Genomic DNA, 57,671 nt, shown 5'->3' on the forward strand with positions numbered 1-57,671 from the left:
CTTCAAGGACGGCCGCGCGAAGGTGGAGATCGCGCTGGCGAAGGGCAAGAAGGAGTACGACAAGCGTCAGACGCTCCGCGAGAAGCAGGACCGCCGCGAGACCGAGCGGGCGATCTCGGCGGTCCGCCGCAAGCAGCGGGCGTAGCGCCCGCCCACGGCGGACGGCCGTGCGTGAGAGGGCTCCGGGCCCGTCCGGACCCGTCGCACGGGAATACGCTGGCACCGACCCGCGTTGGTCACGTACGATGGCGACAGCACCCCACAGCGGGTGCGCACCTTGAGAAGAGAACATGGGGATGATCGGTTTCGACAGCGGCTGTCGAAGCAGGGGAAGCGTGTCGAGGAAGCGGCCATGATCTCGTAAACCACAGGCCGAAAAAAATAATCGCCAATTCCAAGCGATCCATCTCCCAGGGCGAGCTCGCCCTCGCTGCCTGATTTCAGGTAGCGAGCAGCAGCTCTCCTACTAGAGGGAGTGTCAGCCCGGGGGTGTTCCCGACCCGGATCCTGGCATCATTCAGGGGACTAAACCTTGATCCCGGTCACGGGGTGAAGAGGGAAAACTAACAGTGACTGAGCCCGTCGGAGACTTGTCCGCGTGATCTCCGGGGCTGAGAAAAGCACAGCGGACTGCACACGGAGAAGCCCTGGTTCCGCACCGTTGGACGCGGGTTCGATTCCCGCCATCTCCACAATTCCCATGTGGGCACAGGCCCCGTCGCAGCAGCGGCGGGGCCTGTGTCATGCGCGGCCGCCCTTCCCACGGGCCGGCTCCTCGCCGTCGCGGTGCGGCTGCGTCAGCCCGTCGGGAGAACCGCCGCCACCGAGAACTCCCGGTCCTTCGGGCCCGCCTGCAGGGTGCCGCCCAGTGCGACGGCCCGGCCCCTGAGCCCGGCCAGGCCCGTACCGCGGCGTCGTCCGGTGGTCGGGGGGAGGGACGGCGCCGGGTCGGCGGCGACGCCGTCGTTGCGGACGGTCAGCCGGATGTCGTCGGCCCCGGCACAGAGTTCGATCTCGCAGATCCGGGCACGGCTGTGCTCCAGCACATTGCCCACCGCCTCGTGCAGCACCGACCGCAGACAGTCCGCCACCGCACCGCCCGGCTCGATGAGCGGTGGCAGGGAGGTGCGTACCGTTATCCCGGCAGCGGTGAGGAGCCGCTGGGCGTGGGCGAACTCGTCGGCCAGGGAGAAGGTCATCTCGGGGCCGCTGATGCGCCGCACGTCCTCATGCGTCCGCCGGGCGAGCTCCACGATTTCCGTGAGCGCCGCCCGGGCGGCCCCTTCGGAGGCGTCCGCCCGCAGAGCGTTCTCTCCCCGCGTCGCGATGACCACCAGCGACGTGCCCACGAGGTCGTGCAGATCCTGCCGCATCCGTGCACGGGTGCGCTGCTCGGTGAGCCGGGCCGTCTGCTCCCTGCTGCTGTGCAGACGGGCGGAGAGCCGGGCGAGGTGGGCGACCGCGAAGACCGTGCTCGCCGGGATCGCGGTACTCAGCAGAACGCTCAGCGCACCCCGGTCGGTGACGACCACGCCCATGTGGATCAGCAGCGGCCCGCTGGCGCCGACCATCAGTGCCACCGGCACGGAGGCGGTCGGCGGCAACGTGAGCAGCACGGCGCCGGCCAGGAAACCGAGCAGGCTCAACCACCGGTAGTGGAAGAGCACCAGCGGCAGGTAGGTGAGCACGGCCTGCACCAGCAGCAGAGCCCACCTCCAGCGGTACGGCAGCCGGTAGGGCGGCGGGGCGTACTGTCCGAGCAGGACGGCGGGCATCAGCACCAGCACGGTGAGTCCGGTCGCCATCGCGCGTCTGCCGATCGACGAAGAGGCGACGTCCAACGCCGTCAGCGCGAGCGATCCGACCACCAGCACGACCAGCGTGCCGAGGGCAACCCGAGCCCCCGGCGGAGCCGCCCCGCCTCCCCCTGCCCCGCTCCCCATCGTCCCCCCGCCCCTGCCCTGACAACCCCGCTCGTGGGTGGACCCACTTGGCGTCCTGGGTCGGGGAGCGGTGATGATCTTGGTCTTTGTGATTCTCACATGCTCTCCGCAGGGGGTGGAACCTTCACTTCCTCCCCCTGCGGCGCCCCCGCTTCGATCGCGCTTGATCATGCTCACGACCCGCCGCACCCGTCACCGGCACGGGGTGGGTGCGGCCGTTGCCGAACGGAGCGGCGCCGGCTACGGCACGTCAAACGGCCAGGCCGGTTATCAGCAGGAGTGCATCGGTGGAAGCGGAGGACCGGAGCCTGATCATTCTGGCTTTGACGGCTCTTGCCGCAGCGTGCTCGCGCGGTGGATCCCGGCGCCATGCGGAGAGACCGAGGGGCCCATGCCGCCCATCGGTCCACCGATCCGTCTGCCGCGCCCTTCAGCCCGGATAATCGATCGGTGATCAAAGTGCTGGTGGTCGAAGACCACGCTGTGGTGCGGTCCGGGCTGGTGGCGCTGCTCTCGCGGGAGTTGGGGATACGGATCGTCGGTGAGGCCGGCGACGGCGCGGCCGCGCTGGCCGAGGCCGAACGGCTGCGGCCCGATGTGGTGCTCCTCGACATCGACCTGCCCGTCATGGACGGCATCGCCGTCGCCGCCGCGCTCACCGCGCAGGTGCCGGGCTGCCGCATCCTGATGCTCACCGCCCTGGACCGCCCCGGCCATCTGGGCCGGGCACTCGCCGCGGGGGTCTCCGGCTACTTACTGAAAAGTGCCACCCTCGCCGAGACCGCGGACGCGATCCGTCGCATCGCCGTAGGCGGCCGACTGGTCGATCCCCGCATGCGCGACCGGCGGGCCCTCGAGCTCACCCCCTTGACCGACAGGGAGGCCGAAGTGCTGCGGCTGGCGGCAACCGGGGCTCACGCTCGCGAGATCGCCGCCGAACTCTTCCTGAGCGTCGGCACGGTACGCAACCGTCTGTCGTCCGCCGTCGGCAAGCTCCACGCCCGCACCCTCGTCGACGCGGTCCGCATCGCCGAACGCCACGGCTGGCTGTAGGAGGTGAAGATTTCACTTCCCGGGGCCCGCGCCGAGTGATGGGATCGAGCCGGTCGAGCTGCGCCCGCCGCCCGTAGGGCGCGGCGTGGCAGGTGTGCGGGAGACGGGGAGCGCTCGGTTTCGATGGTGGGGTGGCGGGCTGCGGTGCGGCGGGCGAGGGCGGAGTCAGCCGCGGTGTACGCCATGGCCCTACTGGTGTACGGGTCGGCCGTGGTGGGCGTGGTGTGCGGCGGGCCGTGGATGATCGTGTGGTTCCTGCCCGCCCTGCTGGGCTCGCTGGTGGCGATCTGGTTCGTGCGGCATGCGGCCCGATGGGAGAGGTCGGCGGCGGCGCGTGCGGCGGAGAAGGAAGAGCCGCGGCACTGACGTCACCTTTCCGTCCGTGCTTCCGCGCGCGGTGCGGTGCTGGCGCGTTCCGTCAGGCGGGGTGGGAACAGGGTGACCTCCGGCACCGGGGCGCCGGACAGCTTCCGTAGCAGCAGGTGCACCGCGCGGGTGCCGAGTCCGGTGGACGGCACGGCGACCGAGGTGGCCGGGACCCGGGCCGAGGCGGCCACGGGTGCCGGGCAGACGGCGACGAGGGAGAGGTCGGCGGGGATCCGCAGGCCGAGCTGCTCGAAGACGTCGATCAGCGGGTCGAGCAACGGTTCGTTGTGCACCACCACCCCGGTCAGCGCGGGCTGCTCGCGCAGCAGCCGCTCGGCGATCGCGCGGGCCGCCTCCCGGCCCGCCTCGCACGGGTACACGGCGGAGGAGAGCCGGTGCCGGTCGGCGGCGGCCGTGAACCCCTGCACGAGTCGGCGCGCGAACACCGTCCGCCGGACGTACACCTCCGGCGGCGAGCCGACCAGCGCCACCGTCCGGTGCCCGAGCCGGGCCAGATGCTCCACGCACAGCTCGCCCGCCGCACCGAAGTCCAGATCGACGCAGGTCAGCCCGTCCGGCTCGGCCGGGACACCGATCAGCACGGACGGCAGGGGCAGCGAGCGCAGCAACGGCAGGCGGGGGTCCTGGAGTTGTACGTCCATCACCACCAGCGCGTCCGCCGTCCCCGTCTCCACGACCCGCTCGATCCCCTCCTCGCCCTCCCCCTGGGTGAGCAGCAGCACATCGTGGTCGTGGGCACGGGCGGCGGTGACCACCGACACCGCGAACTGCGTCACCACCGGCACATGGACGCCGGAGCGCACCGGGACCGCCAGCGCCAGGACCCGGGAGTCGCCCCGGGCGGTACCACGGGCACGGGCATGCGTCCGGTAGCCCAGCTCGCGGACGGCGGCCCGGACGCGGCGTTGGGTCTCGTCGGAGATCGGCCGCTTGCCGCTGAGCGCGTACGAGACCGTGCTGGGGGAGACCCCGGCGCGCCGGGCCACATCCGTGATCTTCACCATCGGGGGTCCTCCACTGACACGGTTCGCGGGGGGAGAGAACGGGAGGGGGAACAGGAGGGGCAAGAGCGTCGAAGCGCTTCGACGGGTGAAGGTGTGTGCGAGCCGTGGGGCCGTCAACGGGCCGGGCGGGATTCGGCGGAGCGGTTCGACGGCCCGAACGGTGAGCGGGGGCCCAGCGGCCCGAACAGGGCCAGCGCCGTCAGCAGGGCCGTCCCGGCCGCCGCCACCGGAACCCCGTACCCGGCCGCCGCCGAGACGTGTTCCACGGCCCAGCCGCCGGCCGCGCTGCCGCAGGCGATCCCGCCGAGCAGGCCGGTCACCGCGAGCGTCATCCCCTCGTTCAGCCGGCCCTCGGGGGTGCAGCGCTGGACCAGCGTGATCGTCGTGACCATCGTCGGCGCCGTGGCCATCCCGGCGAGCAGGAGCGCCCCCGCCAGCAGCGGGAGCGAGCCGGTGAGGGCCGACGAGAACAGCGGCAGCACCATCAGCGCGGTCATCGCGGCCAGGCACAGGGGCAGCCGGGACCACGCGGACCCCGCCGGGCGCACCGCCCCGTAGGCGAGGCCCGCCGCGCAGGAGCCGGCCGCCTGGAGGGCCAGCACCGCGCCGGCCGCCGAGCGGTGCCCCTGTGCGTCCGCGAACGCGATCGTGACGACCTCCATCGAGCCGAACACCGCACCGGTCGCCAGGCAGACGACGAGCAGCGGACGCATCCCGGGCGCCCGGAAGGGAGCCCGACCCGCGGCGCGCCGCTCGGCCGGCGGCTCGGTGGAGCGCTGGGCGACGAACAGCGTCACACCCGTCAGCAGCAGCACCGCGCCCACCAGTGTGCCCGCCTCCGGGAAGAGCGCCGAGCAGAGGAAGGCCGCGAGCACCGGGCCCAGCATGAAGCACAGCTCGTCCGCGGCCTGTTCGAAGGAGTTCGCGGTGTGCAGCCCCTCGGCGGCGTCGGCGCGGTCCTTCAGCAGGTGGGCCCAGCGGGCCCGGGACATCCCGCCGGTGTTGGGCGTCGTGGCGGTGGCGGCGTAGGAGGCGAACAGGGTCCAGGCGGGGGCGCCGTGGCGCACGCAGAGCAGCAGTGCGAGGGAGCCGAGCACGGCGAACCCCGTCGCGGGCAGGGCGACGCGGGCCTGCCCGTACCGGTCGACCAGCCGCGCGGTCCACGGGGCGACCACCGCGGTCGCCGCCAGCCCGGTCGCGACGACGGCACCGGCCAGGGCGTACGAACCCCGCGTCCCGGCGATCATCATGACCGCGCTCACGCTGAACATGCCCATCGGCAGCCGGGCGACGAGGTTCCAGACGGTGAACGCGCGGGCGCCGGGCAGCGCGAACAGGCGGCGGTACGGGCCCCGCGCCCGGCCGCGAGAGTCGTCCGGCCGCCCGCGCGGCGCGAAGTCGACGGCGACCAGGGTGTCGGCCGTGACGGTGAACAGCGGGGTGTCCCGGGAGGCCGCACGGCGGCTGCGGAAGGTCGGCTGAGGCATGGACCCACCGTCGCCCGTGCCCGCGGCACCGGTCCAACACCTGATCGGTGCCGATTCACGCACCGGCGTTGTAGGTTCACCGGGTGTCCGCCCCCACCCACCTCGACCCCCGCCTCCTGCGCGCCTTCGTCACCGTCGCCGAGGAACTGCACTTCACCCGCGCCGCCATGCGCCTGTACGTGGCCCAGCAGGCACTCAGCCGTGATGTGCGGCGGCTGGAAAGGGAGTTGGGCAGCGAGTTGTTCGTGCGGACCACCCGCCAGGTGACGCTCACCGCCGACGGCGAGCACCTGCTGCCGTACGCCCGCCGCGTCCTCCAGGCGCAGGACGACCTGATCGCCGCCGCCGGACAGGCCCGCCCGCTGCTGGTGGACCTCAACTCCCCGGGCCTGCCGACCCCGCGCCGGGTCCTGCACCGGGCCCGCGAACTCACCCCCGGCCACGAGCTGATGGCCCGTTACGAGAGCGGCCTGACCTGGGCCGCGGCCGAGGTGCTCGCGGGGCGGCTGGACGCGTCGTTCGGGCGGTTCGCGGGGCTTCCCGAGGTGCTGCGGGCCGGACTCGACCAGCAGCCCGTGCGGTACGAGCCGATGGCGTTGGTGCTGCCCGAGGACCACCGGCTGGCCGCGCTGGAGGAGGTGCCGCTCGCCGCGATGGCCGGCGAGACGGTGTACGCCGGGGCGGGCAATCCGCGCACACCGGAGTGGACCGACCTCGCCCTGCGGCTGTTCGAGGGGCGGGACATCGCCCTCGCACCGCCGGAACCCCTGGCCGTCGGGGACGAGGAGTTCGAGCGGATCATGGCCAGAACACGCTGTCCGGTCCTCGCCGTGGTGGGCTTCCCCGCGCTGACCTCGATGGTGGTGCGCCCGCTCGTCGCCCCGGTCCCCTTGTCGCCTGTGTCGCTGGTGTGGCGAAAAGGCAGGATTCACCCCGCTCTGGACGGACTTCGCAGGGCTGCCGCCGGTATCGCCGCCGAGGAGGGCTGGTTGCGACGTCCTGAGGGCGGGTGGGTTTCGGACGATGATCTTGTTGTCATGAGTTCTTCCTGATGTATCGCGAATGACGTGAATCAGCACCGGGGACACGAAACCTCCGCGTACGCTACATTCGGTGCTCGAGCACAGTGTGATAAAAGGGGCGCTCGGAGCGGGTGGGGGACCGAATCCGACGGCGAGTGCTCGGGCCGCGAGCGCACCCCGGAACAGTCTCGTGGGGGAAGTGCGTGGAGAAGTGGCGAGAAGACGCCCAACCGGAGCGGTCTGAGACCGCTCCGGCGTCCGAGGGCGACCACGGGAACCGGTTCTCCCGGGGCGCGGCCGACCAGGCCGCCGAGCCGGAGCGCAGACCCTACGCCTCCGCCAGGGCCGACTGGCCCTACCCGTACGACACGAGCGCCGCGACGCGCCCGATGGGCGGCACGCCCGCCGCGGACGGCACGCGCAGGACGCCCGTACAGCGCGGACCGGAAGGGATGTTGCGCGACCCCTGGCAGGAGGACGCCCCGGCGACGGCCGTCCTGCCCTCCGCCGACGACATACCCGCCGACCACGCGGCCGACGCCGACGACTCCGCCCGGCAGACCCATGACCCGCACGAGGTGACGATCCAGCTCGACGCCGTGCAGATCGGGAACGGAGTGCTGCTCGGCACACCGAACCGGCCGGGCGGCGGAGCAGTGCACGAGCCCTCCGACGGGCCCGTCTTCGTCGACGAGTCGGGCCGCCGCGTCCGCCGCTACCGCCGTATCGGCCTGGCCGTCGGTCTCGCCTGCGCGGCGTACGCCGTCGTCATCGTCGCCACGCTGCTGTCCGGCAACTCCGACGCGCCCTGGGTGCCCGTCCCCGACCAGGAGCAGGGGCAGCCCGCCGAGAAGGTCGAGACCTCGCCCCGGCCCGCCGAACCGGACGCGTCCCCCGACGCCGATACCGCACCGGACCCGGGCACCGAGCCGACCGTCAGTGGACCCGCCCCCGTCCCCTCGCCCGACGTCGGCCTCCCCGCGGGCGGCGGGGCCGCCGCCGGGGACGGAACCGTCGAGCCCGCCGCCCCGTCGCCGACGCCGTCGACCGGGACCACCCCGAAGCCGGGCACCGGCACCGACGCCTCCCCGAGCGCTCCGGTCGGCTCCCCGGCCGGGTCGGGGCCCGCCACCCCGACGGCCCCCTCGGACGGCACCAGCACCGTTCCGGCCCCGCCCCCCGCCGGAGAGGACCCCGGCGACGAGGAACCCGCCGACACCGACAACCGCGCCCAGGCGCCCGCCGGCCGGCCGGCCGTGGCCGCCGAGAGCCCCGCCGCACCGCCGGCCCCGTCCACCGACCCCGCCGCACCATCCCCGGAGCACGTTCTCTGATGGCATCCCACCCCCGCCGCCCCGGGCCCGCGACCGGAGACCGAGGCGGCTCCCGGCGTCGCAGTCAGCCCAGGCGCCGCCGTCTGCCCCTGCGCCTGCTGCTTCCGCTGCTCGTGCTCGCCGCCCTGGCGGCGATGCTCATGCTGCGCGGGTACACGCACAGCGAGATCCTCGCCGACCACCGCGTCCGGCCGCCCGCGCCCACCGACAAGGTGCCGGACGAGATCCTCGAGGGCGGCCCGGTCATCGACGCCCGCGGCGGCCGCACCGAGAGCCTGAGCGTGCCCGACCACCGGCTGGTCCTCACCTTCGACGACGGCCCGGACCCGGTCTGGACGCCGAGGGTGCTGGACGTGCTGAAGAAGCACGACGCGCACGGGGTCTTCTTCGTCACCGGCACCATGGCCTCCCGCTACCCGGACCTCGTACAGCGCATGGTCGACGAGGGCCACGAGATCGGCCTGCACACGTTCAACCACCCCGACCTCTCCCTCCAGTCCAAGAGGCGCATCGACTGGGAGCTGTCGCAGAACCAGTTGGCGATCACCGGCGCGGCCGGCATCCGCACCTCGCTCTTCCGCCCGCCGTACTCCTCCTTCTCCGCCGCCATGGACAACAACTCCTGGCCGGTCACCGAGTACATCGGCAGCCGCGGTTACCTCACCGTCGTCACCGACACCGACAGCGAGGACTGGCAGCGGCCCGGCGCCGACGAGATCATCCGTCGTGCCATGCCGAAGAACGGTGAGGGCGCCGTCGTCCTGATGCACGACTCCGGCGGCGACCGCAGCCAGACCGTCGCGGCGCTGGACAGGTTCCTGCCCGACCTGAAGGAGCAGGGCTACGAGTTCGACAACCTCACCGAGGCGCTGGACGCGCCCAGCGCGATGAGCCCGGTGACCGGTCCCGAGCTGTGGAAGGGCAAGGCGTGGGTCTTCCTGGTCCAGGCCTCGGAGAAGCTCACCAGCGGTCTGGTGGTGGGCCTGGCGATCATCGGATCCCTGGTCATCGCCCGTTTCGTGCTGATGCTCCTCCTCTCCGGCGCCCACGCCCGCCGGGTCCGCCGTCCGGGCTTCCGCTGGGGCCCGCCGGTCACCGAACCGGTGACGGTGCTGGTCCCGGCCTACAACGAGGCCAAGTGCATCGAGAACACCGTCCGTTCCCTGATGGACAGCGACCACCCGATCGAGGTCCTGGTCATCGACGACGGCTCCAGCGACGGCACCGCCCGCATCGTCGAGGCCATGGGCCTGCCCAACGTCCGGGTGATCCGCCAGCTCAACGCGGGCAAACCGGCGGCGCTCAACCGGGGCCTGGCCAACGCCCGTCACGACATCGTCGTGATGATGGACGGCGACACGGTCTTCGAGCCGTCCACCGTCCGCGAACTCGTCCAGCCCTTCGGTGACCCGAAGGTGGGAGCCGTGGCGGGCAACGCGAAGGTCGGCAACAAGGACAGCCTCATCGGCGCCTGGCAGCACATCGAGTACGTGATGGGCTTCAACCTGGACCGCCGCATGTACGACATCCTGGGCTGCATGCCGACGATCCCGGGGGCCGTCGGCGCCTTCCGCCGCTCGGCGCTGGTACCGCTCGGCGGCATGAGCGACGACACGCTCGCCGAGGACACCGACGTCACCATGGCGCTGCACCGCGCCGGCTGGCGCGTGGTCTACGCGGAGAACGCCCGCGCCTGGACCGAGGCCCCGGAGACCGTCCAGCAACTGTGGTCCCAGCGCTACCGCTGGTCGTACGGCACCATGCAGGCCATCTGGAAGCACCGCCGCTCCGTGATCGAGAAGGGACCCTCGGGCCGCTTCGGCCGCGTGGGCCTGCCCTTCGTCTCCCTGTTCATGGTCCTGGCCCCGCTGCTGGCCCCCCTGATCGACGTCTTCCTGCTCTACGGCATCGTCTTCGGCCCGACCCAGAAGACGATCATGGCGTGGCTGGGCGTCCTGGCCGTCCAGGCGGTCTGCGCGGCCTTCGCCTTCCGCCTCGACCGCGAACGCATGACCCATCTGATCTCGCTGCCGCTGCAGCAGGTCCTCTACCGCCAGCTCATGTACGTCGTGCTGCTCCAGTCCTGGATCACCGCGCTCACCGGCGGCCGCCTGCGCTGGCAGAAGCTGCGGCGCACCGGCGTCGTCGAGGCGCCCGGCGGTTCCGTGCCCGGCCCGCGTGTGCCGAGCGACGACGACCGGAGGCCCGTGGCATGACCCAGCGCACGACCGAGCCCGCACCCGTACCGGAGCCCGCCGCCCAGGCCGCCGGCGCCGGGAAGCCGGGCCGCGACCGGTACCTCGACCTGCTGCGCTCCATCGCCCTGGTCCGCGTCGTGGTCTACCACCTGTTCGGCTGGGCCTGGCTGACGGTGCTGTTCCCGTCGATGGGCGTGATGTTCGCGCTCGCGGGTTCACTGATGGCGCGTTCCCTGAAGCGCCCGGCGGCGAGCGTGATCCGCAGCCGGATCCGCCGTCTCCTGCCGCCCCTGTGGGTGTTCGCCGCGGTCGTGCTGACGATGATGTTCGTCAACGGCTGGAACCCCGCGAAGGACGACGGCACCTGGGGCCTGATCGGGCTGGCCGACTACCTCGTCCCGATCGGCGCTCCGCCCTACCCGGAGCAACTCGGCTCCCCGTCGGGCCTGCTGGACGTCACCTGGGCGGTGCAGGCCGCGGGCCCGCTCTGGTACCTGCGCGCCTACCTGTGGTTCGTCATCGCGTCGCCGCTGCTGCTGTGGGCGTTCCGCCGGGCCCCCTGGCCGACGCTGCTCGCCCCGCTGGGCCTGACGGCGGTCGTCGGCACGGGCCTGGTGACCGTCCCCGGCGAAACGGGCAACGCGGTCACCGACTTCGCGGTCTACGGCGGCTGCTGGGTACTGGGCTTCGCCCACCACGACGGCATGCTGAAGCAGATCCCGCGCTACGTCTCGGTCTCCTGCGCGTCACTGGTGATGGCCTTCGGCCTGTGGTGGGCGGCGAACCACCTGGGCCCCGACGGCTGGGACCTCAACGACATCCCGCTGGCCCAGGCCACCTGGTCGTTCGGCTTCGTGGTGATCCTGCTCCAGTACTCCCCGTCGTGGCGGGAACTCCCGGGGCGCCTGGCGCAGTGGGACAAGCTGGTGACCCTCTCCAACAACCGCGCGGTCACCATCTACCTGTGGCACAACCTGCTGATCATGGCGACGGTCCCGCTCGTCGACCTGCTGTACCGGCTTCCGTTCATGCAGAACGAGCGCGGGGTGGAGGCTCTCGACAGCACGGACACGCTGTGGATGTTCGCCCTGGTCTGGCCGCTCATCGGCCTGACGGTCCTCGCGGTCGGCTGGGTCGAGGACCTCGCGGCGAAACGGAAACCCCGCCTGTGGCCCAACGGCGCGAAGCGCTCCACCGGTCGGCGGAGCAGGGCCGGTGCGGCGGCGCACCGAGGCTGACGCCGAGGGCCGTCCATCCGGTTCCGGCTGCCGTGTCCTGAGCCCGGGACGCCGTGCCGTGGAGCTAACGTGATGCGGTGTCGGCCGTTGTCGAGTCCCGTGCCGCGGGTACGGGGCGTCCACGTGGAAGGGATCGTTCCTGTGTCTGCCGAACTCTCCGACGACCTCAAGAAGCTCATCGACGACACCCCCGTCTTCGCGACGGTGGCCACCCTGCAGCCCGACGGCAGCCCGCAGCTGACGGTGACCTGGATCAAGCGCGACGGCGACGACCTGCTGATCTCCACGACCATGGGCCGCAGGAAGGAGCAGAACCTGCGCCGCGACCCGCGGATCACCGTGATGATCAACCCGTCCACCGCGCCGTACACCTACGCCGAGGTGCGCGGTACGGCGACGCTCGGCACGGACGGCGGCCCGGAGCTGATCGAGGAACTCTCGCGCAAGTACACGGGCAAGGCCTACGCGGACTTCAACCCGGCCTCCGCCGACGACGCCCCACGCGTCGTCGTCCGGGTCACCCCGCGCAAGGTCGTCGGCTCCCTCTAGGACGCGGCACCGGCCGTGCCGACCGGGGTGCCGGTGAAGCGGTTCGACGAACCGGACGGCCTGCCGCCGAATCCTCCTGAGCAGGTGTCACCACCCGTGCCCCGGAGTGCTCTTCGTCACCAACCGTGCCTTGTCATGCGCGTTTTCACGTGTGGAGGTACTGTGCAGGACGCTGGCACTTTTCAGTGCCTCGAACTGTGAGGCGGCAGTCGGTCTGCAGTCGTGTCGACCGCAACCAAGTCGTAGGCTCGTACGTCTTGCTTGCGTGACTGGTGCTGAGTACGAGGGGGGACAAGGTGACGCCGGAGGGGCGAGGGGAAGAACCCGACGTCACTATGCAGTTGAAAGCGCTCGGCTCGTTCAAGGCGGAAGAGACCGTGCAGTTGCGCATGCCCGTGCAGCGCACAGCCGGTACGGAGAACGAGAAGCCCGAGGCGTCCGGGACAGCCGAGACGGCTGAAGAACCCGCCTCTTCGGAGACGGCCTCCACGGAGCGAATACGTGGCGGTGAAAAAACCGGCCGATCGCCCCGGTCCAGAAACCGGAACCCCCGCAAGGCCCCCCGCCCCTCCCTCCGCTCCCGCCTCGCCGCCGACCCCCGCCTGGCACCCCTGCTGAGCTTCCTCGACGCGGCGGCCGCCCGCCTCGCGCCCTACGCCCGCCGGATGAAGCCGGAGTACCCCCGGCCCGGACGCACCGGCTGGCGCCGATGGCTGCCCTCCTGGCGGCAGTGGCTCGGCGGCACGTTCGCCGGCATCGGTCTCAGCGGCCTCTTCCTCGTCGTGGCCTACGCGGCCACCGACATCCCTGACGACCTCAACTCGCACGCCACCCAGCAGGACAACGTGTACTTCTGGTCCGACGGGACGCCCATGGCCCGCACCGGCTGGGTGCAGCGCCAGGCCATGCCGCTGCGGGACATCCCCGAGGACGTCCGCTGGGCGGTCCTCGCCGCCGAGAACGAGAACTTCTACAACGACCCCGGCATCTCCCCGATGGGCATCACCCGCGCCGTGCTCCGCACGTTCGGCCAGGGCGACACCCAGGGCGGCTCGACCATCACCCAGCAGTACGTCAAGAACGCCTATCTGAACCAGGACCAGACGGTCCGCCGCAAGTTCACCGAGGCGATGATCGCCCTCAAGCTCGACAACCGGATGAGCAAGGAGGAGATCCTCGAGAGCTACCTCAACACCAGCTGGTTCGGCCGCGGCACCTACGGCATCCAGCGCGCCGCCCAGGCCTACTACGGCAAGGACGTCAGCGAACTCAACGCCAGTGAGGCCGCGTTCCTGGCCTCCCTGCTCAAGGGCGCCGGCCTGTACGACCCGGCCCTGAGCGGCGCCAACCGCGACCGGGCCGAGGAGCGCTGGTCCTGGACCCTCGACCGGATGGTCGACATCGGCAAGCTCTCGCCGGCCGAGCGGGCCAGGTACAAGAAGTTCCCCGAGCCGCTGAAGAGCAACCCGCTGTACTCCACCGGTGAGCAGAGCGACTACCTGGTCGAACTCGCCTCCCAGTACGCCAAGAAGTCCGGGAAGATCTCCGAGAAGCAGTTCGACCTCGGCGGCTACCAGATCTACACGACCTTCGACAAGGAGCGGGAACGCCGGCTCACCGACGTCGTCACCAAGGCCCGCAAGAAGGCGCTGAAGGACGACCCGAAGACCGCGAAGACCGTGCACTACGGGGCGGCCTCGGTGGCCGCCGACGGCCGGATCCTCGCCGTGTACGGCGGCCCCGACCACCGCAAGCAGGGCTACAACGAGTCCAACGCCACGACCGTCCCGGCCGGTACGGCCTTCACCCCGTTCGTGTACGCGGCGGGACTGCAGCACGGCGTCCGCACCACCCGTGACGGAGAGCGGACCCCCGTCACCGGCGAGTCCCTCTACAACGGCGACCACGACGTGCCGGTGACCACGCCGGAGGGACCGTACTGGGACCGCAGCGGCCGCAAGGTCGCCGCCGGCAACGACGGGGAGAAGTCCTACGGGCAGATCTCCCTGCGCCGGGCGATGGCACTCTCGGTGAACACGCCGTTCATGCAGCTCGGCATGGACACCGGCCTGGACAAGGTGCGCGCCACCGCCGTGGCCTTGGGACTGCTGCCCTCCAGCATCGGAGCCCGGGTGCCCGCGCTGTCGATGGGCAGTTCCACACCCAGCGCCATCCGCATGGCCGGCGGTTACTCGACGTTCGCCGCGGCCGGCGAGCACACCGAGCCGTACTCGGTGCACCGCATCACCCGCAACGGTGCCAAGATCCCCCTGGACCTGCCCGAGCCGCGCCGGGCGGTCCGCGCCGAGGTGGCCGAGGAGGTCAGCTCCGCGCTCACGGAATCCTTCCGCACCGCCCACCCCGACGGCGCGCCCGCCACCGCGAAGGTGGCCGGGAAGCCCGGAACGACGGAGAAGGACACCGCCGCCTGGTACGTCGGCACGCACGAGTCCGTCTCCACGGCCGTCGTCGTCTACCGCATCGACCTCACGGAGAGCCTCGAACCACTGCCGTTGGAGGGTCTCGCCGGCACCGCCGACGACAGCGTCCCCTACGGCATCTGGTCCGGCGCCCTGGGCCTTTCCGGATGACCACCGACCGGGCACCGCAGTCCCCCCACCGACTCTGGAGAACGAGCCGCACATGAAGCCATCGTCGGGGCGCCGCCGCAAGGCCAAAGCGCCGCGTCGCGCCGCCGTCCTCCTCCGCCCCGCTGTCCTGGCGTCGGCGGCGCTTCTCACCGCCGCGTCGCTGACGGCGGGCTACCTGGTGCTGAACGGCACGGACGACACCGCGCCGACGGCTTCCTCGGGGGACGGCAAGAAGGCCGCGGGGGCCGCCGCCGAGGAGCCGGAATGGGACGGGAAGACCAAGGTCCTGGGAGACGGCTCCACCTCCTACACCGGCCCGCAGAAGGACCGGTTGAAGCCGGAGCCGCTCAAGCCGGGCCAGAAACCTCCCCAGTTCGTCGTCTTCTCCTGGGACGGCGCACTGCAGGGCGAGGACGGGCTCTTCTCGCACTTCCTGGACGTGGCCGACGAGAACGACGCCCGCATGACGTTCTTCCTCACCGGGATCTACCTGGTGCCGAAGACCAAGAAGGAACTGTACGACCCGCCCCAGCACGACAGGGGAGCCGCGGCGATCAGCTACCCCACCGACGAGCACATCCGCACCACGCTGGAGCAGTTGGGCAGGGCCTGGAAGAAGGGGCACGAGATCGGCACCCACTTCAACGGGCACTTCTGCGGCGAGAAGGGCGGCGGCGACTGGAGCGTCGCGGAGTGGAAGAGCGAGATCGACCAGTTCAACTCCTTCGTGAAGAAGTGGAAGACCAACACCGGCTACACGGACCTGCCCGCGCTGCCCTTCGACGTCGACAAGGAGGTCACCGGCGGGCGCGCCCCCTGCCTGGAGGGCCAGGCGAACCTGCTGAAGGCCATCAAGGACTACGGCTACCGCTACGACTCCAGCTCCGCCGGAGACTTCCAGATATGGCCGACCAAGAAGGGCGGCGTCTGGGACTTCCCGCTGCAGATGCTCCCGTACGAGGGCGGCAAGTACCAGGGCCTGTCCATGGACTTCAACTTCCTCTACAACCAGTCCGACGGCAAGACCGACGGTGATCCGGCCATGTACCCCCAGTGGGAAGAGGAGACCGTCGGCACCTACATGGCCGGTTTCAACCGCGTCTACCACGGCAGTCGGGCGCCCCTGTTCATCGGCAACCACTTCGAGGAGTGGAACGGCGGCATCTACATGCGGGCCGTGGAACGGGTCATCAAGAACGTGTGCACCAAGAAGGACGTCCAGTGCGTGTCCTTCAAGGAACTGGCCGACTGGATGGACGTACAGAAGCCCGCGACGCTGGAGCGGCTGCGCACCCTCGACCCGGCCCAGTCGCCGGACTGGTCGACCGTGGTGAACTGAGGAACCGTCACCACAGGGTCAACTGGCTTACCCCTCTTCACAGATGCCGCACATCTCATGCGAGGATGCGGCTTCCCGGCATCCCCCAGCCGGGGCAAGAGGGGAAACATCCATGAAGTCGAGAAGAATAAGCCGCACGCGGCGCCGTGCCACCATATTCGGGGCGGCCACCGTCTCCGTCGTCGCCGGAGCGGCGATGCTGCCCGTCTGGAGCGCGGGCGCCGCGGTCACCGACGACCCGACGGTGGACGCCAAGACCAAGGCCACCTTCCAGCGTCTCGCGGACGCGGTCTTCACCGACCGCACGGAGGCCCTGGTCGCCGGCGGCCAGGCCGACCGGGACAAGCCGCGGACCGGCGGCTTCTCCGGAGATGTCCGGCTGTCCTCCGGCACGGCCCGCAGCGAGGACGCCGCCCTGTCGAAGCTGGACCGGCGTCGAAACGCACTCGCGAAGCTGGGCGAGAAGTACAGCAAGGGCAGCACGACCGTCACGCTGGGCGCCACCAATGTGAAGGGCCGCAAGGCGAAGGCCGTGGCCACCGAGACCACGACCCTCACCTACGCGAAGGCCCGCGGCGATGCGCCGGGCACCACGGGGTTCCAGACCCGCCACGAGCTGACGTTCACCGCGGACCGGCGGGGCGACTGGCAGCTGACCGGAATCCGTCCGGCCGACGAGGACAACCTCGCCGTGAACGAGACGACCGCGCCGCCGGCCACCGAGCCCGTGACCGTGAAGTCGGCCACCACCACGCCTGCGGCGCCCAAGGCCTCGACCGCGTACCCCGGCCCGGCGAACCCGAAGAACTTCACCGCCAGCGGTCTGGACTACAAGGCGATGGCCGACTACGCCAAGCGCCACTGGTCCGACTACAACCCGGACTACCCGAACTTCAACGGGGCGGGCGCGGGCGGCGACTGCACCAACTTCGTCAGCCAGGCCCTGAAGGAGGGCGGCTGGAAGCACGTCCCCGGCTACGTGTACGACTACACCCGGTGGTTCGGCAACGCCGAGATCCAGTCGCACTCGTTCGTCGGCGTCAACGAGTGGTCCTGGTTCGCCCAGAACTCGAAGCGGACGACCAGCCTCGCCAACGTCCACCAGATGGACGTCGGCGACGTGCTCCAGATCGACTTCGACAACAACGGTTCGAAGGACCACACCATGATCGTCACGTCCCGCAGCCAGGGCGTGCCGTATCTGACGTACCACTCCACCAACACCTACAGCAGGTCGGTGACGAGCATCATCGCGTCGTACCCGAACGCGTCGTACTACGCGTACCGCACCTGACCGGTCCGCTCCGGCCGTAGTACCGCCGTGCCTCGCCCGCGTACCGGTGTACCGATGGAGGCACGGCGGTACGAAACGGCCGAGGGCCGTCGGGCAACGGCTTCGACGGCCCCCGGCCGGACGGCCGTCGGCGAACACGTTCCCAACCGCACCGGTCAGGAGACCCACGTGAACCGTCCCTCCCTCGGCGTCGTGCTGATGTCCGTCGGCGCTGTGGCCACCGTGGCCGGAGCCCTCATGTACGTCCTTCCGGGCCCCGGCCTCCCCGTCCTGCTGGCGGGGCTGGCGCTCACGGCCGGCGGAGCCGCCGTACGGATCACCGGCGGCAGGTGAGACGGTCACTTTGGGCTTCCGCGTCGAGGAATTCGCACCCGTGGTGGGTGTCCAGCTGCACAGTGTCGAGCTGTGGGACAGGCCCCGGCAGGTAGTCGATCGACTGTCCCGTCCCGAGGAACAAGAGCAGTCACCGGAACACGGGCCCCTCGCGGGCTTCACCGTCGGGGTGACCGCCGCGCGCCGGGCCGAGGAGCTGGGCGCGCTGCTCCAGCGGCGGGGCGCCGCCGTGCTGCACGCCCCGGCCCTGCGGATCGTGCCGCTCGCCGACGACAGCGAGCTGCTGGCCGCGACCAAGGAGATCATCGAGCGGGCCCCGGACATCGCCGTCGCCACGACGGCGATCGGCTTCCGCGGCTGGGTCGAGGCCGCCGACGGCCGGGGACTGGGCGAGGAGCTGCCGGCGAAGCTGCGCGGGGCGCGGATCCTGGCGCGCGGACCGAAGGTGAAGGGCGCGATCCGGGCGGCCGGGCTGACGGAGGAGTGGTCGCCGCCGTCGGAGTCGATGGCCGAGGTGCTCGACCGGCTCCTGGCGGAGGGCGTCGACGGACTGCGGATCGCCCTCCAGCTGCACGGCGAACCGCTGCCCGGGTTCGTGGAGTCGCTGCGGGCCCAGGGAGCGGAGGTGGTGGGGGTGCCGGTCTACCGGTGGATGCCGCCCAAGGACATCGCTCCCGTCGACCGGCTGCTGGACGCGACCGTCGCCCGGACCCTGGACGCGGTCACCTTCATCAGCGCGCCCGCCGTCGCGTCCCTGCTGTCCCGGGCCGAACAGCGCGGGATGCTCGACGACGTCCTCGCCGCCCTGGGCCGCGACGTCCTGCCCGCCTGCGTCGGCCCGGTCACCGCGCTGCCGCTGCAGGACCGGGGCATCGGCACCGTCCAGCCGGAACGCTTCCGGCTCGGCCCGCTCGTCCAGCTGCTCTGCCGGGAACTGCCCGGCCGGGCCCGCCCGCGGCCGGCCGCCCCGCCCCGGGACCGGGGCGGGCCGAGGGGTTCCGGCCGGGGAAGTGGGCAGGCACTGTAGGAGGGAGCGGGTTTCCGGGACGGATTCCCCACTCGCTCCGCACCGGCCCCCACGCGACCGGGGCGAACCCTAGGCGGTGACAGACACATGGCACTGGGTACGGTCACGGCGCCCCACGAGCTGCGGTTCGACACCGGGCGGATCTGTCTGGATCTCCTCGCCACCGCGCATCCCGAGGAACGGCTCGGCTCCGTCGAGGTGGTGTGCGCCTGGATCACCGGCTCCGGGCTCGTCCCGGCGGGCACCCCGCTGGCCCACGCCGACGGCTCCTGGCCGGCCGCCTTCCGCGAACTGCGCGGGCACCTCGCCCGCCTGGTGCGCGGCCGGTCGGCGCCCGGCACCCCCGCGTACGCCCGCGCGCTCGCCCGCGTCAACGACCTCGCCCGTGCCGCGCCCCCGGTGCCGCGGGCGGTGCCCGGTGACGACGGGGCGCTGGTGCGGCGACTGGACGGGCCGCCCGGCAGCGCGGCCCTGCTCGCGGTGATCGCCAGGGACGCCGTGGACCTGCTCACCGACCCGCTCGCGCGCGCGAGCCTGCGGCAGTGCGAGGGCGACAACTGCCCGATCGTGTACCTGGACACCTCGCGCGGCCGCCGCAGGCGCTGGTGCTCCAGCGAGATCTGCGGAAACCGCGAACGGGTGGCCCGCCACCGCCGCCGGGCCGCCGCCCTCACCCGCGCCTGAGCCGCCCTCGCTCCGGCCCTTTCGCTCCTTCTCCCCAACTCCGCTGTCCCGTATACGGCTTTCGTTCTTCGACCCGCGAAGTGACTTCGCTTACACCCCGTTTGACCTCCGCGTCGCGCGGGCAGCCCGGTCGGACCGGCCCCTGTGGCGGGAATGTGAAGAAGAAGTGGGGGGAATGTGCTCCCATGTCCCGGTCTTCACCCTGCCCCGCAGAAAACTCTCGCCTCCCGTTGAACACCCAACCCGCCCCGTCCGTACCGGTTGTCGAGCGACCGACTGGGGGATCCCCCGGACACCGGAGGTGGGCGTGCGCAAGGATGCGGCCGTGGCCAATGAACGTGGAGCGAGGGCCCGACATCGCATGTCTGCGTCCTCATCGTCTTCGTCGAGCGAACCTGACGAGGAGTTGATGCGTGCGCTGTATCGAGAGCACGCGGGACCCTTGCTCGCCTATGTCCTGCGCCTGGTCGCCGGAGACCGGCAACGCGCCGAGGACGTCGTGCAGGAGACGCTCATCCGTGCCTGGAAGAACGCCGGTCAGCTCAATCGAGCCACCGGTTCGGTACGCCCCTGGCTGGTGACGGTCGCCCGGCGCATCGTCATCGACGGCCACCGCAGCCGGCAGGCCCGGCCGCAGGAGGTCGATCCGTCGCCGCTGGAGGTCATCCCCGCGGAGGACGAGATCGACAAGGCGCTGTGGCTGATGACGCTGTCGGACGCACTCGACGACCTGACCCCGGCTCACCGGGAGGTGCTCGTCGAGACGTACTTCAAGGGACGTACGGTCAATGAGGCGGCTGAGACACTGGGCATACCCAGCGGCACGGTCCGTTCCAGGGTCTTCTACGCCCTGCGTTCGATGAAGCTGGCACTGGAGGAGCGGGGGGTGACGGCGTGATGAGTGGGTACGGGGGAAACCAGGGATTCGGCGCGGGTGGTTCGGGTATGTCTGGTGTCATGCAAGGATCACCGGTGCCGAACGAGCATGAGACCGTCGGCGCCTACGCTCTCGGCATCCTCGACGATGCCGAAGCGACCGCGTTCGAGGCGCACCTCGCGAGCTGCGAGTGGTGCGCCCAGCAGCTCGACGAACTCGCCGGTATGGAGCCGATGCTGGCCGCCCTCGCGGACCTGCCCGGCACCGGTACACCGTCGCTCGGCGAGTCGCTGTCGGCCAAGCCGGCGCCGCGCGTGGTGGAGAAGCTGGTCGACGAGGTCGCCGAGCGACGCGCCAAGAAGCGCCGCCGCAACTTCTACATGGTGGCCGCGGCCGGCGCCCTGATCGTCAGCGGCCCCTTCGTGGCCGTCGCGGCGAACGGCGGCAACGACGGCGGGGGCGGTGGGAGCAACGGCACCAGCCAGACCCTCTCCGCGAACCCCGCGAAGGAACTCTTCGACCAGATCCCCGACAAGATCACGGCCACCGACCCGGGCACCAAGGTCTCCGTGACCCTGGCGCTGCAGAAGAAGGACTGGGGCACCGCCGTCGTCACGCAGCTGACGAACGTCAAGGGCCCCGAGAAGTGCGTGCTGATCGCCATCGGCAAGAACGGCGAGCGGGAGACCGTCACCACCTGGTCCGTCCCGGAGTGGGGCTACGGCCTGGCGGACGCCAAGACGGACAAGGCCAAGCAGCCGCTCTACGTCCAGGGTGGCGCGTCGCTGGATCTCAACAAGATCGACAAGTTCGAGGTCATCACCTTCGACGGCGAGAAGCTGGCCGAGGTCGACGCGTAGCCTCACGGGCCCCCTTCGCGTACGGTTGACGGCTGCCCAGCACGTCAGAAGGGGGCCCGGTGGCCGCTCAGGCACAGCAGGAAACCGCGGTCGATCCGGTTCACGACTCCGTTCGCGACCGGGAGATCGATGTCGAACAGGAACACCTCGACCGGGTGTACCGACGGCTCGAGGAGAAGATCCACGAGGCCGAGTTCCTCATGCACGACGCCGCCCGGCGCGGCCAGGTCGGCACGCCCGGCGCGCTCGCCGAACGGGACGCCCAGGTCTTCCGGGCCGGCGTCCACCTCAACCGGCTGAACAACGAGTTCGAGGACTTCCTCTTCGGCCGGATCGACCTGCTCCAGGGCAAGGACGGCAAGAAGGGACCCGACGGCGCCTACACCGCCGTCGAGCCCGCCGAGGGCGCCGTCCGCCCCGACAACACCGCCGACATCGCCGAGACCCTGCACATCGGCCGCATCGGCGTCCTCGACGAGGAGTACTCCCCGCTGGTCATCGACTGGCGGGCACCCGCCGCCGCCCCCTTCTACCGGTCCACCCCGGTCGATCCGGGCCGGGTGGTGCGCCGGCGCGTCATCCGCTCCAAGGGCCGCCGGGTCCTCGGCGTCGAGGACGACCTGATGCGCCCCGAGCTGACGGCCTCCCTGGACGGCCACGAACTGCCCGCCGTCGGCGACGGCGCCCTGATGGCCGCGCTCGGCCAGGCCCGTACCCACAGCATGCGGGACATCGTGGCCTCCATCCAGGCCGAGCAGGACCTGGTGATCCGCGCCCCCGCCGCCTCCGTGACCTACGTCGAGGGCGGCCCCGGCACCGGCAAGACCGCCGTCGCCCTGCACCGCGCGGCCTACCTGCTCTACCAGGACCGGCGCCGGTACGCGGGCGGCATCCTGATCGTCTCGCCCACCCCGCTCCTGGTCGCCTACACCGAGGGCGTGCTGCCCTCCCTCGGTGAGGAGGGCCAGGTCGCCATCCGCGCCATCGGCTCCCTGACCGACGACGCGTCCGGCACCGGGGCCACCCTGTACGACGCCCCGGCCGTGGCCCGCGCCAAGGGCTCGTACCGCATGCTCAAGGTGCTCAGGAAGGCCGCGCGCGGCGCGCTGGAGCACGGCGGCACGCCGACCCGGCTGCGGGTCGTCGCCTTCGGCCGGCGGATCGAGCTGGACGCCGACGAGCTGGCGGCCGTCCGCCGCACCGCCCTCGGCGGCACCGCACCGGTGAACCTGCTGCGCCCCCGCGCCCGCAAGCTGCTGCTGGACGCGCTGTGGGAGCGCTCCGGTGCGGCCGGCCGGCACACCGATCCGGAGCTCGCCGCCGAACTGCGCTCCTCCTTCGACGAGGACGTCACCACCGAGGACGACTTCCTCTCCTTCTTCGACGCCTGGTGGCCCGAGCTGACCCCGGCCGCCGTGCTGGACGCCATGGCGGACGAGCGGCGCCTCGGCCGCTGGGCCCGGCGGGTCCTCAACCCGGGCGAGGTCCGCAGGGTCGCCCGTTCGCTGCGGCGGGACGGCCGCTCGGTGCACGACATCGCACTGCTGGACGAGCTCCAGGCCCTCCTCGGCGCCCCCGCCCGGCCCCGGCGCAAGCGCGAACTCGACCCGCTGGACCAGCTCACCGGCCTCGAGGAGCTGATGCCGGTGCGCGAGGAGTCGCAGCGCGAGCGGGCCGAGCGCCTCGCCCAGGAGCGCACCGAGTACGCCCACGTCATCGTCGACGAGGCCCAGGACCTCACCCCGATGCAGTGGCGCCTGGTCGGCCGGCGCGGCCGGCACGCCACCTGGACGATCGTCGGCGACCCCGCCCAGTCCTCCTGGTCCGACCCCGACGAGGCCGCCCAGGCCCGCGACGAGGCCCTCGGCAGCAGGCCCCGCCGCCGCTTCGAACTCACCGTGAACTACCGCAACCCGGCCGAGATCGCCGGCCTCGCCGCCAAGGTGCTGGCGCTCGCCATGCCCGGCGCCGAGTCACCGAGGGCGGTGCGCTCCACGGGCGTCGAGCCGCGGTTCGTCGTCGCGGAGGGCGCGCTGGGCGAGACCGTGCGCGCGGAGACGGCCCGGCTGCTGGAACGGGTGGACGGCACGGTCGGTGTGGTCGTCGCCATGCAGCGCCGCGAGGAGGCGCGGCGCTGGCTCGACGGGCTGGGAGACCGTGCGGTGGCCCTCGGCAGCCTGGAGGCCAAGGGTCTGGAGTACGACGCGACGATCGTCGTCTCCCCGGCCGAGATCGCCGACGAGTCCCCGGCCGGCCTGCGCGTTCTGTACGTCGCCCTGACCCGGGCGACCCAGCAGCTCACCGTCGTCTCGACGGAACGGGACGAGCCGGACGCCGCCGGAGTGCCGGACCTGCTCCGGGACTGAACCCGGAAAAAGGTTCTCGGGGGAATGGCCCTGCGGCATCCGTTTGTTAGCCTGGCAAGTGACACCGGCCCGATCCAAGCCCCCGGGCCCAACCTTCGTCGCTACGAGCGACCACTTGCCGCGAGGCGAGCATGGCGGGTCGGTGTCACTGAACGACCGAGAGGCCCATGTCACTTCCGGGTGACATGGGCCTCTCGCGTCTCTGCTCCCGTGTCGGCTGCGGGCCGCTCGGCGCAGCGACTTACGCGCGGCCCCCTGCCTCTCGTATGGTGGAACAGCCTTTCCGGAAGCTGTCGCAGATACCCGCTTTCCGTGCGAACAAAACGTTCGTAATAGGAGGCGGCTACCGCGTACTCAGGGGTAGGTGCGACGATCGGACGGCACGAGCTGTGACACGCAGGAACGCAGCGAAACGGTGAAAGCAGAGGAAGTCGGCCATGGCAACGGCGCCCAGCGTCTCCTACTCGATGACCATCCGGCTGGAGGTGCCGTCGAGCGGGACCTCCGTCTCCCAGCTCACCACCGCGGTGGAGTCCTCCGGCGGCACGGTCACCGGCCTCGACGTCACCGCGTCCGGGCACGAGCGGCTCCGGATCGACGTCACCATCGCGGCCACCTCCACCGCCCACGCCGACGAGATCGTGGAGAAGCTCCGCGGCATCGAGGGCGTCACCCTGGGCAAGGTCTCGGACCGTACGTTCCTGATGCACCTCGGCGGCAAGATCGAGATGGCGTCCAAGCACCCCATCCGCAACCGTGACGACCTCTCCATGGTCTACACGCCGGGTGTGGCCCGCGTCTGCATGGCGATCGCCGAGAACCCCGAGGACGCCCGCCGCCTCACCATCAAGCGCAACTCCGTTGCGGTCGTGACGGACGGCTCCGCCGTGCTCGGCCTGGGCAACATCGGCCCCAAGGCCGCCCTGCCCGTGATGGAGGGCAAGGCCGCCCTGTTCAAGCGGTTCGCCGGCATCGACGCCTGGCCGATCTGCCTCGACACCCAGGACACCGACGCGATCGTCGAGATCGTCAAGGCCATCGCCCCGGGGTTCGCCGGCATCAACCTGGAGGACATCTCCGCACCGCGCTGCTTCGAGATCGAGGCCCGGCTGCGCGAGGCCCTCGACATCCCCGTCTTCCACGACGACCAGCACGGCACCGCGATCGTCGTCCTGGCGGCCCTGACCAACGCGCTGCGGGTCACCGGCAAGGCGATCGAGAACGTCCGGGTCGTCATGTCCGGCGCCGGCGCGGCCGGCACGGCCATCCTGAAGCTGCTGCTCGCGGCCGGTGTGAAGAACGCCGTCGTGGCCGACATCCACGGCGTGGTGCACGCGGGCCGCGAGGACCTGGTGGACGCCCCCGCCGACTCCCCGCTGTGCTGGATCGCCGACCACACCAACCCGGAGAACCTGACGGGCACGCTGAAGGAGGCCGTACGCGGCGCGGACGTCTTCATCGGCGTCTCCGCCCCGAACGTCCTCGACGGCGCGGACGTCGCCGCGATGGCCGAGGGCGCGATCGTCTTCGCGCTCGCGAACCCCGACCCCGAGGTGGACCCGGGCGTCGCCCGCGAGACCGCGGCCGTGGTGGCCACCGGCCGCTCCGACTTCCCGAACCAGATCAACAACGTGCTGGTGTTCCCGGGCGTGTTCCGCGGCCTGCTGGACGCCCAGTCCCGCACCGTCAACACGGAGATGATGCTCGCCGCCGCGCAGGCCCTCGCCGACGTGGTCACCGAGGACGAGCTGAACCCGAACTACATCATCCCGAGCGTGTTCAACGACAGGGTCGCGGGCGCGGTCGCCGACGCCGTGCGGGAGGCGGCGAAGCTGACGCGGACCCCGGCCTCCGCCTCCTAGCGGCTCCCGGGGCCGGGCGGCGCCGCTGTGACCATCACCACGGCAGGTGTGCGACCGGCGCGTCGTGGAACCCTTGGTGTACGGCCGCGCTCTATCGTGGCGGCCGTACACCAAGGGTTCCGCCCCCGGCTCCCGCGCTCTGCTGCCGGAAGCGGACGCAGTGTCACCGACATCAGGCCGTCGCGTTCTCCGTGTGACCCCCATGGGTGACTCCCACGGGTGTTCTCACGGCTCCTGCGGGTGCCGGATTGGCGTTACTGCCGCAGGTAGAGGCAGGATGCTGCACCAGGACAACGTCCAGGGGGCAGCACCTCCAGGGGCGTGCGGGCCCGACAGGACCCGGGTCCGGGCCCTCACCGAGGACCCTGGCAGCATCGGCTTGACCGTGCCCTACGTGCGGCCCCGCCGCGTGGCACGCCTCAACGGCAAGAAGAACACGGGAGTAACAACATGAACCGCAGTGAGCTGGTGGCCGCGCTGGCCGACCGCGCCGAGGTGACCCGCAAGGACGCCGACGCCGTGCTGGCCGCGTTCGCCGACATCGTCGGCGACATCGTCTCCAAGGGGGACGAGAAGGTCACCATTCCCGGTTTCCTGACCTTCGAGCGCACCCACCGTGCCGCTCGCACCGCGCGCAACCCGCAGACCGGTGAGCCGATCCAGATCCCGGCCGGCTACAGCGTGAAGGTCTCCGCGGGCTCGAAGCTCAAGGAAGCCGCCAAGGGCAAGTGATCCTGCCGTTCGTACGTCCCGGGACGGCGTACGACGCACAGTGACGTCAAAAGGGCGGCCACCCGAACGGGTGGCCGCCCTTTTGACAAGCCCGAATCAAGTCAGCCGAGCGCCCTGCCCCCGACCGGTCGGGGGCAGGGCGCTCGGGAACGGATCAGCCGAGGGCCTTGCCCGGGAGCTCGACCTTCGCCCCCAGCTCGACCAGCTTCTCCATGAAGTTCTCGTAGCCGCGGTTGATCAGGCCGATGCCGTGGACGCGGGACGTGCCCTGGGCGGCGAGGGCGGCGATCAGGTAGGAGAAGCCGCCGCGCAGGTCGGGGATGACCAGATCGGCGCCCTGGAGCCGGGTCGGGCCGGAGACGACGGCCGAGTGGAGGAAGTTGCGCTGGCCGAAGCGGCAGTCGGAGCCGCCCAGGCACTCACGGTAGAGCTGGATGTGCGCGCCCATCTGGTTGAGCGCCGAGGTGAAGCCGAGCCGGGACTCGTAGACCGTCTCGTGGACGATGGACAGCCCGGTCGCCTGCGTCAGGGCGACCACCAGCGGCTGCTGCCAGTCGGTCTGGAAGCCCGGGTGGACGTCCGTCTCCAGCGCGATGGACTTGAGCTGGCTGCCGGGGTGCCAGAAGCGGATGCCCTCGTCGTCGATCTCGAAGGCACCGCCCACCTTCCGGTAGGTGTTCAGGAACGTCATCATCGAGCGCTGCTGGGCGCCGCGGACGTAGATGTTGCCCTCGGTGGCCAGCGCCGCGGACGCCCAGGAGGCGGCCTCCAGGCGGTCGGGGAGGGCGCGGTGGTTGTAGCCGCCGAGCTTGTCCACACCGGTGACGCGGATGGTCCGGTCGGTGTCCATCGCGATGATCGCGCCCATTTTCTGCAGGACGCAGATCAGGTCCTCGATCTCCGGCTCCACCGCCGCGTTGGACAGCTCGGTGACGCCCTCCGCGAGGACCGCCGTCAGCAGCACCTGCTCCGTCGCGCCGACGGACGGGTACGGCAGCTCGATCTTCGTGCCGCGCAGCCGCTGCGGGGCCTCCAGGTACTGGCCGTCCGCCCGCTTCTCGATGGTCGCGCCGAACTGCCGCAGCACGTCGAAGTGGAAGTCGATCGGCCGGCCGCCGATGTCGCAGCCGCCCAGACCGGGGATGAACGCGTGCCCGAGACGGTGCAGCAGCGGTCCGCAGAACAGGATCGGGATGCGCGAGGAACCCGCGTGGGCATCGATGTCGGCGACGTTGGCGCTCTCCACCCGCGTCGGGTCGAGCACCAGTTCACCGGGCTCGTCGCCCGGACGCACCGTCACCCCGTGCAGCTGCAGCAGCCCTCGCACGACCCGGACGTCACGGATGTCCGGGACGTTGCCCAGCCGGCTCGGCTCACTGCCCAGCAGGGCGGCGACCATGGCCTTCGGTACGAGGTTCTTCGCACCGCGGACCCGGATCTCACCTTCCAGCGGGGTTCCGCCGTGGACAAGCAGGACGTCTTCAGCTCCGTTGACGGTCATGAATCTCGCGTTCCGTGGAGGGGGGCAGGGGCCAGAGGGCAAGCGTAGTCGCCCTCACTCCGGGCTCTGTCAGCCCGTGTGCGACCCGGCATCCGTCCCACCGCCCCCACAACACGAGCAGTCCCTCAGTGGCCACTCGGGGTCACCGCCGTCCTGTGCGCCGGGGGTGCTCCCGTACGCCCGCCGGGCCCCCGGCCCCCGGCCGCCGACCGCTCGGAACGCGGATCCACCAGGCAGCTCCGCCGCCGTGCGGCCCGGTTCACCCGCATACCCCCGATCGGCTCCCCACGGGAAGGGAAGATGCGGGATCATGTCTGGCATGACCGAGGTGTCCTCGCTCACAGGGCGGCTGCTCGTGGCCACTCCCGCCCTGGCGGACCCGAACTTCGACCGTGCGGTGGTGCTCCTCCTCGACCACGACGAGGAGGGCTCCCTGGGTGTCGTCCTCAACCGCCCGACTCCGGTGGACGTGGCGGACATCCTGGAGGGCTGGGGGGACCTGGCCGGCGAACCGGGGGTCGTCTTCCAGGGCGGCCCGGTGTCGCTGGACTCGGCCCTCGGCGTCGCCGTCGTCCCCGGCGGGGCGGGGAACGGGACCGCACCGCTGGGCTGGCGCCAGGTGCACGGCGCGATCGGGCTGGTCGACCTGGAGGCGCCGCCCGAGCTGCTCGCCTCCGCCCTCGGCTCGCTGCGCATCTTCGCCGGATACGCGGGCTGGGGCCCCGGCCAGCTGGAGGAGGAGCTGGCGGACGGTGCCTGGTACGTCGTCGAGTCGGAGCCCGGCGACGTCTCGTCCCCGGCGCCCGAGCGGCTCTGGCGCGAGGTGCTGCGCCGCCAGCGGGGTGAGCTGGCGATGGTGGCCACGTATCCGGACGACCCTTCGCTCAACTGATGCGCGTGAGCTTCAGTACTCTTGATTTCATGAGCACTCTTGAGCCCGAGCGCGGGACTGGTACGGGGACCCTCGTAGAGCCGACGCCGCAGACGTCCCACGGCGACGGCGACCACGAGCGCTACGCCCACTACGTCCAGAAGGACAAGATCATGGCGAGCGCCCTCGACGGCACGCCCGTCGTGGCGCTGTGCGGCAAGGTGTGGGTGCCGGGCCGGGACCCGAAGAAGTACCCCGTCTGCCCCATGTGCAAGGAGATCTACGAGTCCATGAGCGGCGGCGACGACGACAAGGGCGGCAAGGGCAAGGGCAAGGGCGGCAAGTAAACCCCCTGCCCTCCCACGGAGTCGTCCGGACCGCTCAGCCGTCCCGGACGGCTGAGCGGTCCGGACCGTCCAGGGCCCCCGGGTGCGTTTTGCGCGCCCTGGGGGCCTTTGTGCTGCCCGCGCGTTGCGCGGAGCGCTTCCGCCGGACACAGAGTGGTCGAGACCTCTTGTGGGTCGGTTCACCCAGTACCTAACCTCCGTTGTTGTTGTGCACGGCGAAACCTTCATTGCGTATGTTGCAACGCCTCATCGGAGGAAGCAGTCCATGAAGCTGTCCGTCCGCCTGGTCGCACTCGCGGCCCTCCTCGCCACCGCCGCCTGCGCGCCCCAGACTTCCTCGGGCTCCTCCTCCGCCAAGGACGAGAAGACCGGGACCTTACGCGTCTGGCTCTTCCAGGAAGTCGACAACGCGCCCAAGGAGAAGGTCGTCGAGTCCGTCGTCGCCGGGTTCGAGAAGGCGCACGACGGCACCGAGGTCACCGTCGAGTACATCCCGGTCGAGACCCGGGCCCAGCGCATCAAGGCCGCCTTCAACGACCCGAAGTCCGCGCCCGACCTCGTCGAGTACGGCAACACGGACACCGCCGGCTATGTGAAGGACGGTGGACTCGCCGACGTCACCGAGGAGTTCGGCGCCTGGGACGAGACGAAGGACACCGATCCGACCGCCCGGCAGTCGGTCACCGTCGACGGCAGGGTCTACGGGGCGCCGTACTTCGTCGGCGTCCGCGCGCTGTACTACCGCACCGACGTCTTCGAGGAACTCGGGCTCGAGGCACCCACGTCACAGGCCGAGTTGATCTCCACGGCCCGGAAGATCCGCGCCGCGAAGCCGGAGCTGTACGGCATCGCCGTCGGCGGCGCCTACACCTACGGCGCGATGCCCTTCATCTGGGCCCACGGCGGCGAACTCGCCACCGGCAAGCAGGGCTCGTACGCCTCCGCGATCGACACCCCCGCCGCCCGCAAGGGCATCGAGGCGTACACCTCCCTCTTCGGCGACGACAACTGCCCGGCCGCCAAGTGCGCCGGCATGGGCGGCAACGACACGGTGACCGCCTTCGCCGCGGGCAAGGCCGCCATGGCGATCGGCGGCGACTTCAGCCATGCCGCCGTCGAGGCCGGCAAGGTGAAGGGCCGGTACGCGGTCGTGCCGCTGCCGGGAGTGCGGCCCGGGTCCATCGCCCCCGCTTTCGCGGGCGGGAACAACCTGGGCGTCCTGAAGTCGACTTCGCACCGCACCCTCGCCGTCGACCTGATGCGACGGCTCGCCTCGAAGAAGACACAGGGCGAACTGTTCGACGCGATGGGCTTCCTGCCGACCTTCTCCGACGTGCGGCAGCAGGCGGCCGCCGAGGAACCGTTCCTGAAGCCGTTCGTCGAGACCCTCGCCGCCGACACCAAGTTCGTGCCGGCCTCGCCGGCCTGGGCGCAGATCGACTCCTCGCTGGTACTGCCGACGATGTTCCAGGAAGTCGTCAGCGGCAAGAAGGACGTGGAAGCCGCCTCCGCGGACGCCACGAAGAAGATGAACGAGGCGTTCGGCTCGGTGGGCTGAACCAGTGGCCGTACAGGACACGGTGGCCGTGCGGAAGCGTCCCGCGCTCTTCACGGCTCCCGCCCCCCACGATCCACGGGGCCCCCGGCGCCGCAAGGGCGGCCTCGCCCCCTGGCTCTACCTCGCACCCGCCCTCGTCGTCCTCGGGGGGCTGCTCGCCTACCCGGTCTACCAACTCGGCCTGATCTCGCTTTTCCACTCCACCCAGGCGCAAGTCAGCGGCGGCGAACCGACCACCTTCAAGGGGCTCGGCAACTACACCGAGCTCTTCGCCGACGACCAGTTCTGGCAGGTGCTGCTGGCCACCCTGCTGTTCGCGGCGGCCTGTGTGGTGTCCACCCTGGCCGTCGGCTGCGCGCTCGCCGTACTCCTCACCCGGGTGCGCGCCGTGCCCCGGCTCGCCCTGATGCTGGCCGCGCTCGGCGCCTGGGCGACCCCGGCCGTCACCGGCTCCACGGTGTGGCTGTTCCTCTTCGACGCCGACTTCGGCCCGGTGAACCGGGTGCTGGGCCTCGGCGACCACTCGTGGACGTACGGGCGGTACAGCGCCTTCTTCCTCGTCCTGCTCGAAGTGGTCTGGTGTTCCTTCCCGTTCGTGATGGTCACCGTCTACGCCGGCATCCGCGCCGTACCCGCCGAGGTGCTGGAGGCCGCCGCCCTGGACGGCGCCTCGCAGTGGCGCGTCTGGCGCTCGGTGCTCGCCCCGATGCTCCGGCCGATCCTGGTGGTCGTCACCATCCAGTCGGTGATCTGGGACTTCAAGGTCTTCACCCAGATCTACGTCATGACGGGCGGCGGCGGCATCGCCGGCCAGAACCTGGTCCTGAACGTCTACGCCTACCAGAAGGCGTTCGCGTCCTCGCAGTACAGCCTCGGCGCCGCGATCGGCGTGGTGATGCTGCTGATCCTGCTCGCCGTCACGCTGGTGTACCTGCGGCTGCTGCGCCGCCAAGGGGAGGAACTGTGAGTCTCGCGGGCCGGGACGGGGCGCGCCGGGTGAATCTTGTGCGCCGGTTCGTACGGCGTCCGTGGCGGCTCGCGGCCGAGGCGACGGCACTGCTCGTCGCGGCGGTGGTGGCCTTCCCGCTCCACTGGATGGTGCTGGGCGCCTTCAAACCGGCCGGCGAGATCGAGTCGGACCGGCCCCGGCCGTGGACCCTGACACCCACCCTGGACTCCTTCCGGCGGGTGTTCGGGCAGCAGGAATTCGGCCGGTACTTCGTCAACAGCGTGGTCGTCGCGGTCGCCGTGGTGATCGCCTCGGCGCTGATCGCCTTTCTCGCGGCGACCGCCGTGACGCGATTCAGGTTCCGTATGCGGACCACCCTGCTGATCATGTTTCTGGTGGCCCAGATGGTGCCCGTGGAGGCGCTGACGATTCCGTTGTTCTTCCTCATGCGGGACTTCGGCCAGTTGAACACGCTGTGGTCGCTGATCCTGCCGCACATCGCGTTCTCGCTGCCGTTCGCGATCTGGATGCTGCGGGGGTTCGTGAAAGCCGTTCCCGAGGCGCTGGAGGAGGCCGCGTACATCGACGGCGCGAGCCGCGCGCGTTTCCTGTGGCAGATCCTTTTCCCGCTCGTTCTGCCGGGGCTCGTGGCCACCAGCGTGTTTTCCTTCATCTCCACCTGGAACGACTTCCTGTTCGCCAAGTCCTTCATCATCAGCGACATCTCGCAGTCGACGCTGCCGATGGCCCTGCTGGTCTTCTACAAGCCGGACGAGCCGGACTGGGGCGGCGTGATGGCGGCGTCCACGGTGATGACGATTCCGGTGCTGGTCTTCTTCGTACTCGTACAGCGGCGCCTGGTCTCCGGACTGGGCGGAGCGGTGAAGGACTGACATGACCGAACTGATTCCAGCGCCCCGCAGCGTCGTCGCCGGCTTTGGCGAGGTGCGGCTGACGGCGCGCTCCCGTCTTCACTCCGGTCTCGGGACGGAGGGCGTCGGCCGGTGGCTGCGCACCGTCCTCTGGCAGGCGACCGGTCTGCCGTTGCATGAAGGGAGGAAACCCGACGACCCCACCGACACGGAAGGCGACGGCATCGGGCTCCGACTCGACCCCGGGCTCGGTCCCGAGGAGTACCGCCTCGTCAGCGACCGGACGGGTGTCCTGGTCGAGGGCGGCAGCGCGACCGGTGCCTTCTGGGGCGCCCAGACGCTGCGGCAGCTCCTCGGCCCCGACGCGTACCGCAGGGCCCCGATCGGCCGCGACCGGGTGTGGGCGGTGCCGCACGTGACGATCGAGGATTCCCCCCGCTTCCGCTGGCGCGGACTCATGCTCGACGTCGCCCGGCACTTCATGCCGAAGGAAGGCGTGCTGCGCTATCTCGATCTGATGGCGGCGCACAAACTCAACGTCCTCCACTTTCACCTGACGGACGATCAGGGATGGCGCGTCGAGATCAAGCGGTATCCGAAGCTGACAGAGATCGGTTCTTGGCGGGCCCGTACGAAAGTCGGGCACCGCGCCTCACCGCTGTGGGACGACACGCCGCACGGTGGCCACTACACACAGGACGACATCCGCGAGATCGTCGCCTACGCCGCCGAGCGGCATATCAGCGTCGTACCGGAAATCGACGTACCCGGGCACTCGCAGGCCGCCATCGCCGCGTATCCGGAACTCGGCAACACCGATGTCATCGACACCGCCTCCCTGACCGTCTGGGACACCTGGGGGATCAATCCGAACGTACTCGCCCCCACCGACGACACCCTGCGCTTCTACGAGGGGGTGCTCGAGGAAGTCCTGGAACTGTTCCCCGCGGACGCCGGCCCCGGCGCCCCCTTTACTCCCTTCTCGGGGTTCGTGCACCTGGGCGGCGACGAATGCCCCAAGGACCAGTGGCGTGCGTCGGCCGTCGCGCAGCAGCGGATCAGGGATCTCGGCCTGACCGACGAGGACGCCCTCCAGTCCTGGTTCATCGGGCACTTCGCCACCTGGCTCGCCGCGCGGGGGCGCCGGCTGATCGGCTGGGACGAGATCCTGGAGGGAGGTCTCGCCCCGGGCGCCGCCGTGTCGTCCTGGCGCGGCTACGCCGGCGGGATCGCCGCCGCCCGCGCGGGGCACGACGTGGTCATGTGCCCCGAGCAGCACGTCTACCTGGACCACCGGCAGGACGCGGGCCCCGAGGAGCCGGTGCCGATCGGGTACGTGCGCACCCTGGAGGACGTCTACCGGTTCGAGCCCGTACCGCCGGAACTGACGGCCGAGGAGACCGGACGGGTCCTGGGCACCCAGGCCAACGCGTGGTCCGAGGTGACGGAGGACCAGGAACGGGTGGACTACCAGGTCTTTCCCCGGCTGGCCGCCTTCGCCGAGGTCGCCTGGAGCGCGCTGCCGGCCCCCGCGGAACGGGACTTCGCCGATTTCGAACGCCGGACGACCGCCCACCGCCGGCGCCTCGACGCCCTGGGCGTCGCCCACCGCCCGCCCACCGGACCGCTCCCTTGGCAACGGCGCCCCGGAGTGCTGGGCCGCCCCCTCGACGGCCCGCCCCCGCACCGGTAGCGCGTACCCCGCACCGCCGGTGCGGGGTACGCGCTACCGGCCATGCCCCGAAGTCCGCCCGACTCGGAACAGGTCGCGAAAAAGGGCGCGAGGGCCACCGAAGAGTGCATCCGATCGCACCGGCGATGTCCCGCCAAATCGGATCATGCCCGGGGTGAAGCGGGCGAATGCCTCCTAGCGGACCCCTGTCTTCGGCGCTCGCGAAGATGTGCCAGAGTTGCCACGTCCGCCCTGTCAGGTCGTACCGTACGGCTGCGACAGGTGGGACCAGGTGGGGCCGCGGGAAGGGGCAGCCGGTTTTGAGCACGCACGCACCGCAGGCGGCGCAGGCCGTGACGCTGCCCACGACGCTGGACGAGGCGGTGGCGGCGCTCACCGCCATGCCCGCCGCCGTGCCCGTCGCGGGCGGCACCGACCTGATGGCCGCCGTCAACTCCGGGCAGCTCAGGCCCGCGGCGCTGGTCGGCCTCGGCAAGATCAGCGAGATCCGCGGCTGGCAGTACCAGGACGGCCACGCGCTGCTCGGCGCGGGCCTCACCCATGCCCGTATGGGCCGCCCCGACTTCGCCGCCCTCATCCCGGCGCTCGCCGCCTCCGCGCGTGCCGCCGGACCGCCGCACATCCGCAACGCGGGCACCCTGGGCGGCAACATCGCCTCCGCCGCCCCCACCGGTGACTCGCTGCCCGTGCTGGCCGCGCTGGAGGCGACGCTGATCATCGCGGGCCCGGGCGGAGCCCGCCGGGAGATCCCGGTGTCGCACCTGCTGGCCGGGATGGACATGCTGCGCGCCGGTGAACTCATCGGCTACGTGCGGGTGCCGCTGCTGCACGCCCCGCAGGTGTTCCTCAAGGCCACCGGCCGCACCGGCCCCGGCCGCGCGATGGCGTCCGTCGCCCTGGTGCTCGACCCCGCCCGGCGCGGCGTCCGCTGCGCGGTGGGCGCCATAGCGCCGATGGCGCTGCGGCCCCTGGAGGCCGAGCAGTGGGTCGCCCAGCTCATCGACTGGGACAACAACCGCGCGATCGTGCCGGAGGCGCTGAACGCGTTCGGGGAGTACGTCGCCGCGGCCTGCATCCCCGACCCGGTCCCCGAGGAGGACGGCTCCGTCCCGCCGTTGCCCCCCGCGGTACTGCATCTGCGGCGCACCGTCGCCGCGCTGGCCCGACGAGCACTGGGGAGGGCGCTGTCGTGACCGACGACCAGCACGGAGAGGGCACGTCCCAGGGCGGCGGCAGCCGTTGGGACCCGTTGCCCCAGGGCGACTACGACGACGGCGCCACGGCCTTCGTGAACCTCCCCGAGGGGGGCATCGACGCCCTGCTGGACTCGATGGAGAGCCCGCTCGCCGCACCCGGCCACGGCTATGTGCCGCCGCCGATCACCGTCACCCCCGCCACCTCGGGCACCGACCCGGCGGCCACCGCCGGCTGGGGGGTGCCGGGCGCCGCCGTGCCGGGTGCGCCCGTCGACGGCGCCCAGTGGCACGCCCCGTACGACCCGCAGTCCCCGTACGATCCGCAGGCCGACCCGTCCGGGCAGGCCGACCCGTCGGGGCGGGGCGGACCCGAGGCGCGGGCCGCGCAGGGGCACAGCGGGCAGGACCGGTTCACGTACGACCCCGGGGCCTCCGGGCAGTGGGCCTTCGAGGAGCCGCCCGCCGAGGGGAACCCGGCACCGGGTTCCGACGTGACCGGGCAGTGGTCGATCCCCGTGGCCGAGGGCGACCTCCCGGACGAGTCCGGCGAGTTCACCACCTCCGCCCTGGCCGAACAGTGGGGCGCCACCCCGCCGGTCACCCCGCCCGCCACCCTTCCGGGCGGCGCCCCCGCGCCCTGGGCCACGCAGGCCATCGGACAGCCGTGGGGACCGGGTGTGCCGGGTGTGGACCCGAACCACACCGAGACCGGCTCCGAGCCCGGTTCCGGCCGGGAGCAGGACGGCCCGGGGCCCGACTGGCGGGCCGAGCCGGATGCCTACCGGGAGGCGGCCGGGGCGCCGTCCGCCCCGGAGCTCCGCGAGCACCCGCAACCGGGCACGGAGGACGCCGTACGGCCCGCTCCCGGCCCCGGAGAGCCTGCAGGGCCCGCCGAGGGCGCCCGGCGCCCCGAAGCCCCGCACGGGGCCCAGGAAGCCCCGGAACGCCCCGCCGGTGACGACGCGTCCGCGCCGACCGCCGCCCCCGAGACCGCACCGGACGGCGGGAACACCGCGGAGGGCCCGGCCGGTCCGGACGCCCCGGAGGCGGCAGAACACCCTGAACCCCCCGCGTCCCCCGCGCCGGACGGCTCGTCAGCCGGGCCCGAACCGCTCCCCGGCGCCGCGCACGACGACCACCCCCTCGCCACCTACGTGCTGAGCGTCAACGGCACCGACCGGCCCGTCACCGACGCCTGGATCGGCGAGTCGCTGCTCTACGTGCTGCGTGAGCGCCTCGGGCTCGCCGGCGCCAAGGACGGCTGCTCACAGGGCGAGTGCGGGGCCTGCAACGTGCAGGTCGACGGCCGGCTCGTGGCGTCCTGCCTGGTGCCGGCCGTCACCACGGCCGGCAGCGAGGTCCGTACCGTCGAGGGCCTCGCCCAGGACGGGCAGCCGTCGGACGTGCAGCGGGCACTCGCGCGGTGCGGCGCGGTGCAGTGCGGCTTCTGCGTACCGGGCATGGCGATGACCGTGCACGACCTGCTGGAGGGCAACCCGGCGCCCAGCCGGCTGGAGACCCGCCAGGCGCTGTGCGGCAACCTGTGCCGCTGCTCCGGCTACCGGGGCGTGGTGGAGGCGGTCCAGGAGGTCGTCGCCGAACGCGAGGCACACGCCGAGCACACCGAATCCGACCCGGACACGGACCCGGGCACGGGCCCGGACGAGCCCCGTATCCCGCACCAGGCCGGACCGGGCGCCGGCGGCGTCAACCCCGCCGCGTTCCCGCACCCCGGACCGCACGACCGGCCCCACGGCCGGGACGGAGGCCAGGCGTGAGCAACGAAGCCGCCACCGTGCAGGCCGCACGGACCGCGGAGGACGCACCCCGGGCGGAACCGGCCCCGCACGGACTGGGCACCTCCCTGCCGGCCGCCGACACCCGCGCCAAGACCGAGGGCACCTTCCCGTACGCCGCCGACCTGTGGGCCGAGGGCCTGCTGTGGGCGGCCGTGCTGCGCTCGCCCCACCCGCACGCGCGCATCCTGTCCATCGACACCACCCACGCGCGCGAGATGCCCGGGGTGCGGGCCGTCGTCACCCACGAGGACGTCCCCGGCGACCCGCTGTACGGCCGTGGCCGCGCCGACCGCCCGGTCTTCGCCTCCGACGTCGTGCGCCACCACGGCGAGGCCATCGCCGCCGTCGCCGCCGACCACCCGGACACCGCGCGGCTGGCCGCCGCCGCCGTCATCGTCGAGTACGAGGTGCTCGACCCGGTGATCGACCCCGAACAGGCCTTCGAGGCCGAGCCGTTGCACCCCGACGGCAACCTGATCCGGCACATCCCGCTGCGCCACGGCGACCCGGACGCGGTCGGTGACCTCGTCGTCGAGGGCCTGTACCGCATCGGCCGCCAGGACCCCGCCCCCATCGGCGCCGAGGCCGGACTCGCCGTACCCCGCCCCGACGGGGGCGTCGAGCTGTACCTGGCCTCCACCGACCCGCACGGCGACCGGGACACCGCCGCCGCCGCGTTCGGCCTGGAACCCGACCGCGTCAAGGTCGTCGTCACCGGTGTGCCCGGCGCCATCGCCGACCGCGAGGACCAGAGCTTCCAGTTGCCGCTCGGCCTGCTGGCGCTGAGGACCGGTTGCCCGGTCAAACTCACCGCCACGCGTGAGGAGTCCTTCCTCGGCCACGCCCACCGGCACCCCACCCTGCTGCGCTACCGCCACCACGCCGACGCCGAGGGCAAGTTGGTGAAGGTCGAGGCGCAGATCCTGCTCGACGCGGGCGCCTACGCCGACACCTCCTCCGACGCCCTGGCCGCCGCCGTCGCCTTCGCCTGCGGCCCCTACGTCGTCCCGAACGCCTTCATCGAGGGCTGGGCGGTCCGCACCAACAACCCGCCCTCCGGCCATGTGCGCGGCGAGGGCGCCCTGCAGGTGTGCGCCGCCCACGAGGCGCAGATGGACAAGCTGGCCAAGAAGCTCGGCCTCGACCCGGCCGAGCTGCGTCTGCGCAACGTCATGGCGACCGGCGACGTCCTGCCCACCGGCCAGACCGTGACCTGTCCCGCCCCGGTCGCCGAACTCCTCGAAGCGGTACAGGACTTCCCGCTGCCGCCGCTGCCCAAGGACACCCCCGCGGAGGAGTGGCTGCTGCCCGGCGGCCCCGAGGGCGCCGGGGAACCGGGCGCGGTGCGCCGCGGTGTGGGCTACGGCCTCGGCATGGTGCACATGCTCGGCGGCGAGGGCGCGGACGAGGTGTCCACGGCCACCGTGAAGGTCCAGGACGGCGTGGCGACGGTGCTGTGCGCGGCCGTCGAGACCGGCCAGGGATTCACCACACTGGCCCGGCAGATCGTCCAGGAGGTCCTCGGCGTCGACGAGGTGCGGGTGGCCCCCGTGGACACCGACCAGCCCCCGGCGGGCGCGGGCTGCCGCGGCCGGCACACCTGGGTGTCGGGCGGCGCGGTGGAGCGCGCGGCGAAGATGGTCCGCACCCAGCTCCTCCAGCCCCTGGCCCACAAGTTTGGCATGTCCGCCGAGCTGCTCCAGATCACCGACGGCAGGATCACCTCGTACGACGGGGTGCTGTCGACGACCGTCGCCGAGGCCCTGGCCGGCAAGGAACTGTGGGCCACCGCCCAGTGCCGTCCGCATCCCACGGAACCCCTGGACGACTTCGGCCAGGGCGACGCCTTCGTCGGGATGTCCTTCTGCGCGATCCGCGCGGTGGTCGACGTCGACATCGAGATCGGCTCGGTACGGGTCGTGGAACTGGCCGTCGCCCAGGACGTGGGCCGGGTGCTGAACCCGGCTCAGCTGGCCGCCCGGATCGAGGCGGGGGTGACCCAGGGCGTGGGTGCCGCGCTCACCGAGAACCTGCGCACGCCCCGCGGCCTGGTCCGCCACCCCGACCTCACCGGCTACGCCCTCCCGACCGCCCTGGACGCACCCGACATCCAGATCGTGAAGCTCGTGGAGGAGCGGGACGTGGTCGCCCCCTTCGGCGCGAAGGCGGTCAGCGCGGTGCCGGTGGTGACCTCCCCGGCGGCCATCGCCTCCGCCGTCCGGGCCGCCACCGGCCGCCCGGTCAACCGCCTGCCGATCCGTCCCCAGGCCGCGGTGGTGACCAGCGGCTGACGGCGGCTGCCGGAGAAGGTATTTCAGGTTGCTTCGCGCGCGGAGGCAACGCACAGTGGTGTTCGCGCGTCTTGTGGGGTGAGGGCGGCCGTGTCGGTGGGCGGCCGCCTGCCCGTCCGGCCGTCCGCCGGGCCGTCCGTCCCTTGTGGACCGGGGCGTTGTCAGTGGCGGCGCGTAGTCTTCCGAGTGGTGGGGGACGGCTGCCGACCCGATGGCGCGGGGGCCCCTCCTGCCCGGGTGGGGCGCGGCCGCCCGGAGCGGCGGAGCACGGGACACGGGACTGAGCACACGAATGCGCGGGGGAGCCATGAGCACGATCGACACCGTTGCCGCGGATGTCGTGGACGTCGCGGCAGCGATCACCCTGACCGAGGACGCCCTCGACCCGTTCGTCACGCACGCGTCCACGCGCCGCTGGCTGACCGGCCCCGGACTGCCGTGCGACAGCGGTCTGTTCAGTTTCGCGCGGCTGCGGACCGAGGGCCTGCGCACCGTCGCCGGCTCGACGGGCGGCGCGGGGGGCCGGCTGGTCATCGGCGGGCTGCTCGGCCCGGCCGGTACGGAGACCGAGTCGGTCCTGCTGGACGGGGCCACCGGCGAGGTCTCGACGACGTACCTCTTCCCCGACAGCCCGGACTTCCCCGACCGCCCCGACCTGATGGACGTCCGCCCGCTCGCCCCGTCGCTGCCGACCCTGGTGCGGTTCGCCGCCGCGACGGACGAACTGGCGGGGCTGCGCGGCCAGTTCGCCGCCTATGCGGGCCGCTACGGCACGAAGGCGGTCGCCGAGGCCTCGCGGCAGCTGCTCGCGGTGTTCGAGGAGGGCGCGGACGGCGAGCCGGCCCCGCTGTGGCGGATGGCCGCGCTGATCCGGCCGCTGGCCCTGGTGGCGGGTCCGGGCACGACCTCGGGGCTCGCCCTGGACCTCCCGGTGCGCCTGCTGGACCAGGAGTTCGGCCGGGGCGGTGTGGTCCGCTTCGAGGAGGTCGACTTCCCCGCCACGCTCACGCACGAGCCGACCCGACGCTTCCTGTGCGAGACGGGCCTGCCCGAGGACGGCTTCCTGTTCCAGCTGGACACCGACCTGCCGCTGCGGACCCTCACGGAGTACTACGCCGACGGCGAGGGCGGGTTCCAGCCCGACCGCCTCCCCGCCCACGCCGACCGCCTCATACGCCTCGGCCATCTCATCGAGGACGACAGCCTGGTCGTCGACGGCGCCACCGGCGCGGTCCTGAACTGGAGCGAGCCGGACTCCGCCCTGTACCCGCTGAACACGGACATCTCGACCCTCGCCTTCACCCTCTGGCTGCTGCACCGCGAGCACGCCATCGACGAGGAGTCGGGCCACGCGCTGACCAGCGAGACGTACGACCAGCTGGCCATGACGATGATTCAGGTCCTGTCCGCCGTCGACCCCACGGGCACCACGACCGACGCGGACTGGCACTACTGGACGGAGCTGTTCCGGGACGAAGCGGGCGGAGCGCTCTGAGGCGCGCGCCTCAGCCGCCCGCCCGCAACGGGCATCCGGTGCCGACGCGCGCGGTGAGTTCGGCGCGCAGGGCGGTGAGTTCCGCCATCCGCACGTCGACGACCCGGATTTTCTCCGCGAACAGCGCGGACAGCGCCTGCGCGGTGTCCGGGGCGTCGCGCAGTTCCTCACCATGGCGTGCGATCTCTGCCAGGGAGAACCCGAGCGTCTGCGCGGTGCGGACGTACTGCAGCCAGACCACCGTCTCGGGCGCGAAGTCGCGGTAACCGCTGGGCAGCCGCCGACTCGTGACGAGGCCGAGCTTCTCGTAGAACCGGACGGTGTCCCTGGACAGGCCCGTCCGTGTGGCCAACTCCCCTATCAGCATGGCCCTCCGTCGGCCGGTGGCTTGACCTTGGACCCTACTCCACTGTTTAGCGTGAGGCATCGCCACCGCCGACCAGCAGGAGCTTCCTCGTGCCTCTCCTCCCCTCTCCTTCCCAGGCCTCCTACCTCCGTGTCGTACGGGCGAGTGCCTGGTACGACCTCGTCGTCACGGCCGGATTCGCGACCCCCTGGACCTACGCCCTGGCACACGGCCTGCTGTCGTCGGCGGGTGACGCCCTCGGGCTGGGCGCCCTGCCCGACCGCGACCCGGTGCAGACCCTGTACGCGAATCTGATGGGTTCGGTCGTGGTCGTCTGGTCCGTCCTGCGCCTCAGGAGGACACGGCCAGCACACGGAATCTACGACGGCGCTGCCCGCACGCTGTTCTCGGCCTGGTTCGCGTACGCACTGGCCAGCGGCGCCACGGGGCTGCTGTGGCTGTTCCTCGCCGTGGAGGCGGCGTTCGGCGTGGTCCAGCTCGTGCCGTGGTGGCGGCGGGCGGACGAGCAGAAGGACGGAGTGGAAGCGGCGCTCGGCGGAACGATGGGGTGACCCTCGCGAGGACCCGGTGGTCCTGCGGCGCCGGATAGCCGTGACGTTCTCGCCCGAAGCGCCCGCGTCCAGCCGGGCATGGGTACATGGGCGGCAGAGGGATCAAGCGGCGGGCCTGGCCCTGCGTCTGCCAGGAGGCGCAGGGCCAGGAGCCGCGTTATCGCAGCTCAGAGGCCGTGGCGGGAATCGAACCCGCGTCATTCGCTTTGCAGGCGAACCCCTCGGCCACTCGGGCACACGGCCGGGCCGGAGACGAGGCGTGTCCTTCGACGCCCCGCCGCCGTGAACTCGGTACGCCGACCGTACGGCGGGCCGGCAGCGGTGCTCAAGGAATCCCGGGGCGCCGCAACGGGACTGCCACACGCCGTTCATGAACCCCGTCCGGCCGGCGGGGGAGTACGACCAAGGTCCCGGTGCCGGACCGACCTCCGACAGGAGTAATGCCCTGCCGCGGCCCTTACCCTGGCGGTCATGACCGCCCTGAATTCCCGCGACACCGGGGTCGCCGAGACCCCCGACGCCCCCGGACCCGTCCCGCCCGCCGAACGCGACGAGACCGTGCTGAGCGGTCCCTACCGGGCGCTGAGCATCGGGATCGTCTCCGTGGTGCTGCTGATCGCCTTCGAGGCGACCGCGGTGGGTACGGCGATGCCGGTGGCGGCGCGGGAGCTGGACGGGGTGTCCCTGTACGCGTTCGCGTTCTCGGGGTACTTCACGACGAGCCTGTTCGGGATGGTGCTCTCCGGCCAGTGGTCGGACCGGCGCGGCCCGCTCGCGCCGCTCACCTGGGGCATCGCCTCCTTCGCCGTCGGTCTGCTGCTCTCCGGGACGGCGGGCGCGATGTGGCCGTTCATCCTCGGGCGGGCCGTGCAGGGGCTCGGCGGCGGGCTGGTGATCGTCGCGCTGTACGTCGTGGTCGGGCGGGCCTACCCGGAGCGGCTGCGACCGGCGATCATGGCCGCGTTCGCGGCGAGCTGGGTCGTGCCGTCGATCGTCGGCCCGCTGGCCTCCGGCACGGTGACCGAACACCTCGGCTGGCGGTGGGTGTTCCTCGGCATCCCGGCGCTGGTGGTGTTCCCGCTGGCCCTGGCGCTGCCGCAGATACGCCGCCTGGCGTCCGGTCCGGTGAGCCACGGCGCGGACGCGCCGGCCTCCTTCGACCGTCGCCGCATCCGGCTCGCCCTGGCGATCTCCTTCGGCGCCGGACTGCTCCAGTACGCCGCCCAGGACCTGCGCTGGATCTCCTTGCTGCCGGGCGCGCTGGGCGTGGTGCTGCTCGTCCCCGCGGTGCTGGGGCTGCTTCCGCGCGGCACCTGGCGGGCGGCCCGCGGACTGCCCTCGGTGGTGCTGCTGCGCGGCGTCGCCGCCGGGTCCTTCATCGCCGCGGAGTCCTTCGTCCCGCTGATGCTGGTCACCCAGCGGGGACTCAGCCCCACGCTCGCCGGGTTCTCGCTCGCGGCGGGCGGCGTGACCTGGGCACTGGGCTCCTGGCTCCAGTCGCGGCCGCGGCTGGAGCCGTACCGGGAGCGGCTGATGACCCTCGGGATGCTGCTGGTGGCGGCGTCCATCGCGGGGGCCCCGAGCGTGCTGATCCCCGCGGTGCCCGCCTGGGCGACGGCCGTCGCCTGGGCCTTCGGCTGCCTCGGGATGGGCCTGGTGATCTCCTCCACCAGCGTGCTGCTGCTCCAGCTCTCCGCCCCCGAGGAGGCCGGCGCCAACTCCGCCGCGCTCCAGATCTCCGACGGCCTCTCCAACGTCCTCCTCCTGGCCATGGGTGGCGCCGCCTTCGCCGCCCTCGGCGGCGGCATGGCCGGCCACGCGGCCGTGGAGGCCGCCGGCACCGGCTCTCACCCGGCGGCCTTCGCCGCGGTGTTCCTGCCGATGGCGGCGGTGGCCCTGGCGGGCGTGTGGGTGACGAGGCGGTTGCGGGTATCCAAGTGACACTGCGTGGTACCACGTAGTACCGTCGGGGCATGGCTGGACTGAACCTGCGGTTTACCGACGAAGAGCTCGACGCCCTGCGTGAGCGTGCGGCTGCGGAAGGGCGCAGCATGCAGGCCTTCGCGCACGACGCGGTGGTCGCGGCCATAAACGAGCATTCGCGGCTGTTCAACGAGGCGGCCGAGCACGTGCTGAAGGCCAGTGCGGAGCTGAACCGGAGGCTCGCCTGATGCACTACCTCACGCTGCCCGAGTTGCTGAACCTTGCGAAGCGGCTCGGGGAGGAGGCGGTGCGCGATTACGGGTTGCTGGACTCGGCGCTGGCGCGTCCGCAGTCGAGCGTGTTCGGCCAAGACGCCTATCCGGACGTATGGCAGAAGGCCGCAGCGCTGATGGAGTCCCTCGCGCGCAACCACGCTCTCGTCGACGGGAACAAGCGCCTCGCCTGGTACGCGACCTGGGTCTTCCTGCACATGAACGGGCATGCGCTGGATCCGGACTTCGACGTGGACGAGGCGGAGAGGTTTGTCCTGGACGTCTGCCAGGGCGCACTGGACGTGCCCAAGATCGCATCCCAGTTGCCGCGTTTCGCGCGCTGAATGTGAACTCGGTCCCACCCGGGGGTGCCCCTGCACGGCCCGGGGGACCGGGGTGCCGGGCCACGGATATGGTGGCCCGGTCGTCCTCGGCGGCCGTGCCGCCCGAACCAGCCCCCGTCCCCCCCACGGAGACCGTGACTACCGCCGCCGCTTCCGCCTCGCACCACTTGTCCCCCGCCTTTCCCGGCCGTGCCCCCTGGGGTACCGCCGGGAAGCTGCGCGCCTGGCAGCAGGGGGCGATGGAGAAGTACCTGCAGCAACAGCCGCGCGACTTCCTGGCGGTCGCCACCCCGGGCGCCGGGAAGACGACCTTCGCGCTGACGCTGGCCTCCTGGCTGCTGCACCACCACGTCGTGCAGCAGGTGACCGTCGTCGCGCCCACCGAGCACCTGAAGAAGCAGTGGGCCGAGGCCGCCGCGCGGATCGGCATCAAACTGGACCCCGAGTACAGCGCGGGCCCGCTCGGCAAGGACTACCACGGCGTCGCCGTCACCTACGCCGGCGTCGGGGTCCGCCCCATGCTGCACCGCAACCGCGTCGAGCAGCGCAAGACCCTCGTCATCCTCGACGAGATCCACCACGCCGGTGACAGCAAGTCCTGGGGCGAGGCGTGCCTGGAGGCGTTCGAGCCGGCCACCCGCAGGCTGGCGCTCACCGGTACGCCCTTCCGGTCCGACACCAACCCCATCCCGTTCGTGGCGTACGAGGAGGGCGACGACGGCATCCGCCGGTCGGCCGCCGACTACACCTACGGCTACGGTTCCGCGCTCCGCGACAGCGTCGTCCGTCCCGTCATCTTCCTCTCCTACAGCGGCAACATGCGCTGGCGCACCAAGGCCGGCGACGAGGTCGAGGCCCGCCTCGGCGAGCCCATGACCAAGGACGCGATCAGCCAGGCCTGGCGCACCGCCCTCGACCCGCGCGGCGAGTGGATGCCGTCCGTGCTGCGCGCCGCCGACCAGCGGCTGACCGAGGTCAGGAAGTCCGTCCCGGACGCCGGAGCCCTCGTCATCGCCACCGACCAGGACTCCGCCCGCGCCTACGCCAAGCTGATCCGTGAGATCACCGGCGACAAGCCCACCGTCGTCCTGTCCGACGACACCGGCGCCTCGAAACGGATCGACGACTTCAGCGGCAACGACGACCGCTGGATGGTCGCCGTCCGCATGGTCTCCGAAGGCGTCGACGTACCGCGCCTCGCGGTCGGCGTGTACGCCACCACCATCTCCACCCCGCTGTTCTTCGCCCAGGCCGTCGGCCGTTTCGTACGGTCCCGGCGGCGCGGCGAGACCGCGTCCGTGTTCCTGCCGACCATCCCGAACCTGCTGGAGTTCGCGAACGAGATGGAACGCGAACGCGACCACATCCTCGACAAGCCCAAGAAGGACGGCGAGGAGGACCCGTACGCCGAGTCCGAGAAGGAGATGGACGAGGCGAACCGGGAGCAGGACGAGGACACCGGCGAGGACATGCTGCCCTTCGAGGCACTGGAGTCCGACGCCGTCTTCGACCGGGTCACCTACAACGGCGCCGACTTCGGCATGCAGGCCCACCCCGGCAGCGAGGAGGAGCAGGACTACCTCGGCATCCCGGGGCTCCTCGAACCCGACCAGGTGGAGCTGCTGCTGCAGAAGCGGCAGGCCCGGCAGATCGCGCACAGCCGCAAGAAGCCGGACAGCGAGGCCGACCTGCTCGAACTGCCCGCCGAGCGGCGCCCCGTGGTCTCCCACAAGGAGATGATGGAACTGCGCCGGCAGCTCAACAACATGGTCGGCGCCTACGTCCACCAGAGCGGCAAACCACACGGCGTCATCCACACGGAGCTGCGCCGCGTCTGCGGTGGACCGCCCGCCGCGGAGGCCACACCGAACCAACTGCGCCAGCGGATCGCCAAGGTGCAGGAGTGGGCCACCCGCATGCGGTGACCCGCCCCGCCGGCGCACGCCCGCCGACGCACGCCCGGTGGTCGAATCGGGACAAAAAACGCCAGTTCAGGGGCAATGGTGCCCGGATTCTGGACAAAGTCTTCCGCTGACCGGACCGGCTCGCTACTGTCCGGCTACGCACACGCCCCGTGGCAGCGCCGCCGCGGAGCGCAGCCGTGAAGCGACCGTGCCCGGGACATGGCCGGGCCGCCGGCCGATCGGCGGCCTCTGAAGCGCGTCGCCGACGGGACTCGGTGACGCATATGCCGCGAGAGGGCCGTCGACCTCACCACGAAGGAGTGGGCGTCGTGACCGCGGAGACCTCTCAGACGCTCGACAGGGGACTGCGGGTCCTCAAGCTGCTGGCCGATACGGACCACGGCCTGACCGTCACCGAGCTTTCCCACAGACTGGGCGTGAACCGGACCGTCGTGTACCGGTTGCTCGCCACACTGGAACAGCACGCGCTGGTACGCCGCGATCTCGGCGGCCGGGCCCGGGTCGGGCTCGGCGTGCTGCGGCTGGGCCACCAGGTGCACCCGCTGGTACGGGAGGCGGCGATGCCGGCCCTCCGGTCGCTGGCGGAGGACATCGGCGCGACCGCGCACCTGACCCTGGTCGACGGGGCGGACGCGCTGGCCGTGGCGGTGGTGGAACCGTCGTGGACGGACTACCACGTCGCCTACCGCGCCGGGTTCCGGCACCCGCTGGAACGGGGCGCCGCCGGCAAGGCGATCCTCTCGGCCCGCCTGCACCGGCCCGACGACCCCGGATACACCCTCACCCACGGCGAACTGGAGGCCGGGGCGTGCGGGGCGGCGGCGCCCCTGCTGGGAGTCACCGGGGTCGAGGGCAGCGTCGGCGTGGTGATGCTGGCCGACGTGGTCCCCGAACGGGTCGGCCCCCGGGTCATGGACGCGGCCCGCGAGGTCGCGGAAGCGCTGCGCTGACGGTCGGGGGACGCCGTGCCGAGAGCCGCGGGGCACTGCGCCGACGGTCGGCGGGGGCAGCGCGGCGAGGCACCACGTTAGATTGATCCCGTGCTCTCTCGCCTCACACGTCCCCAGGCCCTGGCCGTCTGCGCCGCTCCCGTCGTCGCCCTGCTGGCCACGGCGGTCTTCGCGCCGCTGCCGTTCTCGGTGGCGCAGCCGGGGCTGACGGCCGACGTGCTCGGCAAGAACAAGGGCACGCAGGTCATCACCGTCTCCGGCGCGAAGACCCGCGAGACCACCGGTCAGCTGCGGATGACGACGATCGAGGCGACCTCCCCGGACACTCGGGTCGACCTCCCCGACGTGATCGACGGCTGGTTCGGCACCGACCAGGCGGTCATGCCCCGCGACTCGGTCTACCCCTCCGGGGGCGACGTCAAGGAGATCGAGCGGTACAACGAGAAGCAGATGAAGAAGTCGCAGGACGAGGCGACCCGGGCCGCGCTGGGCTACCTGGGCCTGGACGGCAAGGGCGTCAAGGTCGAGCTGGAGCTCGCCGACGTCGGCGGCCCCAGCGCCGGCCTGCTGTTCTCCCTCGGCATCGTCGACAAGCTGAACGGCGACGGCAGCGGCGGCGACCTCACCGGCGGCCGGGTCATCGCCGGTACGGGGACCATCGACGCGGACGGCACGGTCGGTGCCGTGGGCGGCGTGCCGCTGAAGACGCAGGCCGCCCGGCGGGACGGCGCGACCGTCTTCCTGGTGCCCGAGGCGGAATGCGGCCAGGCCCGGACCGAACTCCCGAAGGGGCTGCGCCTGATCCCGGTCACCACCCTCGAGGGCACCGTGGACGCCCTGGTCTCCCTGCAGAAGGGCACCGGCAAGGTCCCCAGCTGCTGACCGGGCGGCGGCGCCGCCCCCGCACCGCCGCTACTTCTTCCTGACGAAGCCCTCGTCCACCATCCAGTCCAGCGCCACCTGGTGGGGGTCCTCCCCGTCCACGTCCACCTCGGCGTTCAGGGTCCGTGCCACGTCGTTGTCCAGCCTCGCCGTGACCGGGTCGAGGACCTCCGCGATCGCCGGCCACTTCTTGAACGTGCCGGTGTTGACCATCGGCGCCGCGTTGTAGTTGGGGAAGAACTTCCTGTCGTCCTCCATCACCACCAGGTTCATGGACTTGATGCGGCCGTCGGTGGTGAAGACCTCGCCGTAGGTGCAGGCGCCCTTGGCCGTCTGGGTGTAGATGATCCCGGTGTCCATCTGCGTGATGTCGCCCGCGCCCACGTTCATGCCGTAGGCCTTCTCCATGCCCGGCAGCCCGTCCGCCCGGTTGGCGAACTCGCCCTCCACGCACAGCGTCACCGCCGCCGGGTCGGACTTCGCCAGCGCGGCCACCTCCGACAGCGACGTCGTCCCGTACTTCCTGAAGTTCGCCTGGTTCATGGCCAGGGCGTAGGTGTTGTTCAGCGAGGACGGCTCCAGCCAGGTCACCCCGTTTTCCACGTCGGCCTCGCGCACCGCCTCCCACTGCTCGCGCGGGTCGGGGATGGGTTTGCTGTTGCCCTGGTACGTGATCCACGCCGTGCCGGTGTACTCGTACGCGGCGTCCGCGTCCCCGTTCACGACCGCCGCCCGGGAGCCGACCGAGCCCTGGATGCCGGTGCGGTCGATGACGTCGGCGCCCGCCGCCTGGAAGGCGATGCCCATGATCGCGCCCAGGATCAGCTGCTCGGTGAACTCCTTGGAGGTGACGGTGAGTTTCGCGCCCGCGAGGGGCCTGCCCTTCCCGATCGAGCCCGGTCCCACGTCGTCGACCATGGGGGAGCCGCTGCTCAGCCCGCAGGAGGAGAGCCCCAGCAGCAGTGTTCCGGCGAGCAGCGGGCGCAGGCGGCGCCTCATGTGTCCGTCTCCAGCCCCCGTGGCCGCAGCAGCAGTTCGGCCAGCGAGGCCAGCCAGTCCACCAGCAGGGCCAGGGCGACGGTGAGGACCGAGCCCAGCACCAGCACCGGCATCCGCTGGCTGGTGATGCCGGTGGTGATCAGCACGCCCAGACCGCCGCCCCCGCCGAAGGTCGCGAGGGTGGCCGTGCCGACGTTCAGGACGAGCGCCGTACGCACCCCGGCGAGGATGAGGGGGACGGCCAGGGGCAGCTCCACCCGGTGCAGCACGCCCAGCGGGGACATGCCGATGCCGCGCGCCGCCTCCATCAGCGCCGGGTCGTTGGCCCGCAGACCCGCGATGGTGTTGGAGAGCACCGGCAGCACGGCGTAGGCGATGATGCCGATGAGGGCGGCCCTGCGGCCGATGCCCAGCCAGATCACCAGCAGCGCGAGCAGACCGATCGCGGGCGTGGCCTGGCCCATGTTGGCGAACGTCATCGCGGCCGGGGCGGCCCGGTGGAACCTGGGACGGGTCAGCAGGATGCCCAGCGGGATCGCGATGATCAGTACGAAGAACGTCGAGATCACGGTCAGCTCGATGTGCTGCCAGAGCGCCTTGGACACCTGCCCGTTGGACAGCGCGTTCCGGGACAGCGTGTCCAGATCGGCCTGGACGAACCACAGCCAGGTCGCGAGCAGCAGGGCGACCAGCACCGTGGGCAGGAACGTCAGATGCTGCCAGGTCACCCGGGGCGCACCCACGGCCGAGGCTCCGGACCCCGGGGGCCCCGCCTCCCGCGTGGCCCCGCCCCTGCCGTCGTCCCTGCCGTCGTCGTCCCGGCCGTCGTGGTGCTTCCGGTCCCGGTCCTCGTCCCGGAAGGCGAGCCCTCTGACCTCGTACTCGCCGTCGGGCCGCTGCCCCGGAGAGGTGCTCACGCGCCACCCTCCCCGCCCACGCCCTCCTGCTCGGCGTGCGTCCGGCCGCTCCGCAGGCCCTCCAGCTCGTGCTGGGCCTCCATCGCCTCCAGCCGGTCGGCCTCCAGCAGTTCGTGCACCGAGTTCATCAGCGTCTCCACGTCGACGACACCCTCGTACGTGCCGCGCCCTCCGGTGACCACCACCCGCCCCGAGCTGTCGGTGAGGACGGCCTCCAGCGCGTCCCGCACGGTGGCGTCCCGGGTCACCGTGTCGTGCACCAGGGTGCCCGCGCGGGCCAGCGAGCCCTTGGCCCGCATCAGGTCACCGCGCCGGAGCCACTTGTAGGGGCGGCCCCGCCGGTCGAGCAGCAGGATCTCGTTCGAGCCGCTGGAGCGGAGCATGTCGAAGATCTGCTGGAGCGGGTCGTCGACGGTCACCGTCGGATAGTCGGTGATCCCCACGTCCCGCACCCGGGTGAGGTTCAGCCGCTTCAGCGCCGCCCCGGCGCCGACGAAACCCGAGACGAAGTCGTCCGACGGGTTGGTGAGGATCGCCTCCGGGGTGTCGAACTGGGCGATGTGCGAGCGTTCGCGCAGCACCGCGATCCGGTCGCCCAGTTTGATCGCCTCGTCGAAGTCGTGGGTGACGAAGACGATCGTCTTGTGCAGGTCGTGCTGCAGCCGGATCAGCTCGTCCTGGAGGTGGTCCCGGGTGATCGGGTCCACCGCCCCGAACGGCTCGTCCATCAGCAGCACCGGCGGGTCCGCCGCCAGCGCCCGCGCCACCCCCACCCGCTGCTGCTGTCCGCCGGAGAGCCGGCGCGGATAGCGGTCGTGGAACTCGCCGGGGTCCAGGCCGACCAGGTCCAGCATCTCCTCCACCCGGGCCCGCACCCGAGCCGCCGGCCAGCGCAGCATCCTCGGCACCAGCGCGATGTTCTGCGCCACCGTCATGTGCGGGAACAGCCCGCTGGCCTGGATCGCGTACCCGATCGTGCGGCGCAGCCGCACCGGGTCCATGTCGGTGACGTCCTCGCCGCCGATGCGGATGCGGCCGCCGCTCGGCTCGATCAGCCGGTTGATCATCTTCAGCGTGGTCGACTTCCCGCAGCCGGACGGGCCGACGAAGATGACAGTCTCGCCCGCCTTGATCTCCATGCTGACGTTGTCGACCGCCGGCTGCGCACTGCCCGGATACCGTTTGGTGAGGTTCTCCAGTTCGATGGGCGCCCCGGTGGCCGACGGCGCGGCGGCGGTTCCGGACGCCCCGGTCGTCCCGGACGTCGGTGACTCAGACACGGATCCCCCTGGAAATGGTCAGCCGTCCGAGCAGGACGTACGCGGCGTCGAACAGCAGCGCGAGGATGATGATTCCGAGGGTGCCCGCGAGGACCTGGTTGAGCGCGTTCTTGCTGCCCAGCGAGGCGATCCCGCGGAAGATCAGGTTCCCGAGACCGGGACCGGAGGCGTAGGCGGCGATGGCGGCGATGCCCATCAGCATCTGCGTGGAGATCCGGATCCCGGTGAGGATCGGCGGCCAGGCCAGCGGCAGTTCGACCCGCGCCAGCCGGGCCGGCCGCGACATGCCGATGCCCGTGGCCGCGTCCACCAGCGACGGGTCGACCCCGCGCAGGCCGACGATCGCGTTCCGCACGATCGGCAGCAGCCCGTACAGCGTCAGCGCGATCACCGTCGGCGGCACCCCGAGCCCCACCAGCGGGATCAGCAGGCCGATCATGGCCAGCGACGGGATGGTCAGCAGGGTCGAGGTGGCGGTCGTGGCCAGGTTGCCCGCCCAGTCGCTGCGGTACGTCGCGACCCCGATCAGCACCCCGAGCACGGTCGCCGCCACCATGCACTGGAAGACGACGCTGGCGTGCTGGTACGCGTCGACGAGCAGCTGCTGGTGGCGGTTGACCAGGTACTCCCAGAAGTTCACGTCCGCTCACCCCAGCTCGGCCAGGCCCGTCCGGTCAGTCCGGTGCGCCCCGGCCGCCCCCCGGCGGCTCGCGGAGCGCCGCCTGTTCCACCAGGGGGATGATCCGCAGCGGAACGGGGTTCTCCATCACGATCGCCGTGGCGGCCCGGACGATCCCATCAAAACCGACGACCCGGTCGATCACCCGTTGGAGGTCGGCGTTGGAGCGGGCCACGAGACGGCACAGCATGTCCCCGCTGCCGGTGGTGGTGTGCAGCTCGAGGACCTCCGGCACACTCGCCAAGTGCTCCCGGACGTCGGGCCCTTGACCCTGCCGGATCTCCAGCGTCGCGAACGCCGTGACCGGGTAGCCGAGGGCCGCAGGGTCCACCTGGGGGCCGAATCCGCGGATGACTCCGTTCGACTGAAGCCGGTCCAGCCGCGCCTGCACCGTCCCCCGCGCCACCCCGAGCCGCCGGGACATCTCCAGCACCCCCGTCCGCGGCTCCCGCGCCAGCAGCACGATGATCCGGCCGTCCAGCTGATCGATCGCCACGGCTGCCTCCCGGTGCGTGGTGGTCATCCTGTACAGAAAGCCCGATGAATCGCGCGTTCGACTGGACATCCTGCCCAGCGGATATGCGAACTATTGCGCACCTTGCAGGGCTGCACCACCCTGCCCCTATGACGCAGACCACACACCACGCTCCCGACCCGACCGCCCGGCAGGCCGATCCCTTCCCGGTCAAGGGCATGGACGCGGTCGTCTTCGCCGTGGGCAACGCCAAGCAGGCGGCGCACTACTACTCCACCGCCTTCGGCATGCGGCTGGTCGCCTACTCCGGACCGGAGAACGGCAGCCGTGAGACCGCGAGCTACGTCCTGGAGAGCGGCTCCGCCCGGTTCGTCCTCACCTCGGTGATCAAACCGTCCACCGAGTGGGGCACCTTCCTCGCCGAGCACGTGGCCGCGCACGGCGACGGCGTCGTCGACCTGGCCATCGAGGTCCCCGACGCGCGTGCCGCGTACGCCTACGCCGTCGAGCACGGCGCCCGCCCGGTCACCGAGCCGCACGAACTGAAGGACGAGCACGGCACCGTCGTGCTCGCCGCGATCGCCACCTACGGAAAGACCCGGCACACCCTGGTCGAGCGCACCGGCTACGACGGGCCCTACCTGCCCGGCTACGTCACCGCCGACCCGATCGTCGAACCCCCCGCCCAGAGGTCCTTCCAGGCCATCGACCACTGCGTCGGCAACGTCGAGCTCGGCCGGATGAACGAGTGGGTCGCGTTCTACAACAAGGTCATGGGCTTCACGAACATGAAGGAGTTCGTGGGCGACGACATCGCCACCGAGTACAGCGCGCTGATGTCGAAGGTGGTCGCCGACGGCACGCTCAAGGTCAAGTTCCCGATCAACGAGCCCGCCGTCGCCAAGAAGAAGTCCCAGATCGACGAGTACCTGGAGTTCTACGGCGGCGCCGGCGTCCAGCACATCGCGCTCAACACCAACGACATCGTGCAGACGGTCCGGCAGATGCGTGCGGCCGGTGTGCGGTTCCTGGACACCCCGGACTCGTACTACGACACCCTCGGCGAGTGGGTCGGCGACACCCGGGTGCCCGTCGAGACCCTGCGCGAGCTGAAGATCCTCGCCGACCGGGACGAGGACGGCTATCTGCTGCAGATCTTCACCAAGCCGGTCCAGGACCGGCCGACCGTGTTCTTCGAGATCATCGAACGGCACGGCTCCATGGGCTTCGGCAAGGGCAACTTCAAGGCCCTGTTCGAGGCGATCGAGCGGGAGCAGGAACGCCGCGGCAACCTGTGACCGTCGGGTCGGCCGACGGGGCGCCGTACGCGGGACACCCGCATCCGACGCCCCACCGGCCGACCGTGCCTCAGCCCGCCTCGTTCTCTTCGGCTTCCTCGGCTCCCTCGGCTTGCCTGGCCTTCTCGGCTTCTTCAGCTTGCCTGGCCTCTTCGGCCTTCTCGGCTTCCTCGGCCTGCCTGGCCTCTTCGGCTTGCCTGGCCTCCTCGGCCTTCTTGGCCTTCTCGGCCTTCTTGGCCTCCTCGGCTTCCCTGGTCTCTTCGGCTTCCCTGGTCTCTTCGGCTTCCCTGGTCTCTTCGGCTTCCTTGACCTTTTTGGCTTGCCTGGCCTTCTCGGCTTCTTCAGCTTGCCTGGCCTCTTCGGCTTCCCTGGCTTCCTCGGCCTGCCTGGCCTCTTCGGCCTTTTCGGCTTGCCTGGCTTCCTCGGCCCGCCGGGCCCTTTCGGCCCAGGCGGGCGGTCCGTCTCCGACGGGTGGTTCGCCCAGCTGTTCCAGTGCCGCCTCGGCCTGTGGCACCCGGAGCGGGGAGAAGTACGGGTTGATCGTCATCGCCTCCCGCAGGTGCCGCCGCGCGGGCCCGTACCTCTCCAGCTCCCGCTCGATCATGCCCCGGTGGAACACGTACAGGGCGCTGCGCACCCCGCCGCCCTTCGTCTCCTCCGTCGCCCGCACCGCGAACTGCAGCGCCTCCTCGTGCTTCCCCGACCGGTGCAGTGCCCAGCCCAGCGCGTCGGCCACCTCCGTCGACGGCTGCCGCTGCCACTCCGCCCGCAGCAGCCGAACCGCGGCCCCGGGGTCCCCGTGGTCCGCCTCGAACCGCCCGAGGACCAGATCCTCGTCGACCCCGTGCGCGGCGGCCGCCCGCACCCGCTCGCGCAGCAGGCCGTACTGCACCCGGGCCGCCTGCCGCAGCCCCAGCGACGCGTACAGCTCGCCCAGCTCCAGCGCGTACTCCGGCCGCGGCTGCCGGGCCAGCGCCGCCCGGTAGGCGCCGATCGCCTCCGTGGTCCGCCCGAGCGCGGCCAGCGCCCTGCCCTGCCCCGCCTGCGCCGCCCGCTGGTCCGGGTCGATCCGCAGCGCCTCCCGGAAGTGCCGCAGCGCGTCCTCCCGGTCGCCGCGCTCCCAGGCCAGCTGCCCGGCCCGCTCCAGATACCCGGCCCGCTCGACGGGTTCCCCGGCCGCCGCGGCGGCGTCGGACAGCTGGGCCGCCGCGTCCTCCCACAGGCCCTTGTCCCGGTACAGGGCCGCCGACCGCGCCATCACGACCGGTCCCGACCACAGCGCCTTCAGCCTGTCCAGCATCTTGCCCGCGGCCTCGCCGTCGCCGAGCCCGGCACACGCCTCGATCAGCGGCGGATACGTCGTCCACCGTTTCGGCTCCAGCTCCAGCGCCCGTTCGCCCCACTCGCGTGCGGCGGGGTAGTCGCGGCGCGCGTTCGCCAGCACCGCCATCCCGCGCAGCGCCCCGGCGTTGTCCTTCGCCCGCACCTTCAGCGAGGTGCGCAGCGCCTTCTCGGCCCGCGGGTAGTGCGCGGGGTCCGCCAGCCGCCGTCCCTGCTCCACCCGGGCCGTCCCGAGCACCGCCCAGGCCTCCGCGTCCTGCGGATGCTTCTCCAGATGCCGCTGCCGCTCCGCGATCAGGCTCTCCAGAGCGGGCAGCGACGCCGGCACGCCACTGGCGACCGCCGCCAGGGCCGGTGCCCCCGGTGCCGGCTCCACAGGCCCGTCCGCCCCGTTCCCCCACGGCAGCAGCACCAGCACCCCGCCGATCACGGCGCACCCGGCGACCGAGCCGAGCAGCATCCGGCGGTTCACCCACCGACGGGTCCCGCCGGGCGCAGGGGTCGCGTCCTGCTCGCGGGTCTCTTGTGGCTTGTCGTCCATGGCGCACACTGTGCGTCACATCATCTGCCGATACGACGAACCACGCTCCGGCTCACGACGGCTTACCACCGGGTGCCGTACGCGGGGTTCACACCGATGGTCCCGGGTGTCACGCTGTGATCATGAGCCGTATCGAAGCGCGACGCGATGAAGACACGGTGCCGGCCGACACCCTCGTCGACCGCCTGCTCGGCGGTCTGCCCCCCGAAGCGGTGCTCACCGACCCCGACATCACGGCCTCCTACGCCAACGACATGGCGAGCTTCTGCCCGGCCGGCAGCCCGGCGGTGGTCGTCCTGCCCCGCACGGTCGAACAGGTCCAGCACGTCATGCGCACCGCCACCGCACTGCGTGTCCCGGTCGTCCCGCAGGGCGCCCGCACCGGTCTGTCCGGCGCCGCCAACGCGACCGACGGATGCATCGTGCTCTCCCTGACCAGGATGGACGCCATCCTGGAGATCAATCCCGTCGACCGTATCGCCGTCGTCGAACCCGGCGTCGTCAACGCCACCCTCTCCCGGGCCGTCGGAGAGCACGGCCTCTACTACCCGCCCGACCCCTCCAGCTGGGAGACGTGCACCATCGGCGGCAACATCGGCACCGCCTCCGGCGGGCTGTGCTGCGTGAAGTACGGGGTCACCGCCGAGTACGTACTCGGCCTCGACGTGGTCCTCGCCGACGGCCGCCTGATGTCCACCGGCCGCCGCACCGCCAAGGGCGTCGCCGGATACGACCTGACCCGCCTGTTCGTCGGTTCCGAGGGTTCCCTCGGCATCGTCGTGCGCGCGATCCTCGCCCTGCGGCCCAAACCGCCCGAGCAGCTCGTCCTGGCCGCCGAGTTCGCCTCCGGTGCCGCCGCCTGTGACGCGGTGTGCCGCATCATGGCCGGCGGGCACGTCCCCTCGCTCCTCGAACTCATGGACCGCACCACGGTCAAGGCCGTCAACGACATGGCCCACATGGGCCTGCCCGAGAGCACCGAGGCCCTGCTGCTCGCGGCGTTCGACACCACCGATCCCACCGCCGACCTCGCCGCCCTCGGCGCGCTCTGCGAGGCGGCCGGCGCCACCCAGGTCGTACCGGCCGAGGACGCCGCCGAGTCCGAACTGCTGCTCAAGGCCCGGCGGCTGTCCCTGCCCGCGCTGGAGGCGGTCAAGGGCACCACGATGATCGACGACGTGTGCGTGCCCCGCTCCCGGCTCGGCGAACTCATCGACGGCGTCGAGCGGATCTCCGAGAAGTACCGGCTCACCATCGGTGTCGTCGCCCACGCGGGGGACGGCAACACCCACCCGACGGTCTGCTTCGACGCCCAGGACCCCGAGGAGTCGCGCCGCGCCCGCGAGTCCTTCGACGAGATCATGGCCCTCGGCCTGGAACTCGGCGGCACCATAACCGGCGAGCACGGCGTCGGCGTCCTGAAGAAGGAGTGGCTGGCGCACGAGATCGGCCCGGTGGGCCTGGAGATGCAGCGGGCCGTCAAACGGACCTTCGACCCGCTGAACCTCCTGAATCCGGGCAAGCTCTTCTGAACGGCCGCTGCCCGCACCGTCTTTCCCTACCGCACCGGTGCGAGAGGTTTTTCGTCGCGGTACCAGATCGGCGCCCGAAAGGGGTGGGTCCGGCCGGACGGGCGGTGCTGCTTGCGCCCGTCTGATAGATGTGGTTCCCCCGACCCACCCCCGAGCAGATACGGGACGACGGACATGAGCGCCCCCACCCCGGCCCCCGGCGACGACACGCCGCGCGAAGGCTATTACCCGGACCCGTCCATTCCCGGGTACGTCCGGTACTGGAACGGTGCCGCCTGGGTGCCGGGCACGAGCCGTCCGGCGCCGGAGGGCGGCGGCGCGCCCCTCGCGCCGACGGCGTCCGCCGGTACGGCTTCCGGTACCGCCCCGGCGGTGCCCTCTATCGAGGAGACCGGTCCGCACTTCTTCGACGAGGACCCGACCGACGAACCGTCCCCGTTCCCCTCTTCGTCCCCTTCTTCGTCCCCTTCCCCGGCTCCCTCCCCGGCCGAATCCCAGCACGGCAGCCGACCCGAGCCCGCCTCCGCCTGGGGCGCCGACCGCTCCCGTCAGTCGGGCTTCGGCGGCGACCAGGACCGCCGGGTCTCCTGGGGCGCGGACCCGAGAGTGCCGCACGCCCCCGGCCCGGACGCCGGTGGTGCGC

General features: G+C 71.7%; 48 protein-coding genes, 1 tRNA gene, 1 other RNA gene and 3 pseudogenes (2 of these 53 cut by a window edge). 40 read left to right on the forward strand and 13 right to left on the reverse strand.

The window, feature by feature from the left end:
* A protein-coding gene (smpB, locus tag JL475_RS12015; RefSeq protein WP_109378307.1) for an SsrA-binding protein SmpB crosses the window boundary here: on the forward strand, positions 1–145 show its final stretch. The gene continues 335 nt to the left of window position 1, outside the view; only the last 145 of its 480 coding nucleotides appear in the window; its start codon lies beyond the left edge, outside the window; its stop codon occupies positions 143–145.
* Positions 146–292: 147 nt separating this feature from the next.
* Positions 293–695, forward strand: a transfer-messenger RNA (tmRNA) gene (ssrA, locus tag JL475_RS12020).
* A gap of 102 nt (positions 696–797) precedes the next feature.
* Here ssrA and JL475_RS12025 read toward each other — a convergent pair.
* Positions 798–1,874 (reverse strand): histidine kinase, encoded by a 1,077-nt coding sequence (locus JL475_RS12025; RefSeq protein WP_307825028.1) that lies wholly within the window; start codon positions 1,872–1,874, stop codon positions 798–800.
* A 519-nt stretch (positions 1,875–2,393) separates the two neighbouring features.
* Here JL475_RS12025 and JL475_RS12030 point away from each other — a divergent pair.
* Together JL475_RS12030 and JL475_RS12035 are read left to right on the forward strand one after the other, a co-directional pair.
* Positions 2,394–2,996, forward strand: coding sequence for a response regulator transcription factor (locus tag JL475_RS12030; protein WP_307825029.1), 603 nt, complete (start codon positions 2,394–2,396; stop codon positions 2,994–2,996).
* A gap of 183 nt (positions 2,997–3,179) precedes the next feature.
* Positions 3,180–3,362 (forward strand): hypothetical protein, encoded by a 183-nt coding sequence (locus tag JL475_RS12035; RefSeq protein WP_202277570.1) that lies wholly within the window; start codon positions 3,180–3,182, stop codon positions 3,360–3,362.
* 2 nt (positions 3,363–3,364) lie between these two features.
* On the opposite strand, the gene JL475_RS12040 is transcribed toward JL475_RS12035, so the two are convergent.
* Together JL475_RS12040 and JL475_RS12045 are read right to left on the reverse strand one after the other, a co-directional pair.
* A complete protein-coding gene (locus JL475_RS12040) occupies positions 3,365–4,387 on the reverse strand; it encodes a LacI family DNA-binding transcriptional regulator (protein WP_202277571.1) in 1,023 nt (340 codons plus the stop codon).
* Positions 4,388–4,500: 113 nt separating this feature from the next.
* Entirely contained in the window at positions 4,501–5,874 is a 1,374-nt protein-coding gene (locus JL475_RS12045) for an MFS transporter (protein ID WP_202277572.1), read from the reverse strand.
* Between the two features lie 83 nt (positions 5,875–5,957).
* Between JL475_RS12045 and JL475_RS12050 the strand changes: the two genes are divergently transcribed.
* The 9 genes from JL475_RS12050 to JL475_RS12090 all read left to right on the forward strand — a co-directional run bounded on the left by JL475_RS12050 (position 5,958) and on the right by JL475_RS12090 (position 17,772).
* Positions 5,958–6,926, forward strand: coding sequence for a LysR family transcriptional regulator (locus JL475_RS12050; protein WP_202277573.1), 969 nt, complete (start codon positions 5,958–5,960; stop codon positions 6,924–6,926).
* Between the two features lie 173 nt (positions 6,927–7,099).
* The gene (locus JL475_RS12055; RefSeq protein ID WP_202277574.1) at positions 7,100–8,230 is read left to right on the forward strand and encodes a hypothetical protein; all 1,131 of its coding nucleotides are present in this window, start codon (positions 7,100–7,102) and stop codon (positions 8,228–8,230) included.
* Positions 8,230–10,446 (forward strand): glycosyltransferase, encoded by a 2,217-nt coding sequence (locus tag JL475_RS12060; protein ID WP_202277575.1) that lies wholly within the window; start codon positions 8,230–8,232, stop codon positions 10,444–10,446. The genes JL475_RS12055 and JL475_RS12060 overlap by 1 nt, the downstream gene beginning before the upstream one ends.
* A complete protein-coding gene (locus tag JL475_RS12065; RefSeq protein ID WP_202277576.1) occupies positions 10,443–11,666 on the forward strand; it encodes an acyltransferase in 1,224 nt (407 codons plus the stop codon). The genes JL475_RS12060 and JL475_RS12065 overlap by 4 nt, the downstream gene beginning before the upstream one ends.
* A gap of 141 nt (positions 11,667–11,807) precedes the next feature.
* Positions 11,808–12,215, forward strand: a complete 408-nt coding sequence (locus JL475_RS12070) for a PPOX class F420-dependent oxidoreductase (protein ID WP_202277577.1) — start codon at positions 11,808–11,810, stop codon at positions 12,213–12,215.
* A gap of 335 nt (positions 12,216–12,550) precedes the next feature.
* Positions 12,551–14,806 (forward strand): transglycosylase domain-containing protein, encoded by a 2,256-nt coding sequence (locus JL475_RS12075; RefSeq protein ID WP_202277578.1) that lies wholly within the window; start codon positions 12,551–12,553, stop codon positions 14,804–14,806.
* A 52-nt stretch (positions 14,807–14,858) separates the two neighbouring features.
* A complete protein-coding gene (locus JL475_RS12080; protein WP_202277579.1) occupies positions 14,859–16,145 on the forward strand; it encodes a hypothetical protein in 1,287 nt (428 codons plus the stop codon).
* A gap of 112 nt (positions 16,146–16,257) precedes the next feature.
* A complete protein-coding gene (locus tag JL475_RS12085) occupies positions 16,258–17,439 on the forward strand; it encodes an amidase domain-containing protein (RefSeq protein ID WP_202277580.1) in 1,182 nt (393 codons plus the stop codon).
* A gap of 168 nt (positions 17,440–17,607) precedes the next feature.
* A complete protein-coding gene (locus tag JL475_RS12090) occupies positions 17,608–17,772 on the forward strand; it encodes a hypothetical protein (RefSeq protein WP_202277581.1) in 165 nt (54 codons plus the stop codon).
* A gap of 10 nt (positions 17,773–17,782) precedes the next feature.
* Here the strand turns inward: JL475_RS12090 and JL475_RS39930 are convergent.
* Positions 17,783–17,893 (reverse strand): annotated as a pseudogene (locus JL475_RS39930) (transcriptional regulator); the annotation flags it as partial.
* Here JL475_RS39930 and JL475_RS12095 point away from each other — a divergent pair.
* The 7 genes and pseudogenes from JL475_RS12095 to JL475_RS12125 all read left to right on the forward strand — a co-directional run.
* Positions 17,876–18,724, forward strand: a pseudogene (locus tag JL475_RS12095) (uroporphyrinogen-III synthase); the annotation flags it as partial. The pseudogenes JL475_RS39930 and JL475_RS12095 sit on opposite strands and share 18 nt — an antisense overlap.
* A 162-nt stretch (positions 18,725–18,886) precedes the next feature.
* On the forward strand, positions 18,887–19,483 hold the full coding sequence (locus JL475_RS12100; protein WP_202277582.1) for an ABATE domain-containing protein: 597 nt from the start codon (positions 18,887–18,889) through the stop codon (positions 19,481–19,483).
* A gap of 301 nt (positions 19,484–19,784) precedes the next feature.
* On the forward strand, positions 19,785–20,381 hold the full coding sequence (locus JL475_RS12105) for a sigma-70 family RNA polymerase sigma factor (protein WP_202277583.1): 597 nt from the start codon (positions 19,785–19,787) through the stop codon (positions 20,379–20,381).
* 74 nt (positions 20,382–20,455) lie between these two features.
* The gene (locus tag JL475_RS12110; protein ID WP_307825030.1) at positions 20,456–21,220 is read left to right on the forward strand and encodes a zf-HC2 domain-containing protein; all 765 of its coding nucleotides are present in this window, start codon (positions 20,456–20,458) and stop codon (positions 21,218–21,220) included.
* 59 nt (positions 21,221–21,279) lie between these two features.
* On the forward strand, positions 21,280–23,586 hold the full coding sequence (locus tag JL475_RS12115; RefSeq protein ID WP_202277585.1) for a UvrD-helicase domain-containing protein: 2,307 nt from the start codon (positions 21,280–21,282) through the stop codon (positions 23,584–23,586).
* 437 nt (positions 23,587–24,023) lie between these two features.
* Positions 24,024–25,448, forward strand: a complete 1,425-nt coding sequence (locus JL475_RS12120) for an NAD-dependent malic enzyme (protein ID WP_202277586.1) — start codon at positions 24,024–24,026, stop codon at positions 25,446–25,448.
* 450 nt (positions 25,449–25,898) lie between these two features.
* A complete protein-coding gene (locus JL475_RS12125; RefSeq protein WP_042173245.1) occupies positions 25,899–26,180 on the forward strand; it encodes an HU family DNA-binding protein in 282 nt (93 codons plus the stop codon).
* 154 nt (positions 26,181–26,334) lie between these two features.
* Here the strand turns inward: JL475_RS12125 and murA are convergent, their stop codons facing one another.
* Positions 26,335–27,681, reverse strand: coding sequence for a UDP-N-acetylglucosamine 1-carboxyvinyltransferase (murA, locus tag JL475_RS12130; RefSeq protein ID WP_202277587.1), 1,347 nt, complete (start codon positions 27,679–27,681; stop codon positions 26,335–26,337).
* Between the two features lie 319 nt (positions 27,682–28,000).
* On the opposite strand from murA, the gene JL475_RS12135 reads away from it, so the two are divergent.
* The 10 genes from JL475_RS12135 (at position 28,001) to JL475_RS12180 (ending at position 40,752) form a co-directional block, all read left to right on the forward strand.
* Positions 28,001–28,573 carry a YqgE/AlgH family protein gene (locus tag JL475_RS12135; protein ID WP_202277588.1) on the forward strand — a complete coding sequence of 191 codons (573 nt, stop codon included), beginning with the start codon at positions 28,001–28,003 and terminating at the stop codon, positions 28,571–28,573.
* Positions 28,574–28,602: 29 nt separating this feature from the next.
* The gene (locus JL475_RS12140) at positions 28,603–28,899 is read left to right on the forward strand and encodes a DUF3039 domain-containing protein (protein WP_202277589.1); all 297 of its coding nucleotides are present in this window, start codon (positions 28,603–28,605) and stop codon (positions 28,897–28,899) included.
* Positions 28,900–29,164: 265 nt separating this feature from the next.
* Positions 29,165–30,457 carry an extracellular solute-binding protein gene (locus tag JL475_RS12145; protein ID WP_202277590.1) on the forward strand — a complete coding sequence of 431 codons (1,293 nt, stop codon included), beginning with the start codon at positions 29,165–29,167 and terminating at the stop codon, positions 30,455–30,457.
* A 28-nt stretch (positions 30,458–30,485) separates the two neighbouring features.
* On the forward strand, positions 30,486–31,424 hold the full coding sequence (locus JL475_RS12150) for a sugar ABC transporter permease (protein ID WP_307825033.1): 939 nt from the start codon (positions 30,486–30,488) through the stop codon (positions 31,422–31,424).
* Between the two features lie 29 nt (positions 31,425–31,453).
* Positions 31,454–32,299 carry a carbohydrate ABC transporter permease gene (locus JL475_RS12155; protein ID WP_202277650.1) on the forward strand — a complete coding sequence of 282 codons (846 nt, stop codon included), beginning with the start codon at positions 31,454–31,456 and terminating at the stop codon, positions 32,297–32,299.
* A gap of 1 nt (position 32,300) precedes the next feature.
* Entirely contained in the window at positions 32,301–33,971 is a 1,671-nt protein-coding gene (locus JL475_RS12160) for a beta-N-acetylhexosaminidase (protein WP_202277592.1), read from the forward strand.
* 299 nt (positions 33,972–34,270) lie between these two features.
* Complete coding sequence (locus JL475_RS12165; RefSeq protein WP_202277593.1) at positions 34,271–35,164, forward strand: xanthine dehydrogenase family protein subunit M; 894 nt, start codon at positions 34,271–34,273, stop codon at positions 35,162–35,164.
* Positions 35,161–36,945, forward strand: coding sequence for a (2Fe-2S)-binding protein (locus tag JL475_RS12170; protein ID WP_202277594.1), 1,785 nt, complete (start codon positions 35,161–35,163; stop codon positions 36,943–36,945). The genes JL475_RS12165 and JL475_RS12170 overlap by 4 nt, the downstream gene beginning before the upstream one ends.
* Complete coding sequence (locus JL475_RS12175; RefSeq protein WP_202277595.1) at positions 36,942–39,257, forward strand: molybdopterin cofactor-binding domain-containing protein; 2,316 nt, start codon at positions 36,942–36,944, stop codon at positions 39,255–39,257. The genes JL475_RS12170 and JL475_RS12175 overlap by 4 nt, the downstream gene beginning before the upstream one ends.
* A 307-nt stretch (positions 39,258–39,564) precedes the next feature.
* On the forward strand, positions 39,565–40,752 hold the full coding sequence (locus JL475_RS12180) for an SUKH-4 family immunity protein (protein ID WP_202277596.1): 1,188 nt from the start codon (positions 39,565–39,567) through the stop codon (positions 40,750–40,752).
* Between the two features lie 10 nt (positions 40,753–40,762).
* On the opposite strand, the gene JL475_RS12185 is transcribed toward JL475_RS12180, so the two are convergent.
* Positions 40,763–41,119, reverse strand: a complete 357-nt coding sequence (locus tag JL475_RS12185) for a MerR family transcriptional regulator (RefSeq protein ID WP_202277597.1) — start codon at positions 41,117–41,119, stop codon at positions 40,763–40,765.
* Between the two features lie 89 nt (positions 41,120–41,208).
* On the opposite strand from JL475_RS12185, the gene JL475_RS12190 reads away from it, so the two are divergent.
* Entirely contained in the window at positions 41,209–41,670 is a 462-nt protein-coding gene (locus JL475_RS12190) for a hypothetical protein (RefSeq protein WP_202277598.1), read from the forward strand.
* 171 nt (positions 41,671–41,841) lie between these two features.
* On the opposite strand, the gene JL475_RS12195 is transcribed toward JL475_RS12190, so the two are convergent.
* Positions 41,842–41,913: transfer RNA gene (locus JL475_RS12195), tRNA-Cys, on the reverse strand.
* Between the two features lie 228 nt (positions 41,914–42,141).
* On the opposite strand from JL475_RS12195, the gene JL475_RS12200 reads away from it, so the two are divergent.
* From JL475_RS12200 to JL475_RS12225, 6 genes are all read left to right on the forward strand, one after another.
* Complete coding sequence (locus JL475_RS12200) at positions 42,142–43,611, forward strand: MFS transporter (RefSeq protein ID WP_202277599.1); 1,470 nt, start codon at positions 42,142–42,144, stop codon at positions 43,609–43,611.
* A 32-nt stretch (positions 43,612–43,643) separates the two neighbouring features.
* Positions 43,644–43,841 carry a hypothetical protein gene (locus tag JL475_RS12205; protein WP_060892904.1) on the forward strand — a complete coding sequence of 66 codons (198 nt, stop codon included), beginning with the start codon at positions 43,644–43,646 and terminating at the stop codon, positions 43,839–43,841.
* Positions 43,841–44,209, forward strand: coding sequence for a type II toxin-antitoxin system death-on-curing family toxin (locus JL475_RS12210; RefSeq protein WP_202277600.1), 369 nt, complete (start codon positions 43,841–43,843; stop codon positions 44,207–44,209). Before JL475_RS12205 ends, JL475_RS12210 begins: the two co-directional genes overlap by 1 nt.
* 134 nt (positions 44,210–44,343) lie before the next feature.
* The gene (locus JL475_RS12215) at positions 44,344–46,134 is read left to right on the forward strand and encodes a DEAD/DEAH box helicase (RefSeq protein WP_202277601.1); all 1,791 of its coding nucleotides are present in this window, start codon (positions 44,344–44,346) and stop codon (positions 46,132–46,134) included.
* 308 nt (positions 46,135–46,442) lie between these two features.
* Positions 46,443–47,084 (forward strand): IclR family transcriptional regulator, encoded by a 642-nt coding sequence (locus JL475_RS12220; RefSeq protein WP_202277602.1) that lies wholly within the window; start codon positions 46,443–46,445, stop codon positions 47,082–47,084.
* Between the two features lie 90 nt (positions 47,085–47,174).
* A complete protein-coding gene (locus JL475_RS12225) occupies positions 47,175–47,966 on the forward strand; it encodes a S16 family serine protease (RefSeq protein ID WP_202277603.1) in 792 nt (263 codons plus the stop codon).
* A 30-nt stretch (positions 47,967–47,996) separates the two neighbouring features.
* Here JL475_RS12225 and JL475_RS12230 read toward each other — a convergent pair whose 3' ends face one another.
* The 5 genes from JL475_RS12230 to JL475_RS12250 form a co-directional block, all read right to left on the reverse strand.
* Entirely contained in the window at positions 47,997–48,965 is a 969-nt protein-coding gene (locus JL475_RS12230; protein ID WP_202277604.1) for a glycine betaine ABC transporter substrate-binding protein, read from the reverse strand.
* The gene (locus JL475_RS12235; RefSeq protein WP_202277605.1) at positions 48,962–49,882 is read right to left on the reverse strand and encodes an ABC transporter permease; all 921 of its coding nucleotides are present in this window, start codon (positions 49,880–49,882) and stop codon (positions 48,962–48,964) included. The genes JL475_RS12230 and JL475_RS12235 overlap by 4 nt, the downstream gene beginning before the upstream one ends.
* Positions 49,879–51,087, reverse strand: a complete 1,209-nt coding sequence (locus tag JL475_RS12240) for a betaine/proline/choline family ABC transporter ATP-binding protein (RefSeq protein WP_307825034.1) — start codon at positions 51,085–51,087, stop codon at positions 49,879–49,881. Before JL475_RS12240 ends, JL475_RS12235 begins: the two co-directional genes overlap by 4 nt.
* 67 nt (positions 51,088–51,154) lie before the next feature.
* Positions 51,155–51,802, reverse strand: coding sequence for an ABC transporter permease (locus JL475_RS12245; protein WP_202277607.1), 648 nt, complete (start codon positions 51,800–51,802; stop codon positions 51,155–51,157).
* Positions 51,803–51,836: 34 nt separating this feature from the next.
* Positions 51,837–52,337, reverse strand: coding sequence for an Lrp/AsnC family transcriptional regulator (locus JL475_RS12250; RefSeq protein WP_202277608.1), 501 nt, complete (start codon positions 52,335–52,337; stop codon positions 51,837–51,839).
* A gap of 128 nt (positions 52,338–52,465) precedes the next feature.
* Here JL475_RS12250 and hppD point away from each other — a divergent pair, with 128 nt between their 5' ends.
* Entirely contained in the window at positions 52,466–53,614 is a 1,149-nt protein-coding gene (gene hppD / locus JL475_RS12255; RefSeq protein ID WP_202277609.1) for a 4-hydroxyphenylpyruvate dioxygenase, read from the forward strand.
* 454 nt (positions 53,615–54,068) lie between these two features.
* On the opposite strand, the pseudogene JL475_RS41180 reads toward hppD, so the two are convergent.
* Positions 54,069–55,415, reverse strand: a pseudogene (locus tag JL475_RS41180) (tetratricopeptide repeat protein); the annotation flags it as partial.
* A 203-nt stretch (positions 55,416–55,618) separates the two neighbouring features.
* Here JL475_RS41180 and JL475_RS12265 point away from each other — a divergent pair.
* Together JL475_RS12265 and JL475_RS12270 are read left to right on the forward strand one after the other, a co-directional pair.
* Positions 55,619–57,028 (forward strand): FAD-binding oxidoreductase, encoded by a 1,410-nt coding sequence (locus JL475_RS12265; RefSeq protein ID WP_202277611.1) that lies wholly within the window; start codon positions 55,619–55,621, stop codon positions 57,026–57,028.
* Positions 57,029–57,202: 174 nt separating this feature from the next.
* Positions 57,203–57,671, forward strand: partial view of an RDD family protein gene (locus JL475_RS12270; protein ID WP_202277612.1) — the start only. The gene runs 950 nt beyond the window's last position; only the first 469 of its 1,419 coding nucleotides appear in the window; the start codon lies at positions 57,203–57,205; its stop codon lies beyond the right edge, outside the window.

This window comes from Streptomyces sp. M2CJ-2 (assembly GCF_016757295.1).
Taxonomy (GTDB): Bacteria; Actinomycetota; Actinomycetes; order Streptomycetales; family Streptomycetaceae; genus Streptomyces.

What these genes read in the sequence shown, in the direction of transcription:
- JL475_RS12035 (WP_202277570.1), top strand. Translation starts at nt 3,180, where the DNA reads ATGGCCCTACTGGTGTACGGGTCGGCCGTGGTGGGCGTGGTGTGCGGC.
- JL475_RS12040 (WP_202277571.1), bottom strand. Translation starts at nt 4,387, where the DNA reads ATGGTGAAGATCACGGATGTGGCCCGGCGCGCCGGGGTCTCCCCCAGC.
- JL475_RS12045 (WP_202277572.1), bottom strand. Translation starts at nt 5,874, where the DNA reads ATGCCTCAGCCGACCTTCCGCAGCCGCCGTGCGGCCTCCCGGGACACC.
- JL475_RS12060 (WP_202277575.1), top strand. Translation starts at nt 8,230, where the DNA reads ATGGCATCCCACCCCCGCCGCCCCGGGCCCGCGACCGGAGACCGAGGC.
- JL475_RS12065 (WP_202277576.1), top strand. Translation starts at nt 10,443, where the DNA reads ATGACCCAGCGCACGACCGAGCCCGCACCCGTACCGGAGCCCGCCGCC.
- JL475_RS12075 (WP_202277578.1), top strand. Translation starts at nt 12,551, where the DNA reads ATGCAGTTGAAAGCGCTCGGCTCGTTCAAGGCGGAAGAGACCGTGCAG.
- JL475_RS12080 (WP_202277579.1), top strand. Translation starts at nt 14,859, where the DNA reads ATGAAGCCATCGTCGGGGCGCCGCCGCAAGGCCAAAGCGCCGCGTCGC.
- JL475_RS12085 (WP_202277580.1), top strand. Translation starts at nt 16,258, where the DNA reads ATGAAGTCGAGAAGAATAAGCCGCACGCGGCGCCGTGCCACCATATTC.
- JL475_RS12100 (WP_202277582.1), top strand. Translation starts at nt 18,887, where the DNA reads ATGGCACTGGGTACGGTCACGGCGCCCCACGAGCTGCGGTTCGACACC.
- JL475_RS12120 (WP_202277586.1), top strand. Translation starts at nt 24,024, where the DNA reads ATGGCAACGGCGCCCAGCGTCTCCTACTCGATGACCATCCGGCTGGAG.
- JL475_RS12125 (WP_042173245.1), top strand. Translation starts at nt 25,899, where the DNA reads ATGAACCGCAGTGAGCTGGTGGCCGCGCTGGCCGACCGCGCCGAGGTG.
- murA (WP_202277587.1), bottom strand. Translation starts at nt 27,681, where the DNA reads ATGACCGTCAACGGAGCTGAAGACGTCCTGCTTGTCCACGGCGGAACC.
- JL475_RS12135 (WP_202277588.1), top strand. Translation starts at nt 28,001, where the DNA reads ATGACCGAGGTGTCCTCGCTCACAGGGCGGCTGCTCGTGGCCACTCCC.
- JL475_RS12140 (WP_202277589.1), top strand. Translation starts at nt 28,603, where the DNA reads ATGAGCACTCTTGAGCCCGAGCGCGGGACTGGTACGGGGACCCTCGTA.
- JL475_RS12145 (WP_202277590.1), top strand. Translation starts at nt 29,165, where the DNA reads ATGAAGCTGTCCGTCCGCCTGGTCGCACTCGCGGCCCTCCTCGCCACC.
- JL475_RS12160 (WP_202277592.1), top strand. Translation starts at nt 32,301, where the DNA reads ATGACCGAACTGATTCCAGCGCCCCGCAGCGTCGTCGCCGGCTTTGGC.
- JL475_RS12180 (WP_202277596.1), top strand. Translation starts at nt 39,565, where the DNA reads ATGAGCACGATCGACACCGTTGCCGCGGATGTCGTGGACGTCGCGGCA.
- JL475_RS12185 (WP_202277597.1), bottom strand. Translation starts at nt 41,119, where the DNA reads ATGCTGATAGGGGAGTTGGCCACACGGACGGGCCTGTCCAGGGACACC.
- JL475_RS12200 (WP_202277599.1), top strand. Translation starts at nt 42,142, where the DNA reads ATGACCGCCCTGAATTCCCGCGACACCGGGGTCGCCGAGACCCCCGAC.
- JL475_RS12205 (WP_060892904.1), top strand. Translation starts at nt 43,644, where the DNA reads ATGGCTGGACTGAACCTGCGGTTTACCGACGAAGAGCTCGACGCCCTG.
- JL475_RS12210 (WP_202277600.1), top strand. Translation starts at nt 43,841, where the DNA reads ATGCACTACCTCACGCTGCCCGAGTTGCTGAACCTTGCGAAGCGGCTC.
- JL475_RS12230 (WP_202277604.1), bottom strand. Translation starts at nt 48,965, where the DNA reads ATGAGGCGCCGCCTGCGCCCGCTGCTCGCCGGAACACTGCTGCTGGGG.
- hppD (WP_202277609.1), top strand. Translation starts at nt 52,466, where the DNA reads ATGACGCAGACCACACACCACGCTCCCGACCCGACCGCCCGGCAGGCC.
- JL475_RS12265 (WP_202277611.1), top strand. Translation starts at nt 55,619, where the DNA reads ATGAGCCGTATCGAAGCGCGACGCGATGAAGACACGGTGCCGGCCGAC.